General features: G+C 41.6%; 41 protein-coding genes, 1 pseudogene and 1 riboswitch (2 of these 43 cut by a window edge). Of the genes and pseudogenes, 21 read left to right on the plus strand and 21 right to left on the minus strand.

Translation table 11 applies throughout. From position 1 onward, the window contains the following. From L1286_RS12945 to L1286_RS12955, 3 genes are all read left to right on the plus strand, one after another. Positions 1-139: the final stretch of a hypothetical protein gene (locus L1286_RS12945; RefSeq protein ID WP_235407474.1), read on the plus strand. It extends 1,682 nt beyond the left edge of the window; only the last 139 of its 1,821 coding nucleotides appear in the window; its start codon lies off the left edge, out of view; the stop codon is at positions 137-139. 793 nt (positions 140-932) lie between these two features. Beyond that, positions 933-1,349: a hypothetical protein gene (locus L1286_RS12950; RefSeq protein WP_235407475.1), complete on the plus strand. Its 417-nt coding sequence runs from the start codon at positions 933-935 to the stop codon at positions 1,347-1,349. A 378-nt stretch (positions 1,350-1,727) separates the two neighbouring features. Beyond that, on the plus strand, positions 1,728-2,729 hold the full coding sequence (locus L1286_RS12955; protein ID WP_235407476.1) for a sensor domain-containing diguanylate cyclase: 1,002 nt from the start codon (positions 1,728-1,730) through the stop codon (positions 2,727-2,729). A gap of 839 nt (positions 2,730-3,568) precedes the next feature. On the opposite strand, the gene L1286_RS12960 is transcribed toward L1286_RS12955, so the two are convergent. The 5 genes from L1286_RS12960 to L1286_RS12980 form a co-directional block, all read right to left on the minus strand. Further along, positions 3,569-4,288, minus strand: coding sequence for a right-handed parallel beta-helix repeat-containing protein (locus L1286_RS12960; RefSeq protein WP_235407477.1), 720 nt, complete (start codon positions 4,286-4,288; stop codon positions 3,569-3,571). Next, the gene (locus L1286_RS12965) at positions 4,275-4,589 is read right to left on the minus strand and encodes a hypothetical protein (RefSeq protein WP_235407478.1); all 315 of its coding nucleotides are present in this window, start codon (positions 4,587-4,589) and stop codon (positions 4,275-4,277) included. Before L1286_RS12965 ends, L1286_RS12960 begins: the two co-directional genes overlap by 14 nt. Positions 4,590-5,277: 688 nt before the next feature. Next, positions 5,278-6,621 carry an NADP-specific glutamate dehydrogenase gene (gene gdhA / locus L1286_RS12970; RefSeq protein ID WP_235407479.1) on the minus strand — a complete coding sequence of 448 codons (1,344 nt, stop codon included), beginning with the start codon at positions 6,619-6,621 and terminating at the stop codon, positions 5,278-5,280. A 642-nt stretch (positions 6,622-7,263) separates the two neighbouring features. After that, positions 7,264-7,614: a cupin domain-containing protein gene (locus L1286_RS12975; protein ID WP_235407480.1), complete on the minus strand. Its 351-nt coding sequence runs from the start codon at positions 7,612-7,614 to the stop codon at positions 7,264-7,266. Between the two features lie 567 nt (positions 7,615-8,181). After that, the gene (locus L1286_RS12980; RefSeq protein WP_235407481.1) at positions 8,182-8,619 is read right to left on the minus strand and encodes a hypothetical protein; all 438 of its coding nucleotides are present in this window, start codon (positions 8,617-8,619) and stop codon (positions 8,182-8,184) included. A gap of 281 nt (positions 8,620-8,900) precedes the next feature. On the opposite strand from L1286_RS12980, the gene L1286_RS12985 reads away from it, so the two are divergent. Further along, complete coding sequence (locus L1286_RS12985; protein ID WP_235407482.1) at positions 8,901-9,431, plus strand: GNAT family N-acetyltransferase; 531 nt, start codon at positions 8,901-8,903, stop codon at positions 9,429-9,431. A 239-nt stretch (positions 9,432-9,670) separates the two neighbouring features. On the opposite strand, the gene L1286_RS12990 is transcribed toward L1286_RS12985, so the two are convergent. From L1286_RS12990 to L1286_RS13000, 3 genes are read right to left on the minus strand one after another with little or no spacing between them, the layout of a single operon-like run. Beyond that, positions 9,671-10,897, minus strand: a complete 1,227-nt coding sequence (locus L1286_RS12990) for a DUF1552 domain-containing protein (protein ID WP_235407483.1) — start codon at positions 10,895-10,897, stop codon at positions 9,671-9,673. 29 nt (positions 10,898-10,926) lie between these two features. Continuing rightward, positions 10,927-14,097 (minus strand): DUF1592 domain-containing protein, encoded by a 3,171-nt coding sequence (locus L1286_RS12995; protein ID WP_235407484.1) that lies wholly within the window; start codon positions 14,095-14,097, stop codon positions 10,927-10,929. Positions 14,098-14,108: 11 nt separating this feature from the next. Further along, a complete protein-coding gene (locus L1286_RS13000; protein ID WP_235407485.1) occupies positions 14,109-15,905 on the minus strand; it encodes a cellulose binding domain-containing protein in 1,797 nt (598 codons plus the stop codon). Between the two features lie 224 nt (positions 15,906-16,129). Continuing rightward, a riboswitch (cyclic di-GMP riboswitch) is annotated at positions 16,130-16,212 on the minus strand. Positions 16,213-16,604: 392 nt separating this feature from the next. Between L1286_RS13000 and L1286_RS13005 the strand changes: the two genes are divergently transcribed. The 8 genes from L1286_RS13005 to L1286_RS13040 all read left to right on the plus strand — a co-directional run bounded on the left by L1286_RS13005 (position 16,605) and on the right by L1286_RS13040 (position 23,425). Next, positions 16,605-16,805: a hypothetical protein gene (locus L1286_RS13005; protein WP_235407486.1), complete on the plus strand. Its 201-nt coding sequence runs from the start codon at positions 16,605-16,607 to the stop codon at positions 16,803-16,805. A gap of 453 nt (positions 16,806-17,258) precedes the next feature. Beyond that, on the plus strand, positions 17,259-17,867 hold the full coding sequence (locus L1286_RS13010) for a hypothetical protein (protein WP_235407487.1): 609 nt from the start codon (positions 17,259-17,261) through the stop codon (positions 17,865-17,867). A 386-nt stretch (positions 17,868-18,253) separates the two neighbouring features. Next, positions 18,254-18,592 carry a hypothetical protein gene (locus tag L1286_RS13015; protein WP_235407488.1) on the plus strand — a complete coding sequence of 113 codons (339 nt, stop codon included), beginning with the start codon at positions 18,254-18,256 and terminating at the stop codon, positions 18,590-18,592. A 57-nt stretch (positions 18,593-18,649) separates the two neighbouring features. After that, positions 18,650-19,078, plus strand: coding sequence for a T6SS immunity protein Tdi1 domain-containing protein (locus tag L1286_RS13020; RefSeq protein ID WP_235407489.1), 429 nt, complete (start codon positions 18,650-18,652; stop codon positions 19,076-19,078). Positions 19,079-19,359: 281 nt separating this feature from the next. Further along, on the plus strand, positions 19,360-19,749 hold the full coding sequence (locus L1286_RS13025) for a hypothetical protein (RefSeq protein WP_235407490.1): 390 nt from the start codon (positions 19,360-19,362) through the stop codon (positions 19,747-19,749). A 204-nt stretch (positions 19,750-19,953) separates the two neighbouring features. Then, positions 19,954-20,940 (plus strand): hypothetical protein, encoded by a 987-nt coding sequence (locus L1286_RS13030; RefSeq protein ID WP_235407491.1) that lies wholly within the window; start codon positions 19,954-19,956, stop codon positions 20,938-20,940. 241 nt (positions 20,941-21,181) lie between these two features. Beyond that, positions 21,182-22,153: a haloalkane dehalogenase gene (locus L1286_RS13035; RefSeq protein ID WP_235407492.1), complete on the plus strand. Its 972-nt coding sequence runs from the start codon at positions 21,182-21,184 to the stop codon at positions 22,151-22,153. A 231-nt stretch (positions 22,154-22,384) separates the two neighbouring features. Next, a complete protein-coding gene (locus L1286_RS13040) occupies positions 22,385-23,425 on the plus strand; it encodes a helix-turn-helix domain-containing protein (protein ID WP_235407493.1) in 1,041 nt (346 codons plus the stop codon). A gap of 202 nt (positions 23,426-23,627) precedes the next feature. Here the strand turns inward: L1286_RS13040 and L1286_RS13045 are convergent, their stop codons facing one another. From L1286_RS13045 to L1286_RS13055, 3 genes are all read right to left on the minus strand, one after another. Further along, positions 23,628-24,425 (minus strand): siderophore-interacting protein, encoded by a 798-nt coding sequence (locus L1286_RS13045; protein WP_235407494.1) that lies wholly within the window; start codon positions 24,423-24,425, stop codon positions 23,628-23,630. A gap of 68 nt (positions 24,426-24,493) precedes the next feature. Then, complete coding sequence (locus tag L1286_RS13050; protein WP_235407495.1) at positions 24,494-25,183, minus strand: hypothetical protein; 690 nt, start codon at positions 25,181-25,183, stop codon at positions 24,494-24,496. Between the two features lie 166 nt (positions 25,184-25,349). Further along, positions 25,350-25,571, minus strand: coding sequence for a hypothetical protein (locus L1286_RS13055; RefSeq protein ID WP_235407496.1), 222 nt, complete (start codon positions 25,569-25,571; stop codon positions 25,350-25,352). A 223-nt stretch (positions 25,572-25,794) separates the two neighbouring features. Here L1286_RS13055 and L1286_RS13060 point away from each other — a divergent pair, with 223 nt between their 5' ends. The 4 genes from L1286_RS13060 (at position 25,795) to L1286_RS13075 (ending at position 31,618) form a co-directional block, all read left to right on the plus strand. Further along, positions 25,795-26,520, plus strand: coding sequence for a TetR/AcrR family transcriptional regulator (locus L1286_RS13060; RefSeq protein WP_235407497.1), 726 nt, complete (start codon positions 25,795-25,797; stop codon positions 26,518-26,520). A gap of 17 nt (positions 26,521-26,537) precedes the next feature. Next, complete coding sequence (locus tag L1286_RS13065; RefSeq protein WP_235407498.1) at positions 26,538-27,644, plus strand: efflux RND transporter periplasmic adaptor subunit; 1,107 nt, start codon at positions 26,538-26,540, stop codon at positions 27,642-27,644. Continuing rightward, positions 27,644-30,742: an efflux RND transporter permease subunit gene (locus tag L1286_RS13070; RefSeq protein ID WP_235407499.1), complete on the plus strand. Its 3,099-nt coding sequence runs from the start codon at positions 27,644-27,646 to the stop codon at positions 30,740-30,742. The genes L1286_RS13065 and L1286_RS13070 overlap by 1 nt, the downstream gene beginning before the upstream one ends. A gap of 186 nt (positions 30,743-30,928) precedes the next feature. Next, positions 30,929-31,618 (plus strand): hypothetical protein, encoded by a 690-nt coding sequence (locus L1286_RS13075; protein ID WP_235407500.1) that lies wholly within the window; start codon positions 30,929-30,931, stop codon positions 31,616-31,618. A 243-nt stretch (positions 31,619-31,861) separates the two neighbouring features. Here L1286_RS13075 and L1286_RS13080 read toward each other — a convergent pair whose 3' ends face one another. Beyond that, entirely contained in the window at positions 31,862-32,215 is a 354-nt protein-coding gene (locus tag L1286_RS13080) for a hypothetical protein (protein ID WP_235407501.1), read from the minus strand. A 191-nt stretch (positions 32,216-32,406) separates the two neighbouring features. After that, the gene (locus L1286_RS13085; RefSeq protein WP_235407502.1) at positions 32,407-34,797 is read right to left on the minus strand and encodes a TonB-dependent receptor; all 2,391 of its coding nucleotides are present in this window, start codon (positions 34,795-34,797) and stop codon (positions 32,407-32,409) included. A 402-nt stretch (positions 34,798-35,199) separates the two neighbouring features. Here L1286_RS13085 and L1286_RS13090 point away from each other — a divergent pair, with 402 nt between their 5' ends. The 4 genes and pseudogenes from L1286_RS13090 to L1286_RS13105 all read left to right on the plus strand — a co-directional run. Then, positions 35,200-37,362, plus strand: coding sequence for a M3 family metallopeptidase (locus L1286_RS13090; protein WP_235407503.1), 2,163 nt, complete (start codon positions 35,200-35,202; stop codon positions 37,360-37,362). 333 nt (positions 37,363-37,695) lie between these two features. Beyond that, positions 37,696-39,324 (plus strand): RHS repeat domain-containing protein, encoded by a 1,629-nt coding sequence (locus tag L1286_RS13095; protein ID WP_235407504.1) that lies wholly within the window; start codon positions 37,696-37,698, stop codon positions 39,322-39,324. Between the two features lie 15 nt (positions 39,325-39,339). Continuing rightward, on the plus strand, positions 39,340-39,738 hold the full coding sequence (locus L1286_RS13100; protein WP_235407505.1) for a hypothetical protein: 399 nt from the start codon (positions 39,340-39,342) through the stop codon (positions 39,736-39,738). Positions 39,739-40,029: 291 nt separating this feature from the next. Beyond that, positions 40,030-40,125 (plus strand): annotated as a pseudogene (locus L1286_RS13105) (Mobile element protein); the annotation flags it as partial. 382 nt (positions 40,126-40,507) lie between these two features. Here L1286_RS13105 and L1286_RS13110 read toward each other — a convergent pair. The 3 genes from L1286_RS13110 to L1286_RS13120 form a co-directional block, all read right to left on the minus strand. Then, positions 40,508-42,697 carry an immune inhibitor A domain-containing protein gene (locus tag L1286_RS13110; protein WP_235407506.1) on the minus strand — a complete coding sequence of 730 codons (2,190 nt, stop codon included), beginning with the start codon at positions 42,695-42,697 and terminating at the stop codon, positions 40,508-40,510. 299 nt (positions 42,698-42,996) lie between these two features. After that, on the minus strand, positions 42,997-44,475 hold the full coding sequence (locus L1286_RS13115) for a flavin monoamine oxidase family protein (RefSeq protein WP_235407507.1): 1,479 nt from the start codon (positions 44,473-44,475) through the stop codon (positions 42,997-42,999). Positions 44,476-44,640: 165 nt separating this feature from the next. Continuing rightward, positions 44,641-45,537, minus strand: a complete 897-nt coding sequence (locus L1286_RS13120; protein WP_235407508.1) for a hypothetical protein — start codon at positions 45,535-45,537, stop codon at positions 44,641-44,643. Positions 45,538-45,927: 390 nt separating this feature from the next. Here L1286_RS13120 and L1286_RS13125 point away from each other — a divergent pair, with 390 nt between their 5' ends. Beyond that, positions 45,928-47,676 carry a hypothetical protein gene (locus tag L1286_RS13125; protein ID WP_235407509.1) on the plus strand — a complete coding sequence of 583 codons (1,749 nt, stop codon included), beginning with the start codon at positions 45,928-45,930 and terminating at the stop codon, positions 47,674-47,676. Positions 47,677-47,755: 79 nt separating this feature from the next. Here the strand turns inward: L1286_RS13125 and L1286_RS13130 are convergent, their stop codons facing one another. The 5 genes from L1286_RS13130 to L1286_RS13150 all read right to left on the minus strand — a co-directional run. Further along, positions 47,756-50,563, minus strand: coding sequence for a TonB-dependent receptor plug domain-containing protein (locus tag L1286_RS13130; protein WP_235407510.1), 2,808 nt, complete (start codon positions 50,561-50,563; stop codon positions 47,756-47,758). Positions 50,564-51,460: 897 nt separating this feature from the next. Further along, positions 51,461-52,585 (minus strand): hypothetical protein, encoded by a 1,125-nt coding sequence (locus L1286_RS13135; RefSeq protein WP_235407511.1) that lies wholly within the window; start codon positions 52,583-52,585, stop codon positions 51,461-51,463. Between the two features lie 3 nt (positions 52,586-52,588). Then, entirely contained in the window at positions 52,589-54,601 is a 2,013-nt protein-coding gene (locus tag L1286_RS13140) for a DUF3857 domain-containing protein (RefSeq protein ID WP_235407512.1), read from the minus strand. Positions 54,602-54,865: 264 nt separating this feature from the next. After that, positions 54,866-56,407, minus strand: a complete 1,542-nt coding sequence (gene hpaB / locus L1286_RS13145) for a 4-hydroxyphenylacetate 3-monooxygenase, oxygenase component (RefSeq protein ID WP_235407513.1) — start codon at positions 56,405-56,407, stop codon at positions 54,866-54,868. A gap of 2 nt (positions 56,408-56,409) precedes the next feature. Continuing rightward, positions 56,410-57,671, minus strand: partial view of a non-ribosomal peptide synthetase gene (locus L1286_RS13150; RefSeq protein ID WP_235407514.1) — the final stretch only. Its footprint extends 6,037 nt past the window's final position; only the last 1,262 of its 7,299 coding nucleotides appear in the window; the start codon falls outside the window, past its right edge; it ends in the stop codon at positions 56,410-56,412.

Genomic DNA, 57,671 nt, shown 5'->3' on the forward strand with positions numbered 1-57,671 from the left:
GCTGGATTGTCACGAATATAAAAATGAGTGGTATATCGTCGGTGGTAATGCGCCAAGTAACGTGTTCAGCCAAGACCCTTGGGGTGTATGGCGCCAAATATCCGAGCGTCCCAATAGCACATGCTTAAGTGATAGATAGATCAAAAGGCGAGCTACGTTTTTTCAATTCAACCTTTACCATGTAACCAAGGGCCGAAATCAGGCCCTTTATCATTTTTACATGTCATAGGCTCTGTTGGTTTCATGTCCGTATTTTATTCAGGCATAAGCACACGAAATCAATTTATCGCTGATATGTCACTGCAAACGTATTCTCGATTAGCGACAAAGTACATTATGAAATAGGCCTATAAGCTATAACATGAAGAAGAGTGAACAATCACTCTTCGGTGCTAACACAATTAATAGTGCTTACAAGGATCGTCTAAAAAACATCCCGAATTAGACCACCCTCCGCCCACTTTTTTTGTCTGAGACTTACATAGAATATCTTTTGCTTGTAACTCTCTAAGTTTCGTTTTTTTCAATTTTAATTTCAGTTTCATCTTAATTTCCTTTTCACTTTAAAACCAAATTAAGTATTGCACGATAAATCAGCAAAACAAATATATGAGTATAATATTATTCATAAATTAAACTCATCAACAAAGCTCGCCTCTTCAGGCCGTTTTATAAAAGAGAAATACAAAAACATAACTATATAATATAATTATATTTTAAATTTTTTAAACCTCATTTTTACCACAAAAATCAACCCTAACTGACAGTCACTTACACTGCTTTCTCCGACATCGCGACGATACTAACTTTCGAAATTTAAAAACACTTTTTTTTCTACCTGTATCAAGTCACGACAAAAGTTTTGTAAAAAACAACAGGCACTGTTCTTGCTTGGTTCATAAATATTTAATTTTAGTCAAGAAAATGTCTATATGAATGTTCAAAATTTGCCCGCTGGATATACAAGTTATAGTGCTCTGCTGGATCCAAAGAAAGATATGTCAAAAAACACCACAGAGACTGAGAAGGCAGAGTCAGAAAAGATAAACTCTGGAGAAGAAAACAGCGCAGACGACAAAAAAAGTGAGGAAGTAAAGACCAAAGATGAACGGGTGCAAAGCATCCTGTCTTTACAACAAAAAATTAAGTCACTCCAGCTAAAACAAGATGAACTCAGTGCTGATCAGCAGACGCTATTGGCAGATCTTAAACATAATCTCGAAGAAGAGCTTGCACAGGTCCAATCGTTTATCCGCGGTCAAGCATCTACATATGTAAGCGGGTTGTTTTCAAACTCACCGGCCCTTGGAAACACCCACAGCGGTATGTTTTTGAGCAGTAAAGTCTAGATTTTAAAATCACTCGACCATTTATCAGGGATAAAGAAGGGCAACTAATTTGTCTTCATATCTAGTGGCGATGCCTACGTTAAAAGTGGCAAAACACAAGTATGCTCGCCTCCTAAACTCCTCTATTAGTGCGTGCCGAAATGGGGTGCCGCCACCAAGCACACACCGCAGCCATACCATGCGCTCAGGTAGGTTAAAAATGCATGTCGGGTAGCATAACCTTATTGAGTACAAAAGTGCATAGGTAATCAACAAGCCGACCTATATCACCTTCAACTTTCTTGAGAACAGTGATAATTTGATACGTGCATAACTCGATAGGATGCGTATTCTTCGGCTATAATTTATAAAACCTAATTAATCCTGTGGTAGTTGAGTATGCCTGCTTTTTCCAGCAATGAATCAATTTGCCTACCGATAAAATTTATAAATGACCTCTCTCAATCGCAGGATTTAAGTGAGACTTTAAACCTCATATCCTTTTGGCTGCCAAAAATCATTGAGTCTGATCGCGCCAGTGTGTGTTTGGGAAACCAGCCAGAACACACCTTAGAGGTCTATGCACTGTTCGGCAATAACGCCATTGAAGCGAAAACCATCTTGCCTGTTAAAGGCACTATGGTGGGCAGAGTGTTTCAAAACAAAACGCTAGAAATACAAAATAACTTGTTAGACTCTGATGACTTAGACTGCTTAAAGTTGCATCAAGGAGGGCTGAACTCTTGTATGGATGCACCTTTACAAAAACTAGGTAATTGCTTTGGCACCCTCAATATTGGGAGCTTGAGTACAGGTGCATACCAACACCAAGATGCCGTGATGTTAGAATGTATCGCCAATTGGTTAGCCAACTACATTCACTCCCAAATAGAAATTTCTGAACAAAAAAAACGCGCAGAAACGGATCCTTTAACAGAAACAAGTAACAGACGCTGCTTAACAACAGTAGGTAATGAGATGTTCCAAAAATGGCAAAATGACAGCCAGTCATTCGCCATGATCATGATTGACATCGACAACTTTAAAAGGATCAACGATTGTTATGGACACCATGCGGGTGATCAGGTACTCATTAACTTTAGTAGTGTCGTTAGACAAGTCATTCGCAAATCTGACCATTTTTTCAGAATGGGAGGAGAAGAGTTTGTTATTTTGGTCGAAGATGGGGGCAATTCAATAGCCAAACATGCTGAACGCATTCGCCAGGCAGTTGAGGAGATGTCTGTTCAATATGAAGGCCACCATATCAATATCACGATTAGCTGTGGTGTCACCGTCGTGAATAAGCAAGATCATGAACTTGAATGTGTTTATTGTCGAGCAGATCAGGCCCTATATCGCTCAAAACAAAATGGGCGAAATCTGACGACCGTAATATAAAAGTGAGTAATGCCCATGATACGCTTGGCAGTTACGTACGAGCCAATTTCAGCCATTCATAATGCAGCTGAGACAGGTTAAAGGCATATACAAAAGCTTTGTGAGGGACAAACTGAACCTATTGGGCGATGCTTTTTGATGGCATTGACGGCTTTATTAAGCTCTCTAGTACACAATTCGATAACTAAAGCCACGGTGAACAAAGCTGCTATTTTTAAGATTGTTCATTATAACTGTTTAATACACAAGGCCAAGGTGATACCCATTTTGCGATATGACTGTATGAGGTTGATAGGCTTCTTCTGTAGCAATGTCATTTATTGATGCCTAAGTAATCTGAGTGTCATTGATAAGAATTCGATCTTGTGGCGATTGTTGAGCACGTTTTACTCCTAACGATGGGATTAAATGCGCTAGCGCCACAGAAAAGTTATAACTTGAGTTTAATCGCGCTACATTTAAAACGTCTCTTCCATTACTCTTCCCCCCTTCTCTCCTTGGGCAAAGTATGACAAAGACGATCCACTGCATCGTGTCTGTATGTAATATTGACTAAAATCTACCCTTTCAATATGTGCACATCAGGGTTTAAATCCGTGAACGTGGTGTTTTTACCAAAATACTTTCATATAAAACATGACTAAAAAAGGGTTTAGGCTGTCGAATATCAACGTGTGTAATAAAGTACTAAAATCCTGTTCTAACTCCGGCTCAAATTGACCTTCAATGTCATTGAATGGGCAATACCTTAAACTTCATTCCGACCCCATAGTTGTTTCATATGGGGCCTAAGAATATCACCAACGAAAAGTAGCATTCATCTGAGTGGCGTTTTAAGCTTAGTGATTATACGCATCGATCACTAAGTTGCCGGCTGGAATTGAGATTTGATTTTGAGCTGCTTGATCATCATTTTTGCTGTATGAGTTGCCGATAAAATTATTATTACGCGAGCTTTGACCTGTCAATTTAATTAAATAAGCGAAGTTTTTCTGCTCCTTAACTAGCATAGGCGCAATTATATAAAATGAATTCGACATGAAATTTGAGTTAGCCACATCATATAGTAAAAACCCGTATCCTCTTGAAGAAGATATGATGTTATTGGAAACGACAGCATTGTTGACATTTTCCATCCTAATGCTCGCACTCAAATTTGAATTATCCCAATAATTATGATCTAAAGTGTTATTTGCAATTCTTACATTCCAAGAGGTTTTATAATTACCCTCTTTATCCGCCTCATTTTCTATGGTAATACCACCATTCTTATTACCAACTAATAGGTTTTGATCAATAGACACGGCATGGATCTGACCTTTTAGCTTAATACCTGGGTGAACAGAGCGTTCAATTGTATTATCTTTAATGATGAGACGCTTTAAAAGACCAGAACCATAAATTCCACTCCAGCCGCTCTTTTTAATTAAGTTCCCTGAGACTTCAATATTATTTCCCACAACATTATAATCATGCGGATTAACCAAGATACCATGTCGATATGAAGACTCTATAACACTATTATTTACACCTGAATAAGCATCATTAATTTTGAACACCTGCGTATAACACCTTAACATCTTCAAGATATGCATCTTTCAGTTTTATTGGGTAGAAAGAGCTATTTTCGAACCTAAGAATTGATGAATTTCCTTCACCCTTAATATTTACGCCTCGAACTTCAATGTCACCTAAAACAGTGTGGATACCAGATGGAATATGTACATAGGACTTCTTTTCTTCTGCTAAGTAGATACAATCTTGCAGCGTTTGACATTCTTTATCTTGTGAAAATATAACCTTCGCAGCTGAGGGGTGAGTTACTAACAACAATAACACAAACGCAATAAAACCTTTCATAAATATACCTCATTATTTTTATTTTTCTTGTTTAAAATCAATTACCATACAACCATAATCAACCTAAAAAAGCACGATAAAACAGAATCTTTCTAAGATAAACTACTATTTCAACATTGCTTCGAGGTACAAAAACTAGAAATTTTTGCCACCAGCTATCATTATCGAAAAAAGTGACGTTATTTTTCTTTATCAGTTTACCTAACATCATTTAAATATGATTAAGCTAGCGCTACTTGCTTTTTTAAAATTGTACTTTGCGAAGGTGCATCAAGTCGTCGCACAACAAAAAAATTAAAACCTGCTATAAAAAAATAACTTCACCTCTTACCAACTTATCAATTTATCAATTTATTTGTTTAAACATTTATTTATTTAAATATTTATTTACTTAAAAATTCAAACACAATTAAACATCACACAGGTAATTTTAGGAGGAAATAAGTAAAAACCACCCATTATGAATAAATTAATATTACCTAATTTGTTTTTCATTGTTTGAAGAAATTATCCAACGTCTGTTCATCGCGGCTTGTCAGGTTAGATATTAGCTGACTTTGGATAAACTCTAAGTAATAGCGGATTTTTAATCTGCGTTACTATTTATCAGCAATTCGTACTGCAAGTATAAGCAAATGGGGAAAATGCCTAAATCGCAGTACACTAAAAACCGCTAGTTGTCGAAATACTACACAACACCATAGGCTAACATGGCATCAGCCACTTTAATAAACCCGGCAATATTAGCACCGTCAACATAGTTGACTCGGCCGTCATGCGTACCATATTTGACACACTGATCATGTATTTGCTGCATAATGTTGTGTAGCTTTTGTTCTAGCTCTTCTTCTGACCAAGACATCCGGATACTGTTTTGAGACATCTCTAACGCAGATACCGCAACCCCACCCGCATTTGCCGCTTTACCTGGGGCGTAAAGTATCCCTTGTTCAAGAAATATATGGACCGCCTCTGGCGTACATGGCATATTTGCCCCTTCCGATACCGCGAGGCACCCATGCCGTGCTAATAAGGTAGCGTCTTGCTCGCCTAACTCATTTTGAGTTGCACAGGGGAAAGCCAGATCTGCTTTAATAGTCCACGGTTTCTTACCAGCATTAAACTCGCATTCAAACTGTGTAGTCAGCACACTCAAACGCTGTCGCTGCTGAGTTTTTACCTCTTTAATGACTTCTAATTGTTTTTGACTGATCCCATCTGGCACAAACAGTGTGCCACTCGAATCAGATAGGGTGAGCACTTTACCGCCGAGTTGAATGATTTTTTCTGCACAGTAAAGCGCAACATTGCCTGATCCAGACACAAGGCACGTTTTACCTTCAATACTTTGGCCATGATGAGTGAGCATAGATTGCATGAAATGAGCATTACCATATCCTGTGGCTTCGGTGCGAATCAAACTCCCACCGAATTCGAGCGACTTACCCGTTAATACGCTCTCAAATTGATGCGTTAAACGCTTGTACTGACCAAAAAGGTAGCTAATCTCTCGTGCACCTACGCCAATATCACCTGCAGGTACATCCATATTTGGACCAATATGTTGATAAAGTTGTGTCATAAAAGACTGACAGAAGCGCATTATTTCACGGTCAGATTTTCCTTTGGGGTTGAAGTCAGATCCCCCTTTACCAGCACCAATAGGTAATGTTGTTAGACTATTTTTAAACGTTTGCTCAAACCCCAAAAACTTGAGCACACTTAAATTTACAGAAGGGTCAAACCGCAAACCGCCTTTGTAAGGACCTATCGAGTTGTTAAATTGCACTCTATACCCACGATTGATTCGGATGTTCCCTTCGTCATCTTCCCAAGAAACCCGAAATGAAACGACCTTGTCTGGTTCTGTCATTCTTTCAAGAATATGGGCTTGCTTATATTTAGGGTGTTTATTAATAAAAGGAATTACTGACTCAGCAACTTCTTTTACTGCTTGGTGAAACTCTGATTCATGAGGATTGCGTTTAACTAACCCATCCATGAAGTGATCTAGTGTTAAATCATCGTACATGCTAATACCTATTTAAATCATAAATTAACGACTAATTAAATCGTAGCTGTGTTCAAACTCTGTGAATGGTAATGATGTTAGCTTAGTTGAGGCTAACTCTCCTGTGATGTTTTTAGAACACCTTATTCGTAAAATTAGAATATGCTTTTTTGCCAAGTTTATAATCCATTAATCAGGGTGTACGCCTCTTCTGATTAAGTTTGGTCACTATTGGTGAGCTTGCACACTAAATTGCTACAAGCCCTATAAACGCGGCTTAGTCTGACTTTTGAACATTTATACAATTTGCATAAGTAATTAATATTTAAATTGTATTTAGGTTTTGTTTAAAGGGGACGGGTGAGCCGGTATGAGAAGTTACACAAGCTCAATTGAACAAGTATTATGTACTGCACGCGTTATGATTTTATCTATCTCACGTATTTTAACCAATGTACACACAAATCAGGTACTCACTCGATAGGGAAAACTCGGTAGATAGTAACCCCAATACGGTCATCACGCCTGAATTAACTCAGTAGCCAAACAAGAGGACGTGTTTAGGCTAATCAAATACGACGTTGTAAGTAAAAACACCCAAACTGACGTGTTGGCTCACAGGTCTTGCCGTAGGCGCCCTGATTAGCACCTGATTATGGAAAGTTACTTTAGGCTTGCTTGAATGATGAGTAACTCAATTTCACTATTAGATGTATTGACCAAACCATGGGTACCGAAACGTTTATTGACGACCATATCCCCTGAGCTCACTTTTCTCTCCTCACCTTCAATCGTCATCGTGCCTTCACCTTTTAATATGATGTACATTTCTTCATCATCTCCGTGAGTATGCTCGCCCATAGAGCTTCCTGGTGGCATCACAACACGAAGTGCGAAATCCCAAGCACCATCGAAATCTTTACGCCTAAATGCACGATAAATTTCAATTTCTCCCACTCCACCATGGCTATTTTCATCCACCTCTCTATTGCAGGTATAAAAATTACGTATCATTTTCCCCCCGAATTCCTTTCTAATTATTTCTCACTGCACGCATTAGTCACATAACACCTTGGTAATTTGTCCATTTTGCGGAGTTTATTTTTTGCACTTAAAATACAGCATGTACCGCTGCATGCGTGATTTTCATATGGATAATCAATTTGTTGAACTTTTTACATTGTATACACAACAATTCAGGCATTGCACATGATAAATTTTCTACTAGTGCCGAGTATTTGAAAAGCACCTTCCATATATGGCGTGAAACGTTTTATGACGGGACCATCGCTTTATATATTTATCAATACACGCAAGTGATTCAGAGAGCCCGAAACGAAAGTGCAACGTTATTGCCAACGCGTTGATCTACTCACTAGCCGCTTTGTTTCACGAATTTAAAAATATCTCAACAGAATCCGGCGTTATTAGCACTTGAGTTGCATGTAAACTATGAAATTAGCCTTGCCAAATTTGGACATATTGTTGATTACAGAGGTCAAAAATAGACGACCAGAGGTTACGCTTTCACTCTGGTCGAAATTGGGATCAGCCTACAATCTGCTGATAAGCGTTCGCCCCCTACGCTAATGCAGAACTCACCTCTTCTACACTGACTTTGCATGATGTATTTTTGCCATCCCCCAGTAACCAGTTGCCATACATAAGCTTGCTGTCGGGATCCGCGGCACTTGTACTCACCGCTTTAAGGGTATCCACGCCTCTGAGCACCGCATGTAGCTCGCCATCAATCTCTTTCCATGCAACAATTGTGGATGTAGAGACACTGATAAACGGCTTATCAGCGAAAAGAACAGAGTTTGTCGCTTTAATATCAAGGTAGTACTTCGGTTTGCTAACTAGTTCAAAGTAATGCGCATCGTTATCTTTGTCATAGCTCACCATCTTAAATTCGACTGCGTCAGATTTGTCAACGCCACGGATGAACTTGTCACCTTTTAATCCCATGTACCCAATATCGCTACCATCATGCGCTGTCAATTTCAGTATTTTAGCCATTTCACTTTCCTCTATTGAATATGTAATCAACTCAGTCATCCCTGAAGCACTAGCTAGTACAAAAGGGGTCATTGCTTTTACAAAACCTAAGTAAGAAGCACAAATAAAGGCTAGGACAGAGAAAGAATAATAACATTACAGAGCAATTACACTGCGTTAACATAAGAGGGGCGTGATAGTTCAAGCAACGTTGCTGTCATGCACATGGCTATACAAACAACACGCACTAGCGTATTTTTTGATGCTGCATTTTAGCCAAAGCGCATTTAAGTAATATAACGGTGCAAAAACGCCAAGAGAAATATGATATGAAAGCAGAAGGTAAACAAGTTCAGACCTATTATTTGGAAATGTTAAGTAAGGAACGTTTTCTTTCTTCCCCCTTACCCGATGAAATGTCAATTGTGGAAATAGTTCATGAACAACCTGAGTTTAATCAGTTCTTATATGCATTTATTGGTAAGCAATGGCATTGGACCGATAAGCTAACTTGGACACTGAGACAATGGCAACAGTATTTAGCGACGTGTAAAATTCGCACTTGGGTTGCATATGTGGATGGCGCCATTGCAGGTTACTACGAACTGAGTCTACAAAACGCGGGGAATGTTGAACTCACATATTTTGGTCTGGCACCAAGCTTTATTGGTAAAGGGTACGGTAGTCCACTACTGAGTCAGGCCATCGAATCTGCGTGGTCAATCCACTCAGCTAAGAGAGTCTGGGTGCATACTTGCAGTCTAGACCACCCTCACGCTCTTAATAATTATCAAAAACGTGGGTTTAATTTATATCGAACAGAGGTCGAATAATCACAGGCGTGACTGACAGCGTGACTTTTGACCCAACCCATATACTGGCTGTAGGTGATAGAATGCCAAGACCTGCTGGCGTGTAAGACATTCATTTACCACCGACAACAAGCAATGGCGCACGTAATTTAACCCGTTGGTTTACGCATTCGTTTTTGGTCGACATAAAGCGACCTATCATGGCCGATAATTGCCCCTATGAGCCCCTAAATAGGGGCTTAATTATAATGATCGTCAGGCTAAGAAATAATGCCTGGAATTTCCTTACCAAAGTCTAAATCGACCCCGCAGGCTTTGGCTGCGGTGTACAATACATCATGTTGGTTATAACCAGCGCCCATATCGCTGACGACTCCTCTATTGATCCGCGCACCGCCACCAGCAAGAAGATACGCGCATGGGTTTGCCGAATGCTTATCCGCATGTCCCATATCAGAGGTTTCTAACACTACTGTGCTATCCAGTATCCCTGCCGCTTTGAGCTTCTGTATTAGATAAGCGCTCAAGCTACCCAAGTGACTGCGCATCTCAGTGTAATACGGGTAATTTGGCTGGCCATTACTCCCACCGTGAATTGCATTGTGATAATGCCCTTGGAAGTTTAATTCGGGAATACGAAACTCCGCTTGGTGGTTACCCAATGCCAGAGACACTGAACTCGTCAGGTTACATTGCAAGGCAGCCACGGCAATATCTGCTTGCAAACGTGCTTGTTGACTGAACGTATCAAAGGTCAAAGGAAATTCTGTATTATCCGGCGCTATACCACAGGATACGCCGCCGTAAAGGTCATCTAAGCGGCGTTGAGTATCAGCAATCGCATCAAGATGATCATTCATTCTCTGTATTTCATAACCCGCGAGCCTGTTTTTGATCGCATTAGCCGCCGACATGTGCGCATTCATGATTGGTGTTTTACTATTGCTACCTTGTGCACTGCCAAACACCATTTTAAAGACAGTGAAAGGGTTTTCTTGGAACGGCAAGTGATTGCGATTGTCTTTGGTTAATTGCCCTTGACCATTGCTGTGAACACCCAGGTTGAGATAGCGGAACGGTAAGTTTGGACCTAGGGCGTTACCCATAATCACATCATAACTGTCACTGCCCCAATTTTGAGCAAGTAAGATTGGCATTCGACCATGGCCCGCATTTGAATGTGACATATTGACCATAAAGTTACATTCGTTTTTTATGGGTTCGTACCCTGCTGACATAACCCCCAACTGCATGTTATCACCACTGCCCGTCGGGTTCCAAAGCGATGCAATTGAGCCTCCTGGTATATAAATCGACACAGTTTTATTTGGCAGCCCAACGCTTTGAGCATCCGCATCTCTAGCATATAACAGACCAGAGACTAATGGCGACGTACGGATCAAGGCGGTAGAAATGCCTGATGCCATAAACACTTTTAATAGTCTACGGCGTGACATCATCATGTTATTTAAATGTTCATCTTTCATTTTATTAACCTTCTGTATTGTGACCCGCACTATTCATTTCTGGACCAAGCTTTGCGATAACGCACAGACTTCAACGAACCAAACTTCTCTAGCATGGCTCTTGGGCTATTTTGCATCATGGCATCGGTGAGTGTGTCTATTTCGCACATGTAACCGATTTGTTCTGTTTCAGATAAACGTCTATCTTCTTTGTTCGTCGGATCGACGGCGTCGTGACCCACCCCCATTACGTAGCGGAACATTTGTTGTGGAAGACACGCTTGCGCAGATGAGAGATCTGCGATCACAGCACCTAATTGTTTAGCACCATTAAATGGAATAGATTCACTGACTTCGGCGTATTTCTCAGGGGCGAAAAGCGTACCCGATGCGTCTATCGTATTACCGTTATTATCTGCACTTCTCACTTTACCTACAGCATCAAAGTCTTCCATCCCGAATCCCATCGGATTGATATACTTTTCGTGACAAGCAGAACACGGCTGACCTTCTGTTAAGCTGTGATACTTGAGTTTATTCGTGGTTGCAGGGTCTTGTAACATGTCTGACAACTCGGCAAGCCTTTGCTCTCTGGCCTCAAAAGTACCTGCAGGTGGATCGGGTTGATCCTGACAAAGCATACGACGGCGTACGCGCACCGAACGTAAAATAGGGTGCGACTCGGCGACCTCCGCCCAGCGGGCCATAAACGCACCATTGGCTAATATGCCGCCACGATCGCTTGTATCTACCTTCTGTAACGCTTCGCCAGTGACACCTGCGATATTGTAGTGCTCAGCAAGTAACTGATTAACGAACGTAAAGTTTGCGGTATAAAGCGAGCTGAAACTCTCTTCTGGTTGGGTCATGATATATGAAAAGGTTTCGTTCATCTCTGCTTTCATGGCGGGTACCAACTGTGCAAAACCTGGGTAAACGTTTTGGTCCTTCGTTGCGACTTCTAAATTACCGGTGCCTAACCAACTGCCAACAAAGTCCCCAAGCACAGATTTGGCGCTGCCGGCAAGACGATTTGCATGCGCAACAATATTCGCTTCATCGCGAAGTTCATCCCGTTCGGCGGCTTGCCAGAGTCGTTGATCTGGGGTTGAGCCTGTAAATGTATAAGACAAGAAGGTCGCCATCTCCCATGAAGTAAGCTCGAAAGCATCCGCATCTAGCTCTGAGTTATCTGGGTTGGGTTCACCTAGTTCGTGGCGATAAATAAATTGTGGCGCAGAAAGTAACCCTTCTAAAGCGAGCTTCATGCCTGCTTCAATCTCTCCGCTATTAAAAAAGCCTGTCGCTATCAATCTATAATTTTGTGACTCATCTTGTGTTAATGGACGACGGAATATTTGTGGTGCAAGTTCATCCACTAAGCGATTTGCACAGTCTTCGTTAATCGCAGCGCAGTTTAAAGCCGGTGAAAAGTTATTCTCAGCCACCCATTCTGAAAGCTCCTCAGCAACCAGCAAGTAGTTGCTGTAATTGGATGGTTGCACACTCGCATGCGTATTGTTGATGAAAAAACCCACTTGAGAGTCAGGGGATAGGCCGTCTGACACTCTAAAATCCACACCTAGTATGTCTTCGACCGTATTTTGATACTCAGTCTGAGTCAGTATTTTCAACTGCCTTGCCCCGTATGCCACAGGTGCAACGCCAACATCACAAGTCAAAGGTGCAGGCCACAGTGTTTGCAGATACGCTGCGATATCTGTCGCACATTGCTCATCACATGCACTGGGATTGCCATAAGGCATAGTCGTGATAATGGTATCAATCATGGTTTGCATATCTCGCTCAGTATCAAGCGCGGGAAATGAGCCCAAACCGCCCGCTTCTGAGCCATGACAGCCAGCACAACCAGTTTGATATCGTTGCATACCTCGGGCAATGGGATCCGTTTGTGTGACCACGATACGCGCAATATTACTGGGCTCTGAAGGCACTGAATTGTTGAGCGCAATGACTTTGTAATCGAACTCACCAGACTCAGGTAATCCAGATTCATAAAAACGTGAGTTTGAAGCCAGTTCAGCTGCCGTTTGCCAACGGCCATCCAAGCGCTTAAAACGCACTAGATAATCAGTTTCGTTATTGCTGTTGTCACGCCAACTCAGTTGCGCTTTGGCATCGATTGATAGCACACTTGCACTGAGCTCTGTTGGTGCAGCAGGTTTTTCTGCCATCGTAACCGGATTAAAACTGTCTTGCTCAGAAGACAAATAAGTGAGGTTGAAATAGACAGGGACAGACTCACCAATGCTTGAAAGGTTAGCAACAACACGTAAAGCTTCAATGCCATAATCCATTTCAAAGTTTTTACTGTCGATGATTATGGGCGAAAGTGTGCTGACATTAACTTTGCCAGTAGCAAGTTTTACAACCAATACATCAAGCGTCATCTGATGATTAACGCCATGTAAACTCATTTCACCAGTGACATTTTGAATAACAGGGTGGCCAATTTCCATGTTACTTAACAGTGCATTGTCTATTTGTGTCGTAAAGTAAGCAACGGGCATTAAATCCGTTTCAAAGAGTAAGTCTAAGATTCGAGTGTTTCTGATATCCACACCCGTTGAAATCGCGCTTAGGTCGACGGCCAGTTTAACATGACCCTCTGCGTCGATACTGCCTGACAGAGCGGGGCTGTCATTGTTGTGGGTCACAAACTGATTTATCTCAGCAACGTGATCTTTTTTTACTGACACATAACTCAGTAAAGACACAGTGCTATCAAGTTGCCAAAAACCTGTTTCTGTGACATCACTCGGCGGTGTAGTGGGTTCTGAGTTTGTGCAAATATCACCACTTAACGTCATCGTCACGTCACCGGCTATGCCATTTTTATTGGCGACGAAGCCCAAGCCAAATGACTGATTCGCATGTATAGTATGGTTTTGTGACGAAATGGTACAGCCCGTGTCATCGCAGTCGAAATTCCCATTCCAGCTATTTTGCAGCGAAATGCCTTGATTCCATGTAAGCTCTAGAGACCAATCAATTAAGGCTTGATCTGACTGATTATCAATGACGATCTCAGTTTTAAAGCCATTATTCCAATTGTCTGGGATCGTCAAAGAGCACTGTGCAGCATGAACAAAAGAGGCACTGGTTAGTAGGCTTAAACAGGCAGCGAACTTGGCGACTTTAGGCATACGAGGCCAAGTATCGCTCAAGGTAAAAAAGCGTTTTAAAATATTGCGTTTCATCTTCTTCCCTCCTATTGCTGCGCTTCAAAAACAAGGTTAAAACTCACGGGCACTGCGTAACTGATCACCGATAAGTTTGCCAATGTTCTAAGCGTTTCAATGCCTGACTCTAACCCAAAGTCTGTGGCGTCTAGCACAATTGGGGTTAGGCTTTGCACCATAATTTTATGGTTTGCAAGACGTCGGATAACCACATCAGCGTTGACTTCTTTTATAACGCCAGTGAGGTTGAGTGTGGCTAAGATGGATTGCTTTTCAGTGCTACCAATGGGAAGTGCAGCTAGCGCAGTATAATCAATCGCAAGCAGCGCTTCGGCGGTTGGGAATAACTCGGTATCGAATAAAAATTCTTTCATTCTGCCATCACGGGTGTCGTTAGCAGTGTCTACACTGCTCAGGTCAATGGCTAATCTCGCTACCCCTTCAGGTGTAATACTGCCACTGATATTGTTAAATGTGTGTGATTCAACGAGGTGCTGTTTTTTGGTCGATACAAAGTAAAGATGAGAGCTTTGAGGGTCTAATACAAATGGTGCGCTGATGGGCGGCGCCTCAGGTTTTGAAACTTGAATAGTGACTGGGTCGCTGACTCTGCTTATAACACCGTCGTTAACCGTTAACATGACGGTAAATGTGCCTTCTTCTTCATAAACATAAGTGGGGTTTGGCTCGCTTGAAGTCTGTCCGTTGCCAAAGTCCCAGTTAAATGTGAGTGCATCACCGTCTAAATCAGAAGATTCATCGCCTTTAAAGTTTATCGTTAGAGGGTACTCACCTGATGTGGTTGAGGCAGAGGCAATCGCGGATGGCGCGTGATTAATATCACCATCTAATGAGCATAAACCGCCAAGAGAAGGAATTGTTGGTGTGTCCTTTTCCTGTGCTTTTTGTGCATTGAAGCCAAAATTTAAACTTTGACCTGGGTTAATGGTGCTATTGTAGTTTTCATTGATGATTTCATAAGGGTTATTGCCACTGTGCCTTGCATGCCAAACGCCTGTCAACTTGGTATTGTCAGCAAATGCCATGAGTACTTTCCAGTTGGAGATGGCGACACTTTCAGTATTAGTAATGGTAACTTTGCCACGAAACCCTGAGATCCACTCTTGTTCAACTTCAAAAGTACATTGCGCCGATTCAGGCTGAGGTTCACTAATGGTGACTTGTATGGGGGCAGCAGAATAATCCTTCGTTCCATCATTGACGGTCAACAACACCGAGTAAGCACCTGCTTGCTCGAAGATATGCTGCGGATTTATTTCATTGGTGCTATTCCCATCACCAAAATCCCAGCGATAACTTACATTGTCTGAAGGTAAATTTGTCGCTTCGCTGGTAAAGTTGATTGATGCGGGTGCTATGCCTTGATTTTCTGACGCGGATGCCACAACCTTAGTCTCGTTATTTTGTGAGCCCCCCTCACAAATACCAAATAATCTTGGCGCAGCAGCGGCTTGCCCAATACGCTTTTTGACGTTAAAACCAAATGCTTTGGATGAACCCGGATGAATCGTGCTATTCCAATTGAGGTTACTAAATTGATACGGGCTATCACCGCTCACTTGGGCACGCCAAGCATTATTGATGGACTCACCTTGGTTAAATTCTACCCCCACTTCCCAACCATTTATGACTGAGCCAGTCGTGTTATGGACGATGACTTCTGCGGTATAGCCACTTTGCCATTCATTTTTAACTTTGAATTCGCATTGTGCAGCAAAGCTGTGTAAGGAGTGCCCCAAAGCCATAAAGCAGAGACCCAATTTAAAAAAACGGTGCTGCTTGTTGCTATCTCTATATTGTCTCATGAAAGTTCCCCGAAACATTGTCAATTGACATGTTATTTCCCTGCTGCTCGTCGCTTAAAAAGCGTTGACCAGAGCTCACAGGCCCCAATAGCTAGAGCAAGTTCAGGAATGAAGAAAGATCACAAGTTAAGGGGATGGCAATGTTGCCAAAGGCGTGAATACCGATCAGCTGCGCAGTGAACGCCCACAATAGAGGGTCCACGGCAGCAATATCAACGTTGGCATTCAGCAACCCCGCTATCTTAGTTTTCACCTTAGACCGGAAGCTTTGCGTCCCTCTTTTTCAAAAGGTTTGCTATTTTAAGCCTGTTAAAGCAAGTTAGCTTAAAATTGCAATAATCGCAAAGCACTCACGGCAACTTTCACAGTATTTGCACATTTCGTCCAATTTGGATGTAAAAAGCCATACAAAATCACGGGGTTTCAACTTAAAATTTGATATATATTAGACACTTGCACTAAGGTGGTAGATGGAATGCATAAACGGATACAAGGCAATTATTCAAGTACATGCACTAAGTAAATCACGACATTAAATTGATGAGAAAAGTAGCCTGTTTTAGTTCATTGGTTTATTTTATATTCGAGCCATAACCCATATATAACGTATTAACATATCGACAAAGCACAAGCTAATAATTGTATTTTCATCGCTATTTTGGCCAACCATAAAATAAAAGCAGAGACGTAAGGTATCCCATGTCTGACAGTAAAAAAATGACAAATGAAGAGTTTTCTCAGATGGTGACCTTACTGTCCAAATTCGCAAATACTGACATGGATCAGTTTGAAAATTGGAAGTTTGAATGCGAATTCGGCGAAGTATTTGTCAGCCTTTCTTTGGATGTTCAAGGAGATAAATCAGTATATACGGATGTAACTAGGGCGATTAAAAAGTAGTATTACTAAAGCCACACAACACACAGTTCAAAATTTTCGCTTCGGTACGTACCTTTAAACCCTTAACAGGCCATTGCATTATACATAGACATAAATTGGCTATTACCTAATTCAAAGCCGACTTAAACAAGCCCTGGAAAGACGGTTTTTGAATCTTCAGACGCAGCTGATGAGACAGAGACCACTACATACTCATTCAAAGTCAACATTGAATTTAATCAGCATGATGACGAACGCCCTCATTAAAGCGATATAATCGTATATTTTTAGTGTGAAGATTATTAACAAAAACAAGATAAAATCCAAAAATCTGATATCATGGTGCCAAGCAATTTTAATTGTTGGTTTGGGCTATTTCGCGCCCTATCACACATTAAAAACGTTAATTTAATCAATGGCCACAGTTAAGGCCGAAAATTGAACATAAAAATACTATAAAGAAGCAGGAATAAAATGAAAAAGTTGTTACTTACATTAGTCCCAGTCGTTGCACTTTCAGGTTGTATCTCTCCTAAGACTTACGTCGATCCGACATTTGCTAAAGCATCATATCAAGATGTGAAATCAGTCCAAAAAAAGTATTCAACTAATGTAATTGTAGAATTTCAAAGGAATGGAGAAGCATTCGAAAGGGCAAATAAAGAAGTTAGGAATCATGTCGAAAGGACTCTAAGAGCAACAGGTGTGATTATTCCTTCAAACGACAATCCAGCGTTTTCACTTAAAATTGTCGTCAATAACTTGGCTGACCTCGGTGAAGCCGCAGCAAAAGGGTTTGGTACAGGTTTGACTTTTGGAGCCGCAGGTTCACTTGTTACAGACTACTATGAAGTGTCTATTACATATATAGATAACTCAGGCAAGGAATTAACCAAAAAATACAAACACGCATTGCACACAACAATAGGAAACAAAAAAGCTCCTTTTGAAAATGTTGATCCAACTTCGCCAGCCGATGCTTTTGGGTCTGTTGTAGAGCAAGTCATACTTAACTTCATCACAGATATGCAAAACAATGGGCTATTAACCTTTGTCCGCAAAATCCAACCTGTACACTCATAATCTGTACAATAACAACTAGCATATTCTTCCTAGCTGATTACGGATCGTTTCTCTGCAAAAATCAGCTAGGAGATTAGCTAATTAAAAACTAGCTGCTAGTGTGTTGTAATTCTGCTAATCATCGTATCAATTGTGCCATTTAATCACTAGGGCTTTGGCGCAGCTCGTATTGAATGTTGTTTTTTTTGATTGTTATTCAGGGTTGTGTTTTGGCCGAGCGATATCGTAAACAGAACAAACCTATCACGTCGACTTTAATATACGACGGGTCCAGCAACTATTTGACTGCCAGCTAGGTTTAATAAATAGAGTAAAAGTTATTAGTACTGTAAATTGTCAAAATCTCTAAAAATGAAGACAATTAAAATAAAAGGTACAGGTTAGTTATGCACAGATTTTTAGCTGTCATTTTTCTTTTTATGTTGGTTGGTTGTAAAACAACGGGAACATACGAGCAAACCAGCTTAGAATTAACAGGCATGGAACTTATTGAGCCATATTATGGCTATTATAAATCGTGGGTGCCATTGGGTAGCAACCATAGTTTGGACTTGGATGACAGCCAAAGAGGTGAACCATCTATAGCACTACGAACATGTATTAAACAATTACAATCCTCACATGCCAAAGCGCCTAGCCATGCGCTTCGCTCTGTTCAACTTATCGAATGCATGAAAAAGAAAGGTTGGCAGTTATTAATAGAAGAAATATTCATCGTGTCATAAAGCTGAATAGAATTTAACCAAGCATATTTGCCCCGTTACGGGCAAAAAAGGAACAATATGGAATTCTTTAAAAAACCAAGCACAGCGGAAATAACCGTTTTATTACCTCAATGGTCTTGGCTCGTGCCCACAGATTCAACGGCATTATTTTTAACGGCTTTCGGCGATTGGGTTTTTGGAAACCCTAACGGCTCACTGTCTGTGCTTTCGGTTTTGGAAGGAACTTTTGAGCAAGTTGCCAGTTCTGGTCAAGAGTTTAACCAGTTAAATAAATCTCCTGAATGGTGCTGTGAAACCTTCCTATCTGATTGGTATTCACTGGCAATGACTAACGGGATTGTGCCCTCTGAGGGTGAATGTATCGGCTGGAAAGTTCACCCTATAGTCGGTGGTGAATTTAGTGTAAGTAACCTACAAATATTTTCAATGGATGTATATCAATCACTGATGGCACAATTACATGCAAAAGTACAAGGTCTTGTCTAGTACTGTTTATCGTTAAAAGTCGCCCCTATATGGCATTCATAGACTGGTGTGGAGGTCATTTAGTACTAGATTTGGGATTATGCAAGCTCTATTTAAAATAGGCCGAGTGCGGATGAGCTTGCCATCATCAAAAAGTATAGGGTTCTATACTGACTGTCAAATTGCACGCAATTTGATAGTCAGTACTTTGTAAAGTAGTTAGCTGAGGAACTTTGTCGTTCACCCAACTTGCGTGGGCGTTAACAAAATAAAGGATGAAAAATATTGAGGCGAAGGCACGAATGGAAAATAGTGAGCGCAACTTCAAACAGTTTACCCACCGCTTACTCACCGAAGGGCGACTAAGCAATGACGCTCTTTATGACGCACTAAAGTACTTGGGTGGTGTGCAGGGGGTCGTGCAAAACGCGTTCTACATTTCTGGATATGAAGCACTGGGGCACAAAGTCGCTAACACACAACCCATTCGGGAAGTTATAGACTTTTTGCTCCAACAGCAGACTGAAATGGATACATGTTCTGACGCGGAATATTTCTTTTTTGAGGCTATCGCTGATGCTTTCGCAGCCAATAAAATAGATAACCACGCCGTGATTGCAGCTTCACCAGCGTGCTTCAAAAAGTACTTAGAAAAATATAGATACCCTGAACATCAAGCAAGAGGCCAATAACACTCCTTCCTAACTGAGCTAAACCTGAACAAGTACTTCTCCTAGTTATTTTGGACATTTATCATACAGTGACTAAAATGGGGGCAGGGCTTGAGGTAAATCAATCAATATCGAGTATGGTCATTATTCAATGACCCCCCTCGCTGTTTTAACACTTAAGTGATTCACCTCCCCCGACAATTAAAATATACAGGGAGAAGTCACGTGAGTTTAGAACAACAAGTTAATCAGCAAAATAACGAAATTAAACGCCTTCACAGTGAGATAACAGCATTAAAAGCGCAATTAATCCAGGTAGCCAATATGGAATCTGAATTAACCGCACGCTTTGAAAAAACACATCTAATTGGATCGGATATGACGTTAACGCCTGGCGCTAAGGCGATATTGTCAGAAGCATTAAAAAATAAGGTACTTTCTTGGATGGCAGTGCTGACATTGGTAACGACTTTAGGGGTTGGGGCTGTTGCCAAAAATGTGTATGACAACTTTCGTAGCACCGTGGATAAACGCATTGATGATACGGTTGAAAGCAAGCAGCACGAAATCACCAACCCGTTAATAGATTTATATAGCCGACAAATGGGAAGCTTTTTAGAGGAAATAAATACCGCCCGTCAATTACTCACGCCAACACGCGAAGGGTTAGTTGACGCCAAACGCGAATCTGACAGGGTTTTGAAAGAAGCGACACTCGCACTCAATGACGTCAAACAAAGCCAAATCGAGGTGAACCGTATTAAGCAAACCATATCGGACGCTTCAGATATCAACATTGATGACTTAGCGCCTATCGTCGCCCCCTTAGTTTACAACCAAGTGATTGAAAACGTGTTAGGAGATGCAGTGTTAGCAATTAATAGCGAGCAATGCCCAGATGGGTGGATCCCTTGGCACAATGCGCAAGGCCGCTTTTTGCGTGGTATCAATCTTAGCGACCAATTAATAGACCCAGACGGCAAACGCTCGGTGGGCCACTTGCAAGCAGACGCTATCGCTTATCATCAACATACTTTGGGCGGTTTTAAACGCGGTGATCTTGTTGCAAATACTTGGGGCAAATCTGGGTATTTAATTCGTAATAAACTGAACAATGAAAAGGCTGATGAGAAAGAGAAAGCAAAGCACTCGGAAACTCGGCCAAAAAACGTTGCGGTACTCTTTTGTATAAAAGAGAGCTCGTCACACTAACACTGAACGGCCATTTTTTGAATGGCCGGCTTTTTCATGCAATTGACCTTTAATGGAAGCTCATTCATTCACAACGCCAACTTAGACACGCCCCCTAATCAAAGTGACACATTTAACACATTGAAAAATATAATAATATAATTACTTTTTTCATTATGCACTAAAGTGACAGAGAAGCTTTACACATCATATAACTTAGATGAGCGCGATAGGTATTTTAATATTCTTAAGGAGCAAAAATATGACTTATGCACGCATCTTATTGTTGACACTGTTAGCCGTGTCGACTCCTTTTATGGCTGCAAGTAGCGTAAAGCTGCCATTTCCAATTATTGATGAAACACATGAAATTGAGCAACATGCTGTTGAAATAAAAGGTAGCTGGATGACCTATTTAGAGCAAGGTCAAGGCAAAACAGTGGTGTTTGTTCATGGCAACCCTACGTCATCTTACTCATGGCGTAACGTAATGCCTTACATTGCTGATACACATCGGGCCATCGCGGTTGACCTCATAGGTATGGGCGACTCGGGAAAACCAGATATAGCGTACACATTTAAAGAACACTATCAGTATTTCAACCGCTTTATAAACAAGTTAGATATTGATGAATTGATTTTGGTTGGCCATGACTGGGGCGCAGCAATTGCATGGCTCTATGCCAAAAGAAACCCAGACAAAGTAGCCGGACTTGCCTTTATGGAGGGGGTGTTACCGCCACAATTTCCTGCCGAAAGCTATGAAAGCCTTGGTCCTGTTGCGGACTTTTTTAGAACACTGAGAGATCCCGTATTGGGGCCCATGTTAGTCATTGAGCAAAATATGTGGATTGAACAAGCTTTGCCCGCTTCTGTTAACCGCACTTTAGGCGAGCAAGCAATGGCAGCTTATCGTGCCCCCTATCTTGTACCAGAGTCTAGAAAACCGTTACTCGCTTGGCCAAATCAACTGCCTATTGCCAGAGAACCGGCGCAAACCGACCGCTTAATGCGCGGTATTAAACGTTTTATGCGTAACACTGACATACCCACGTTATATGTTTATAGCTCACCGAGTGTTGAAGACTCACCGCATGTACTCAGCTGGTATATCGAGCATATTAATGAGCTTGAGACGGCTTATATTGGACAAGGGCTGCATTATTTACCAGAAGATCAACCTGACGCGATAGGTCGCGCTCTTGATGACTGGCTACGCCGGCTAGAAGATTAGCCCCCTAACGCCGTTAACTAGACACAGAAACTATGTGTCTAGTTAACGGCAATAATGCCCATATTGTGGCGTGTTGAAACAGCTCAAACAGTTGCACAGCGACCGATTTTTGCCATTAAAACGTGACGTGATAAACATTAGAAACGGTCATCTTTGCAAGCTTTTACTTTCTTTTATTGTGCGTTAGTGTGTTGGATTGTCATTTCCTCACCGCTTATACAAGGATCTCACTTGATAGCAGAATCGCTTAAAATACTTTACATTGTTTCAGCCGCTTATGTTGTGTTTGTCACCATCGCACTGTTATTGATCCAAGGTCAATTAGCAGTAGAACAAAAGATCGCACTCTTTATTTTTTGGTTACTGCTTTCTACACCAATGCTGGAATATATCGGCCTTGCCTTTAACTATATGCCATATCCATTTATTGCATTTGTACATTCATCTTTACTATTACTTGGACCATCAATCTATTTCTACATAACATATAAACCTGAAGCACATTTTGATTACACTAAATGCCTACTCCATCTGTTTCCATTTGTTATCTTTTACACTGGCCGATTGGTTGAGCAAACAGAAATCCCGACACTTTTAGCTTTGCTGTATTTTGTCCATGTGCTCTTTTATCAATTTTTACTTACAAAAACGACTTGGTTCAGTCAACATGAAACCTCGAACAAACGTACTCAGTTCCTGATCAGTCAAAAAGCAATTGTTGTGTTTTTTTTGGTTGTTTCAAGTGCCTACTTTGTACAAGTAACGCTACATAAAATAGGCTCTGATTACCTACGTTTACTTTGGGACTTAAGTAATACATTGACTTTTATATATATTTTAATGCTCTCTAAAGGGTTTATCGACATCGTTAAAATAAAGCAGGCAAAGTCAAACCGTGTCCTAGAACTCGCGCCAGAATTGGCTAATCAACAAAAAAAATATTTGACCGACTTATTTGAAAAGGATCAACTTCACTTAAATAATGAACTGTCGTTAACCTGCTTAGCCAAAGAATTAGACTTGACCAGTAATCAGACATCAGAGCTACTTAACGAACACCTAAATACCAACTTTTACGAATTCGTCAATACATACCGTGTGCAAACTGCGGCATACATGTTAAAGCACGCGAGTAAAAAAACAAAAGTATCTGAGCTTTATTTAGATGCGGGTTTTAACAATAAAAATACCTTTTATCGCGAGTTTAAAAAAGCCTTTAATATGTCTCCTGGAGAGTTTAAAACGAGATTTAGTAAGGCGACAAAACACTGATTGTTAAACTGCCCTGCACAAATTAGCCGATTGGGTTTCACCGTTTAAACTGTTATCAATTGATATGATGTGCCCTGTGGCCGAGGTTCAATGAAGGTGATCAGGAATGTTCAACATAGACTAGATGGCATTGAACAAAACGTCCTCGATACCTCAACTGAGATGCTTTCACTGAATTGTAATTGGTAAGGAGATGGCAAATTTATTGGCCCTCTAATTCGGCATCCGTTCTTTTATCAACCTTGTGCTGATCTTCAGTGCGCCCATATTTCCAGTAGCTACTGATATACATATCTTGTTTTTCTAGCTGCTTTTCTCTTTTCAAAAATCGACGAATACTGCGCATGGCTTCAAACTCACATGCACACCACACATAAGGTGTCATTGACGGCCACTCAATTGACTGAATTGCGGTTAGTAACGGGCTGTTTTGGCCTGGGGTGGGGTTAACGCGCCATATTACTTCAATGTTGTCAGGCTTGTTCAACTGATGAATATCTGCTTCACTGGTAACTTCTAAAATCGTTATCCCACGGGCTGTTGATGGTAATTGCTCTAAATTACAGCTAATTGCAGGTAATGCGGTCATGTCACCGACAAACAGGAACCACGGTGCATCAGGGTTAGCTAACTTAGTCGCACCAGGGCCACCGATGATAATTTCATCTCCCAGGTTCGCAGCTTTAGCCCAATCCGAAGCTGGCGATGCGCCTTTTTCTGATGTATGAAGGGCAAAATCAATAGTAAGCGTTGCAGTGGCTTTATCAAATGCTCGTACCGTATAAGTACGCAGCATGATGTTCTTTTTAGCTAATTGCTCAAATGCTTCTTCTTCGCGCAGTACGTCACCTTGTTTGGTAAACAGTAACTTCACGTAACCACTCTCATAGCCAGAAGGAAAGCTCTGCAAGTCTGTACCACCGAGTACAACCCTTTTATAATTTGGTGTTATAAGCTCACTTTTAAGCACCTGTGTCTTACGATAGTTTCCTACTGCCATTCTTTTAAACCTTTTTCTTTTTATATATGAGTAATACGATTCGCAGATAGAAATATTTAATGGTTTGCCTAGCTATCTTCAGAATTGGCCTGCTTCAATATCAGCTTCATCCATTGCTCAACCATCTTCTTCCTATGTGACTCGCGCAGAGTGTACATATACTCTGACTCTTTAGGCACTGTAATTTCTGGCAGTAGTGTTTTGACGATGTCTATGCCCGTATTTTCTCTGGCGGTATGTACAGGAAAGCTAAGCCTAAACTTAATATATTTGTCCTCAGAGATGAACACATATGCCTCAGAGTGATACTCCGCGCTATTTTTCAATTGTATTGTGAATTGGGCTTGTTTTCCGACAAACGTTTTACCATTTGCGTCAAAAGTAACAGCCTGCACAGTGGCTGGATTGACCTCTTTATATTTACCTAACTTTTTTGCTGCATCAATTTCAGCCAAAACACTTTCAAGCTCGTCAGATACCACTTCTTGTGTATCATCCCAACTTACTTTCCCAATGGGGTAGATATACACTGTGACAAAATCCTTTGGGAAATTCTCATCGACGTACTTTAATGACATACCATATTCTGGTTGCTCAAACACGGTCTTATCTACCAGCATTAATTCACCAGCAACCCGTGGCGCGATAAAATCATTATCATAGTCACTGGCGTTAGTTGGACGACTGGCTTGTTGGGTTGCTTGACATGCAGCTAAAAATAAAATTAACACCCCAATCAAAGCATGTTTATTAATCATGGAATTCCTTGCATTACTATGTTTTTGGTCAGAGAAAAAGTCGCTGAACTATAATATCTAGCTCTTTAAATATAATAAACGCACAGAGTGATAAATTGGGGTGATAAAATAAGGAGTTTTTTATATAGCGCCAAGTTTGCCCACTTGGCGCTCATTTACAAACGAGTTAGAAACAAATAATGGGTGATGTCGTTGGACAAGCACATCCCGTTAGATCGGGGCTTTGTGTATAACAAGTACCCGCATTATATGTATTTGGTGCGCAATCCCCTTGGGTAGCAGTACACTGGCCGTAAGTAAATTTTCCCCCCGCAATATTGGGGGTTTGCTGTTTTGCTAATGCATTTTCGTCAGTTAATTTTTTTAAGTGTCTTTTGTTTAACTTCATTATGATTATCCTTATTTGATGTAAATGCACTGTTAAAATAGAGCAAAATTAAATCCCCAACAAGCCATTTCGGTTAAAAATCTCTCTAACCAATCAATAAAGTGTGCAAAATCCAACCTCAAAAAACCTTTTTTTGAGTTGACACCATCTCATACAAGACTACAATAACAACATTCGAATGATATTCGAATAGAGTTCAAGCGTTATAATTATGGAATAAAACATGGCACCAGCACCTAAATACGATCAGCAAACTCAGCAAAAAATGATCCTCCAAGCCGCAGAGCAATGTATTAACGAGTCATCCGTTACCGACTTTACGATGGCCAAAATAGCGCGTGTAGCTGGGCTCTCTATGGGCTCAGTTTATAAATTTGTGCAAAGCAAAGAAGACATCGTCCTCGCACTGGCTTATCAATCGTTTGTCCATGTATCAAAAATATTTGATCAAGTTTTGGCCCTGCCAATTAGCACGCCAGAGAAAATTTTGGCCATCAGTTTGATTGCACCACAACGGTTGCAGTGTTTTGAATTTGATTATGAATTACAAACATATGCCACGAATGAAGCGGTGATCCGAAAAGGCTCAAGCTATTGGACAAGTAAGATAATCGAAGCCAGTAGCCGCTGTGAAAGCGCATTCAAGCTAGCACTGACCGATGGTATCAACTCTGGTGAGCTCAAGGATGTTCCCAATCTTGGCGAGGTCATCGAAGAGATCATCATTAGTGGGTGGGCTATGACAGTGGGCTATGAACAGGTTCAGCGCGTGCAGCAAACTAAGCAAATTGTTGAGGGCACCGATTCATTGCAACAACCTCTTGAGCTTGAACACCCAATCATTCGAAGCTCCGTGCGTCTTTTGAATAGCTATCCATGGCAAGCGCCCTTGACGAATGACTCACTCATTAATATTGAGCAACAACTTACCGCGCTAAACTTGCGCTAACCCTATTTGGAGGCCTTATGAACATGAAACGGTGGTTAAGTGCCATTTTTATCGTCCTAGTCGTTATCGCTAGTCTAGGTTTTATCAAATTTAAACAAGTACAAGCTGCTATCGCTTTTGGAGAATCTTTCCCTGAGCCTTCAGCATCAGTAAAAAGTACCTATGCTCAAGCCACTGAACACACTAACTATGTCAAAGTTGTTGGCCAACTGCATGCAAAACAGACAATCACGGTTCGCAATGAATACTCTGGCCTTATCACTTTTGTGGGCTTTAACCCCGGAGATATCGTAGAAGCGGAACAGGTATTACTTAAATTAGATACAAGTATTGATGAAGCCAATTTACGCGCAGCTTCCGCGCGCGTTAAACTAGCTCAGTCAACCTACCAACGAGTGGTCAAACTGTTGGCACAAAAGCGCATCAGCCCTGATGAAGTAGACAAAGCTGAAGCCGATGTTTCGGTTGCCCAGGCTGATGTTCAAAACTTAGAAGCTTTAATTGCAAAAAAAACCATCCGCGCCCCCTTTGCCGGTCAAACAAGCCTAGATCAATATCAGGCTGGCCAATTTATTGATGTAAACACCCCCATCACATCACTGATTGGTTTAGATGAAACGATTTGGGTAGACTTTCAAGTACCACAAACACTCACACAACCGCGTTTAGGCAGTACCGTAAATATTACTTTTATTCAAGCTGAGCAAAGCCGTACGCATACCGCGAAGGTGATTGCAAAAACCCCAAGCTTGGACATCGACTCTCGCCAACAAAGCTACCGCGCGATACTTGCCAACCCAAATAACCAGTACAGTCACAATCAAATGGCGACAGTATTAGTGCCCACCGAATATATACAAGCTGTGAGCGTGCCGACCAATGCAATTACGCGTAGTCACTTTGGTGAGTTTGTCTATGTTTTGGAAAAAGATGCACAGCAGAATTGGCGTGCAAAGCCGATTAAAGTGACCTTGGGCGACAAAGTAAAAGATCATCAAATCGTTTTATCAGGCTTGAACGGCGGCGAGTTTATTGCGAGTGAAGGCGCCTTTAAGCTCAAAGACAACCTCTTGGTATATATAGAGCAAACCGCTGACAATGCAGACAAAAATGGAGCGCAGTAATGAGTGCTTTACATGAAAACAAGCCATCTATGATGGATATTTTCGTTAATCGACCCGTGCTCGCAATTGTACTTTCTTTATTGATTATCTTAGCGGGAATCAATGCTGCAAAACAGATCTCAGTGCAGCAATATCCCAAGATAGAGAGTGCATCATTAGTGATCAATACCGTGTACACAGGGGCTGCTGCTGACGTCGTAAAAGGCTATGTCACAGAACCTATTGAACGGGTCGCATCGACCGTACCAGGGGTTGATTATGTTGACTCCGTAACCACGTCTGGACTCAGTAAGGTAACGGCTTGGCTCGACCTAAACCACAATACCACTGATGCATTGGCAGAGCTCACAACCCGACTCAATCAAATAAAGTTTGAGTTACCAACAGGCGCCGAAGACCCCGCAATTGAAATTGTCCGCGCTGACAGTCCCTACGCTGTATTTTATTTGGATGTCGAGTCTGCTGAGTTACCTCGAAATGAAGTCAGTGACTACTTGGTACGAAATGTTGTTCCCTCAATGTCTGACATTCCTGGCGTGCAAAAAGTCACCCTTGAAGGAGGTCGAAACCCCGCTATGCGTGTGTGGCTAGATAGCGACAAATTGGCTATTTACAACCTCAGTGCCAGTGACGTATTCAGCGCACTGCAATCTAACAATACCATTGCAACGATTGGGTACAGTGAAAACAACCGCCAACGCATCGATTTAATGGCAAACACTAGCCTCAAAAATGTCGCTGACTTTGAAAACTTAGTCGTTAAAGAGATGGATGGCACACAACTCAAACTGGGCGCAATCGCTAACATTGAGATTGGCGAAGCCGAAGGAATGGTGACTGCCAGGTTAGATTATCACGACACCGTTTTTTTGGCGGTATGGGCTTTACCAGGTGCGAACGAAATTAATATCGGTGACGCACTGTATTCAAAGTTAGATGACATCAACCAAATATTACCCAGTGGCATGAAAATCTCGATTGGATACGATGGCACTTTATACATGCGAGACTCCATTAAAGAGATTTTCACCACTCTGGGGGAAACTGTCCTGCTCGTTGGCATTGTCGTTGTGGCCATGATGGGTTCCTTCAGAACTGCGATGGTACCACTTATTACTATTCCGATTTCTATCCTTGGTGCCATTGCTGTTATTTATGCAATGGGGTTTTCATTAAACCTACTCACTATTCTGGCCATTGTATTGTCAGTGGGGCTAGTGGTAGATGATGCGATTGTCGTAGTAGAAAATGTCGCCCGACATATGCGAGAAGGCAAGCCAAGGCTGCAAGCTGCTCTCATCAGTTCTCGGCAGCTTTTAGTGCCTGTGATTGCGATGACATTGACGCTAGCTGCAGTGTATGCCCCCATCGGCTTCCTAACAGGGTTAACAGGATTCTTATTTCGTGAGTTTGCATTCACTTTGGCAATCGCAGTACTCATTTCAGGGCTTGTAGCAATTACACTCTCTCCGATCATGAGCGCGTATGTGAACCCTGAAGGCGGTAAAGAAGGCAAGCTGACGCGTAAAGTCAACAGCTACTTTGATCAACTACAAGCGTTTTACTTTAGAATACTTGATGCGCTTTTCAAACTACGCCCTCAAATATTCTTTGTCGCTATCATATTTTCACTGCTATCTGTTCCGTTTTATTTGTTATCGCAAAAAGAACTTGCGCCGATTGAAGATCAAAGCAGTATTCAAGTCGTTATTGAGGCGCCACCTGAGTCCTCTCAAGCCTATACGTCGCTAAAAATGAATGATACGGCACGCGTTATGAATGCAACAGAAGGCGGTCAATTTACTTGGCAAATCGTGACCGCGGCGGCGGGATTTGGTGGCGTCGAGTTAGCGCCATTTGAAGCGCGCGAACACTCAGTACATGATCTACTGTTCGACTTGTATGCGAGGTTAGGCAGTGTTACTGGCCTGAGCCTATTCCCAATTTTACCGGCTTCGCTGCCAACGGCTGGTCAGTTTGATGTCGAGGTGGTGCTACGCGGCAGTGACGATCCAAAAACAATGAAACTTTATGCGGATCAAATCATTACAAAGGCGAATCAAAGTGGGAACTTTTTATTCGTCAATACGGACTTAAAAATCGACTTGCCACAAGCCGAACTGAAAATTGATAGAGCGCTAGTCGCTGACTTGGGCCTGAGTCTTTCACAAGTAAATGAACAACTTAGCGTGCTTATGTCAAATAACTTTGTGAATTACTTCAACAAAGAGGGTAAAGCATACCGTGTTATACCGATTGTCGGTGACGAAGAGCGATACAACCCTGAAGAAATCTTACATATGCAAATTAGAACTGACCAAGGTAAGCTTGTACCAATCTCTGCATTTGCCACCCTAGAAACATTTACCAGCCCAAGGGTACTGGGTTCATTTAACCAGCAAAACTCTTTTAGAATTTTGGCCGGCGTATTACCACATATTACCAAAGAACAAGGCCTGAGTAATATTGAGCAAATCGCGGCAGAAATTTTGCCAGCTCATTACTCTGTCGACTATGCAGGAGAATCTAGGCAATTACGCAAAGAAGGTAACACAATGGTCGGCGTACTTTTAGTGGCAATGATAGTCGTCTATTTCTTACTCGCTATTCAGTTTAATAGCTTTAGAGATCCGCTTGTCGTGCTACTTGGCTGCGCTCCGCTCGCATTGGCAGGTGCACTCATGCTGCCATTTTTATCGCTCACTACGGTCAACATTTACAGTCAAATAGGGCTAATTACGTTGATCGGCTTAATTGCTAAAAATGGTATCTTAATCGTAGAGTTTGCTAACCACTTGCAGCTTGAAGGGAAAAATAAATTCGACGCAGTCAAGGGAGCTGCAGCAACCCGATTGCGCCCTATTCTAATGACAACCGGTGCGACAGTACTTGGTCACTTCCCTTTGGTATTAGTGACGGGCGCTGGTGCAGAAGCAAGAAACAGTATTGGTATTATCTTGGTAGCAGGCATGTTAATAGGTACATTTTTTACGTTGATCGTACTGCCTTTACTCTATGAAAAACTCGCCAAAGACCATCGCGGTGAGATGGAATCAGAGCAAGCATTAACCGATACCCAATTTGCCAACCAAATTTAGTATCCCTCCCCTGTTTTCCCTGTTGAATGGCAATCGTTGTTCAACAGGGCTACATGATACTCGTTAATCACTCAACACATTCTATTCTGAGCGGGTAACATAAAATAACAAATATTTGATTGTACCCAACCCAGCACCTCATAAAATAGCGATAGTTATCATTACGGTTGAAAGGACTTCTCTACCATGAAAATTAAAGCTCTGAGTATCATCGCTCTAACCGCAACTATAATCGCATGTGGTTCTGATTCATATGATCCAGATTTGCCAGAACCACGGCAAGGGGCAACCACCATCATTGCAACTGGATTTAACGTTCAGATATATCAACGAGCTCAAAATTCGGGGATAAGTCTTGACCGGATCGCGCGTGGTACTGAGTATATAGCTAACGAGCGCGTGGCGTTTGATAGTGTCATTATCGGTATAGATACACAAACTGAATATGTAAACCCCCTTTCCAAACAGAGACGAGTTCGGCCTTTTTCTTTCATTAACACAGCCTATGCCCTGTCACCCGTCCCCCCTACTGTAAAACAAAAAATTAAGGCGATTACAATTACATCAGCCTATGACTTGAATGATAAATACCCTGCGGGGCATACTTTAAATGATGTATTTGTGGTTACTACAGCAAGTATTGGCAATCATTTCTATGACTATGACGCTGATAAACGCGTCTATTTGACCGTCTCAGAATATGTTGAGAGTAATACCCAAAATGAAGCCGCTCACACAGGTTTTGCCTTGGACTTAATGCTCAATACGGCACCGACACTGGCAAGCAGTATGACTTTTTACATTGAGATTGCATTGGACGATGGTAAAGTCTTTTCTCTCGAAACACCTGAAATCACCTATCAAGGGACACAGTAACAATACCGTGTAAAGTCAGGCGGTGGCATCACCCACAGCCTGATAGTTGCGCTTTAAACAAGTGCGGGTACGGCTAAACTCCACAATAATGCACGTGTTACATCTCGTCCAATTCGATGACGTATGCGCCACACGTGCGCGCCTTGGTCGGTATATACTGAGCACCTTTGCATAAATGGCCTCAGTAGGTTATCGAATTAAGTTTAAGTCTGGCTTGAAAATACGCATTTAGTGGCAGCTCAATTATCTATTTTTAAGATACTCTCTCAACGCAATTTGATGCATCTTAATTGTCGTTTCAGATGATGGCAGTGTTTTAAGCCCTTTTTCAGCTAAATGAAAATCTACTATGTGCATTGGCTCATCAGTATCAACGAGGCCTTCTGTTGAAAATAATTTCGGAGCAGATTCCGCTATATTATCTAACTGGCGTTGTAAAGCCGCTTGTCGCTTGTTTAGTGACGTCAATTGCGCATTTAACTGGACTTCTCTGTAACTGGTGTCATACGTTGACGATGGCATATCCGCCGCGCTCATGGTGGCTAAAATATAGCCTGAAAAGCATCCTATAAAATATGCCGTTGCCGTGATCTTCATGACTTACCTCAGTATAATGTGACCAAAGTATCGTGCCCCGTAAAGGCTTCACACACTCATATTTGGTCTGCTCTATCGTTGTGAGTGCATTTTGAAGATTCACGTAAACTTTATAACTGCTAGATCTGACAGTTCGAAGAGAGGGGATGCAAAACGAAAAAGGGGCATGCGCCCCCTAAAGAGAAGTAAAATTAAAAATAGCCCCTCAGGCCTAAAGCAAAACTTCTACCCGGCATGGGCGCTTTGTCTTTCAAGAATGACGTGTGTACACGCGCTTCAGTGTCTGTCAGGTTGTGTCCCTTCAAATACACTACCCAATCTTGACCAAGTGCTGAGTAATCGTAGTTCAAGCTCGCGTCAAGCAATGTGTATCCAGGCGTAGACGATTCATGCTCGGCAATATGGGTTTGCTTTTGATATCGCACCACGTCCAAGTTAATTGTGAATTTATCAAGGTTGTAGCTCAGCTTGGTACCAAACCTAACCGGAGAAACCATCGGTAAATTTTCACCGCTTTTGAGCCTAGCACGCACTATGTCTGCGAAAAACGTTGCGTTCAAAGCATCTGTTGCTTGCCATGCGAGTTCAGCTTCAAACCCATGTGTAGTGACATCATCTGTTTTAAACACATAAACGGGTAAGCCATGATCACCTTGCTCGGTTTCACCATGGTCATAGTCATGGTCATGGTCATGGTCATGCCCATCATCGGCCATCAACCCTGTATTTGTTTGGTAATAGTAATTATCGATCTTGTTATAAAATGCATTAAATACAAAGCCGAAATCACCTTCTAACTTTCGCCATGTTATATCTAAATTATGAGAGCGCTCCAAGTCGATACCCTGAGGGTTTAACTCGAATGTCAGACTATCAGATTTTTGTTTAAACAACGCACCCACTTCATAAGTCCCCGTTCCAATATGAGGCCCGAATGAAAATAGCTCTGAAGCAGCTGGCGCACGTTCGGCACGAGCCACGGAAAAACCTATGTTATAACCAGGGTGATAGTCCCAAACAGCCCCTATTGATAAGCTCACTGGCGTAAACTCATGATCAACATCGAATTTTCTGTCAACCGCAGTCTGGTCATGGTCATGGTCATGGTCATGGTCATGGTCATTATGCCCACCTGCTTGTAGATCAGCGCCAGATAAAAGTACATTTGGCGCATCCAAAGTAACGCGCTCCACACGCGCGCCCAATTGCACTAACACCTCTCCAAAGTGACGCTCTTCCATCAACGCCAGCGCAAATGTTGTACTGACAGATGGCGGGGTGAATGCCTCCGCCCCTTGCGCAGAAAAATCGCTACGCTTGTAATGAACACTCAGGCCGCCACGCCAGTCAGCAATGGGTTGATGCATCAAATCTACTCGCGCTTCTTGGCTTTCGTTAGCAAAAAGAGTCCCCACTTCGCCATGTTCTATTTCGCTGTGTTCATAATCGGTATAGGCAGCTCGAAAGTTTGCTTCGCTTAGGAATGCATGATCAAAGCTATACTTACCAAGTAGTTGCCAGCGATCTTGACTTAAGTCTGCGTACACATCTGGCGCTTCGTTACCATGACTATGGCCCGGAATACCGTACTCTCTGGCCATTTTGCCGTAGGATACACCAACATAACCTTGATCAAATAAGTACGACGTACCTATAGTTACACCATGCGAGTCTTCAGCGCTATTTTCTACTGTGTAATCTTTAGAAGCGTGCGGCTTATCACCAAGCTCTGCAGGAACAGGAATTTCATAATCACTCGATTCACGCACAAAACCATCCAAGTGCATCGCAAAATTTCCAGTACCTGTATTTAAGTTTACCGCCGCTAACTTTTGCTTATCGCCCGTGGCACGCTCAATCAAAAACTCTCCATAGGTATCGCTACTTGTCGGCACTCGCTCGTCAACGACATTTACAACTCCCCCAATCGCACCACTGCCGTAAAATAAAGTTGCAGGCCCTCTCAGCACTTCAATCTGGGTTGCTGTAATGGATTCCGATGCCACAGAGTGGTCGGGACCCACGCGCGATGCATCACTGACATCAAGACTATTTTGCGTGATCAGCACTCGAGGTCCACTCAAACCTCGGATGACGGGAGTACTTGCTACCTTGGCATGAAAACTCGTATGCACACCAACCTGCTTAGACAGTGTGTCTCCAAGCGTAGCGGCTTGTTGCGCTTTAAGTGCGTCACCTGACAACACACTCACTGGCATAGACGATTCCATTGACGATGCATGAAATGGAGAGGCTTGTATATCAATCACTTCCATCACTGATGTATTTAAAGTAACGGTAATCGTGGCAGCACCTTTTTCATCTTCTTTTACCACTTTATTCTGATGTGCAAAACCAGCAGCCGTGATATGTAGCTCAACGTCACTGCTTTTATTGGTTTGCAAAGTAAACTGACCATTTTGGTCGGACTTAACAACTTGCTGACTGCCCATTACTGAAATACTCGCATTGGCAATAGCTGCGCCATTTTGGTCTTGAATTTGACCACTAATATTCTGCGCGTAGGCTTGTACAGAGAGTGGTGCTATCAAGCCAAGCATCAATGGCGAAAGTTTAAACATAATAATCCCATACGTTATTTTTGTTATAATATAACATATCAACACTAGTGGGTTTGCAAGCTTTTTTGTCGCGTTTTTTACACCATATAACGAATTAAGTTTTACCAAGAAGCTTGAAAAACTAGAATTACAATTCCTTTAAACATCTAAAATAGAAAATTTAATTCATTTTAAATCATACACTTAATAAAATGTTTCAAATTATCGTAGAATTTAAATTGCCTTTATTTTGTTACAATATAACATATCAACAAATCACAAATGGCCGCTTTGCGTTTGAAAAATAAGCAGAGTGCGTTGAACGCGGTTTTCCCAACCAATTCATTCCACGGTCATTGCTAATCAAAAAGCGCGTTATTTGTGAGTTTTCAATTCAGCACTACAGAATCTCGGAATTAAACTATGATTAAAACAACAATTGCACTGGCTGTCGGTTCAGTTCTGCTATTGGCCGGCTGTAACAGTCAAAACTCTGCACCACAAAGTCCCTCTGAAGGGCAGAAAATTGCTACACAAAATATGCTTGATAACCCCTTACTGCGTGAAAGCGCGCTTCAGTACCAAGCTCCTGAATTTAACCTGATCCATGATGGGGATATCAAACCAGCTTTTGAGCAAGGGATTACCGAAAATTTAGCTGAAATAGAACAGATCATAGCCCAAAAAGCGGTGACTTTTGAAAACACCATTGTGGCGTTAGAGAAAAGTGGCAAGGTCCTATCTCGTGTAGGTAATTACTTTTGGAACATTAGCCTAACTGATTCAAACCCAGAGCGCAGAGCGTTGCAACAAGAGCTGGCGCCATTATTCACTCAGCACAGCGACAATATTTATTTAAATAAAGCATTATTCGAACGTGTTGAGCAGATCCACAGCAATCGTAACACCTTAAGCTTAGATGCTGAGTCAAAGAGGCTGGTTGAAGTGTACTATAAGCGCTTTATCCGTGCCGGTGCAAAGCTGACAGAAGCACAGCAAACTGAAATACGTGCTTTGAACAAAGAACATTCACAGTTAACTACGCAGTTTGGCCAAAATTTACTAAAAGAAACCAGTAATATTGCGGTGCTAGTTGATAACAAGCATGAACTAAAAGGCTTGACTGATGCGCAAATCAATTCAATGGCAGCAGCTGCAACACAAGCTGGAAAAAACGGAAAATACTTAATTAGTATTACCAATACAACACGTCAGCCAATTCTTGCCAATATCCAAAATAGAAATTTAAGAGAACGTATTTGGCGTGCATCCGCCGAACGTGCACAATCCGGCGACACCAATAATATGCCAATTATTAAACGTCTTGCCGAGATCCGCGCTCAGCGGGCCAGTTTACTGGGCTTCGATAGTTGGGCTGCATACAGTTTATCAGCCCAAATGGCACAAACACCAGATGCCGTATTCTCTATGTTCTCTGGTATGACTGACGCATTAATGACAAACGTAAAGCTTGAAAGCAAAGCAATTAAAGCGAAAATGGCTGAACAAGGCGATACGTTTGAACTGCAACCATGGGACTGGGCATTCTATGCAGAGCAAGTACGTCAAGACAAATACGCGCTAGATGAAAATACCGTTAAATCCTATTTTGAATTTAACCGCGTGTTAGAAGATGGTTTATTCTTCACTATGAAGGAGTTGTATGGAGTCGAATTTAAGCATCGTCCAGATTTACCGGTATATCACCCAGATGTAAAAGCATACGAATTGTTTGATCATGATGGTACCAGTCTCGCTATATTCTACGCTGACTATTTTGCACGCCCAGGAAAACGTGGTGGAGCATGGATGAGTTCTTTTGTCGATCAAACACACCTACTAGAGCAAAAACCAGTGGTGGTCAATGTGATGAATATCGCAAAAGCACCTGAAGGCCAACCTACACTGCTAAGCTATGGCGAGGTAACAACCATGTTCCATGAGCTAGGTCATGGTATTCATGGTATGTTTTCAGATGTGAAATACCCATCACTGGCAGGCACTTCAGTATCAACAGACTTCGTTGAGTTCCCTTCTACATTCGAAGAAGACTGGGCTATTCACCCCAAAGTCATCTCAAACTACGCAAAACATTACAAAACGAACGAGGCAATTCCGAAGGATTTACTCGATAAGATTGTTCGCTCACGTAGCTTTAATCAAGGGTTTGATACATTAGAATATGTGGCCGCTGCAATCGTCGACATGGAATGGCACTCGCTAACCCCTTCCGATAAAGTAGAAAATGCGGAACAGTTTGAACAAGACATGTTGAAAAAGCATGGACTATACGTACCTTACATCCAGCCGCGATATAAGTCTGCATACTTCTCTCACTCAATGGGAGGGGGGTACTCCGCGAGCTACTATGCGTACATGTGGAGTGAGATTTTGGCCGCCGATGCCTATGCCTATGTGCAATCTCAAGGCGGTTTGAACAGGAAGATAGGCGATCACTACCGCAAAAATATTCTTGAGGTTGGTAACTCAAGACCGCTGATGGAGTCATATAAAGCATTCAGAGGCCAAGCGCCTACCACAGAAGCCTTACTGACTCGCCGCGGCTTGCAAACAACAAACCTATAACGGTAAAGCTAAAAGGCCCGGATAGAGTTGGGCCTTTTAACTTTCACAGCACTTTGTCCTGACCTAAAGGCCCGTTCATTGTCGATAGGAACAATCAAACCCTAACGAATAGCGAAAATACCGCACTGCCATCTCGTCAATGTACTTTCTAAACAAGGCAATTGATACCATGTTGCCTTCTCAACAATAATAGTTCCATGGAAGACCGTACTTCTTCGCCATGCATTTTTTAGATTAGGCTCGATACGCTAAGTAACCGTTTAACCTCGCCTTTCATTAACTGAGTTGAGGTTATTGCTGGCACGCTATGACGGATTTGGTAATCTCATAGAAATGAGTGTGACCACGGGGAGTGTGGGCACCCAGCATAGCTTTAGCGAATCTTACTTTTACGATGATTTACACCGCCTGACCGCTAACGCCATCCAAAGCATTACCACCATCAGATACAGTTATGATGCGATGGGTAATATCACCTCTAAGTCAGATTGTGGTTCACAACATGACTACATCAATAGTTTAAGTGGCCACAGTGGCGGTGGCCCTAACGCAGTTAAAAAGATTTATAAAACCAATGGGACTTGGGTTGGCTTTAGTTATGATGCACGCGGAAATATGATCCAAGGAGACGGCCTAGCCTCCGCAATTTACAACGCCATGGACAAGCCTACCTCTATTACTAAAAACGGCATCACCAACAGTTTTGTATATGGTCCCGACCATATACGATTTAAGCAAACTAAGAGTACAGGTGAAACACGCTTTTATGCGAGTAGCTACGAAGAGGAAGTCAAGGGAGGTACACTCACGTGGCGTGCCTACGTCGGCGATGTAGCTGTTATCAGTCAACAAGGTAGTGCCCAAGCCGTCATACGTTACACGCACAGAGACCGATTAGGGAGTGCCCGACTTTTTACCGACCGTAACGGTAAAGTTATAGCGGAACGTAACTTTGACCCATTTGGTAAGCCTCGCCAAGCAAGCGACGGATTGAAGTTTGAAAGTAGATTCAAGGACATTGACAAAGCAAAAACAAGCAGAGGCTTTACCAACCACGAACACTTAGATGAGATGGAACTCATTCATATGAACGGTCGGGTGTACGATTATAACCTCGGTCGGTTTATGAGTGTTGATCCGTTTATTCACGAAGGTTCTCAGGGAATAAATCCATATTCTTACCTTATGAATAATCCGCTGGCAGGTACAGACCCAACTGGTTATTTGCCAGTATTGATTATTCCTATTATAGAAATTGGAGGCGGTGCTCTGGCTTTATATGGTTCTTGGGAAGCTGGTCAAACTATTGGTAATGCTATTAATGATTTTTCAAGTGGTAATAGGTCAACGTCTGATGTGCTTATGGGGGCAGGAAAGAGTTTAGCAATTGACGCTGCTATGAGTGTAACAGGCGCAAAGTTGACTAAACTAGCTCCGGACTCTTTAACTCAAAAATTAAAAAGTGTTGTCAATGGAAATGGGGCGGGTAGCTTCAACGGTAGCAATGGCAATATTGCAGATTTGGGTAGTAAAAACACTGATCAGGATATGGTAAACAACTTAATTCAAAAAAGAAGAGAGTCTGATGCCCCTGGGGAAGCGACATTTGGGCAGGGAAGAGATGGAGATGGGAATCTTACACCTGTAAGAGAGAGTATTCCTGGTAATACTAGGGCTGAGGACATCCATGCAGAAACACAAGTGCTAGATGATTTGAGAGGAAAACCCAAACCGCATACGGTTGCAGTTGTTCAAAATCCTTGTTCAAATTGTTCTTCGGACTTGTCGGCAGCAAAAGTTGATAAGGTTATTGTTCCTTCGAAGCCTAGTAACCCAAATGGCTCACCCAAATCTGCTGCTGTGTCAGCTGCGAAGAAGAACACTTCAGTTGGGGTAAGAAGTGTTCCAGTCGTTCGAGTATCTGGTCGAATTGAAAGCCATCAACTTGACAAGATGGATTAGTTTTAAAGGTTTTTTATGAATGAATTAACACTGAATTTAAATAGTGGCACCCTACAAGGTCAAACCATTGGTTATGATATTTCAATTTCTAAAGAGTTAAGCTCTTTAGAAAGTAAACAACATGGTTATTCAATAAATGTCATTGATGGGAAGGTCTTATCATTATTTATATGTTTTCGAAGCGGTTATAGAGGCTTCGATAGCTTTAAGGGGGTTTGTAAGATAAATCTTGATACTTATAAGTTTAATAATTTAACAACACTTGATGAGTTTATAGCCTTATTAGGTAGTCCAACCGAACAATGGAATGATGGCGTCGAACAATGTGCTATTTTCAGCATAAATGATAGAGAAATAGAAGTTATATGGAATGTAGATGGAGAAGTAAGTCTTGATTATCTAGCTATAGAGTGATTTGCACTTACTCCGACAGTTACCCATTTTTATATAGCTTATAACTTGTTCTTCAAATAGCCTCGTTTCTACGGGGCTTTTTTAAGGGCATTATTGTCAAGCTTCAATGTCAATGTAGTCTGAAAGCATAAAATTTTGAGTGATACCTACTCCAAGAATTAAAGAAGACACCCATCTCAAGAATTAAAGAAGACACCCATCTTGAATTAAAGAAGACACCCATCATAAATTTGGCAAAAAAATGAGTGCAGCCTACCTTTAAATAACCGTTAAAAGTTAGGCGTTTAAATCATGGCAACAGCGCGAAGTAGGCAAGTTAGCTTGGTGGACACCAAGTACTATCACTGCATATCTAGATGCGTAAGGCGCGCGTTTTTATGTGGAGAAAAATACTTAAGATGATGTAACTCCCCCATAAACTGAAACACAGATCGTGCGCATGATCAAAGAAGCTGAATCTGGTGTGCCTCAGTGCCTCATACCTACTAGCCTCACTTCAATGATTAACCCCATGCAATAATGCGTCGCTTTGATATATACGGGTCATCATATTGTGCCATTAAATGGCTATAAAAATTTGGAAGTGGGGTGAAGTTACTCGTAGTATGAGGTTATTATTGAAAAAATTAATATTGATATCAATAGTGCTCACAACTTAATTTGGCTGTCTAAAAGTGAGGCAGTTAAACTGTGATTCTTTTTTTGCCTTATTCAATGACAAAAAAGCCCGGTACTAACCGGGCGCTTTAAATTATAACCTGACGTTTAGTTACCACATTTTCGATAACTTGACACTGGCTGTTGAACCATCCTCTGACTGGTCAACAACTTCAAAAATTAGACCTAACTTAGGTAGCTTTTTACCAGTTGCTGGACGAATGTAGTTTGTGTAATCGTCCCAATCAACAAACTTAGGATTAGCGTTTGTGAACGAGTCCATCCATTTGCGCTCAAGATAACCGCCATTTGCTAAATCGGTACGAACTGTTTTACCTTCATCACCCGTCTGTGGCAACGTATTAAATGCAGCATCCTTAATTTGTTTACGGCTATTTAAAGGCGTAATATTTCTGTCCGCAACCCATTGGCCAGTGCTAGTGTACTCTGTCTCATATTCTAAAATAGGGTTTCTATCAGCATCTACGATACCAATCCAACCTTCACCAGGGTGTGCGCCAACATGGTTGTCTGCACTTGGTACTTCAAAGTACTCAATGACATACGAGGGATCAACAAACCATACTAACAGCCCTTCTTCCATACCAGCATCCTTTAAACTGGCATCAAAGCCAACGTGTTGACGCCATTCTAATAGATAATATGGAGTATACTGAATTGTGCCATCCGAAAGTTTAGCCGCATATTCAAATGCCACTTTATCTGGTGTATTTGAGGTAATCTCATTTAACACCTGCTCACCATCTGACACTCGAATGTTATCAACCGCTACGTAAGTCGCGTCACCGCCAATTGCATAGTTTTCTAGTGTAAAAATAACGTCTTCAAATTGCGCTAAGAAAGCAATGTCATAATTCACTGTTGCCCATTGCGAATTTGTTGAACGGACTTTAGTACCATCAGAGCTCATGTTTAAGTCCGCAGCATTGCTTGGCGAAAGCGCACCTGAAATGCCAGCACTTGGAATATCTACACGTAACCTAAAGCCATACGCATCATTCAAAGATAACGTTGAGTTTAAGTCGAAGCTTAATGTCGCAGCTTTTGCTCCCTGCACAGATTGAGGGAACGAAATTGAACTGTAACTAGTTAGATCAAAAGCTTGATTGTGAATAGGCTCGTAAACAACTTTCGTTTGCTCAGCTAAGTTTACTTTAATTAAGTCATTGTGCTGACCTTTGATACCTGCTTGAGAGAACTTAACAGTTACACCAGCAGTATCTAATTCAGAGATATTTATCTCGTCAGAGACAATCCAATTTCCACCAAATTTATTTTGTAAAAACAGCTTGGCATAAGGGCTATAGCCTGTTGGCTTTGTACCTGAAATTACACCACCCCAGCTACCAGATGACATTGAAGAATATGACGAGACCGTTTCACCAACACCACCAAACTTGTCTTTTGAATAGGCTGTATCATACTCATCTGGTAAGCCCAAATCATGGCCCAACTCGTGTGACAACAAACCAATGGTTGCGTCGATAGGTTGAATAACATAACTGCCGATACGCGCCGTTTTACCAACCTTTTCGTTGAAAACATCTTGATTTACCACATGTCTATGAGACCAGATATAGTTATTGTATGGGCTAGTTGGGTCGTCTCTCAGATCTCGTGGTTCTGATTCCTCTCCAAGTGTAGAGTGAATGATACTCAAATGATCAATTTGACCATCGTTATCTGCATCGTATTCACTTAGATTAAAGTTTTCATCTGCAAGAACATTGTAAACAGCTTCTTTAATTAAATCGTGTGTATTTGCTTTGTAGTGCGGGTGTGAATACTTAGTTTTATACCAACCAAACACTTCACCATCGACATCAAATGAGCCACCACTTTGATCTAAAAAGTACTCTCGCATACTGGGCAACGTTTCACCATTTGGACCTACGTATCCATTTTTAGAAAAACTCATTTGGCGATAATGTTCCGGGTTATAGTCTTCATAGTAATGTCTATTCGGTGCATTATCTGGCTTCAATGTATTATGAGGTACGTCGTCGAATTCCATTAATACAGTCAATACTTTTCGAGTGGTGACTGGACCATGCCACTCTCGCACTGGCGATGAAGTATTATCGGTGTTTAAAACAAGCGGCGTAGAAAAGTCAGCAGACAGGTTTCGATGTAAATTTGCATCACTCTGAATTTTTTTTATTTGTACAGGATCAATTTTCACATTCTCATTGGCATTTATATTCACTGAATGTGCATGCGCAAAACCACTTAGTGCACCAATAACAGCCACGGTTAACGCGTTCATCGTGTATTTTTTCATTATTATTTTCCTATTTTATTGATTGTCAGCCAAAAAGCAGTACTCCATTGGCAAATACCAAACTGCCCTATAGGTAAAAAACGACAAACATCAAAAAAAATAACCAATTAATAAATAAAAAACAAAATACCAACTAGAGATTAAATAAAAATAAATTAAAGAAAATTTGAATAGAACCTTTAAATAACAGGCTTTGCATAAAGTGAGAAAAAATTAATTCAAAAAAATAAAGAAAGAAAAAATAAAAAATTAGGCGCAAAATAGCGCCTAATTTGTATGACAAAGTCTTATGGCACCTGTTAATTTAACTGTGCGATTTGCTCTGCAACTCGAATACCGCTTCTAACCGCTCCTTCCATATACCCTAGGTATAAAGTATCAGTATGCTCTCCCGCAAAATACACTTGCCCCACAGGCTGTTGAAATAGCTTCCAGTATTTGGTTACTTGGCCTGGTCCATACGCGATGAACCCACCTTGCGTCCACGGTTCTGCTACCCAGTTTTGAACTTTCGCATCCACCAAAAACGCGTTTGAGCCGGGATACATAATCTCCATTTCATCCAATCGCGCATCGATTATTTGCTGATCGCTCCAATCTTTCTGGATTACACTATAATCGCCCGACGTATAGGCAATCAAGATGCCACCCTCTCCTCCTTGGCGCTCCGTAGTTTCCCATGTCCAACCCGTTGGCAAACCTGTCACTATGGTTTCTCCACCCAATGTTTGCTCAAGCCAAAAACGCTTGCTGTATTGTAATAATACTTTGGAGTGCGAGCCATAATTGATATTTTTTGCAGCATCACTTAATGCCTGAGGAAGGCGCGGTGAGAACTCTATCTTATTGAGCACAGGTAAAGGCACAGTGACCACCACCACGTCGGCCTGAAAACTGTCGCCGGATATCGTGTTAATAGTAACTCGGCCATCTAATTCAGAGATTTTAGTAACCGCCTGGTTCAGATGTATATCACCTTCAATATTGTCGGCAAAGGCTTGTGCCATCGCTTTTCCACCGTGTAAAAATCGATGGCTTTCAACATCATCTTCAGAAACAAGCTCATATACTCTGGCATATTGAGCTAAATGTAATAAAGACAGGTCACTTGGTTCATCAAACTCACCACGCACGAACTGCTCTGCAATGAGTTTGGCGGTAGGGTGAAGTTGCATATCATCTATCCAGCTTTGTACGTCAGTCAAATCATATTTTTTAGCCACTTCTAGCATGGCTGGATCGTTTGCATCAGGTACTGCATCGACTAATAAATTTAGGGCGTTATTAAAGCGGTTATAATCATTAACAATTTCAGTGTCGAAACTCTCATCGAAGTCCGTATAACTGACTAACTTGCCTTCGATATAATATGCGCCACTTTCAATTTCGCCCCAGTAACCTGTATCAGCTAATTCAACGTTAAATAAACTGGCATAGCGGTGGATTTCTTGATGAACCGTTGGTCCATCAATAAACTCCCCTCCCAATTCACCATGCTGAGTCCCCATTTGTACCGTACCTATGCGGCCACCTAAGCGTTCTTTTGCTTCTAAAATGGTAACAGAGTAACCAATCCTTTCCAGTTCATATGCGGCAGTTAAGCCAGATAAACCCGCCCCTACTACAACAGCCTGATTCTCAATCTGCTGTACCTGATCCTTTTTTTGTTCCTCTACGACCGATTGTGTTTCATTACTGCCACATGCAGACAGCATCGATGAAAAAACAACACAATTAACAACAACACGCAAAGAGTCCTTTCTCTTTGAGACCTTCATATACACCTCATTAATAATTCAACATTTTTGAATATAAAAAAACAAACAATAATAGCTTGCAAAAACCGAACGCAAGCTAACACGAGGTCAATCTATTAACAAGGTCAAAAAAATAAATCTCACATTAATATTATCAAAAAAATAACAAACAATTAGAAATAGCAATTAGCAACTACCGATATATTCATATATTAATATTTCTTGTTCCGCATTTTCTAATTGAAAATCTTGTTCCGTTGAAATTTTCACACGAAACCTACGTTTGTCTTTTATTGTATATACCGCGTTTTTAAGTATGCTAAAGCGTTCATAGTAAGTTGCATTATTACAAACCACGGCAATTAATCGAGAAAAGTTGGAGCCAGGTGAGCTATTGCGTTCGGTACCTTGGAAAATGGCAAATTTGTCGACCCAACACAGTAAAGAATACAACGCATGATCTTGCTCTGGTACCAAAGCATACTTTTTAAGTTCAGTCAGCTCTACGCCTATCGACAACGCTTGATATACTTCCTTGAAGCTATCGATATAACTGATAAATTGATGCTGCTGCGCAAGCGTGTGAAGCCGCTCATGCCGCTGGGTTTCTGACTCTTCAGTTTGCAGCTTTATCTCTGGTACGCGCCAAGGAGCCAATGCCTGTTTGAGTGCGGTCACAGTTTGTCTTTGGCTTTGATATTTGTTTATTTCTTCTTGCGCTTTTAAGCGCTGTGCTTGACGTTCATTGTCTACTTTGATCGCTTGTTCTTTTAATTTCTGACGCCTTTTATTTCCACTTTCAAAAGCATTAATCTTAACATTTATAATATCCTGCGCCTGACGAAAAGTGAGCTTCTCTCCATATTGGTTAATAATGAAAAATTCGGATTCTAAATAGTTAGGATTTAATTCTAATAATTGCTTTCGAAACTTTTCATATTTTTCTACTTTTGTTTGCTCTTGACCCAAAGTAGCAGCACAGCCATATTCAGGTTCAGCCAACCAGTTGGCTTCGCGCATTCCCCGCACTTCATTATACATGTCATTCAATAACTTAATTTGCCTTTCTTGGCTTGACATCATTTATACCCCTCACAAAAATAAACCTGAATAATTTCTTATATAATAAATTACATATATAAATCAATTTCTATTATCGCCTTATACTTTATGTTATGTAAAACATAAAAGCACCGATGGATAACATTAAAAATCAAGACCCGCCTCTACACAGCGTATCCATCACTATCGGTTTTAAACGTACGCATGTGCAATAAATACCCAAAGCTTGCTACAGAAAAGGACATCAAGGTGATCGTGATAAGGTAGCCTTATCATTTTGTACATGATTTAGACAAAGCACGCATGTTGCGCATCATTGAGTTTTTAGATATCCCTGTTGAGTGTTTTATTTTTCTTTAACTTGGTATCATTAGCATAATTTGGACAAACGACGACAAAATGGAGTCAAATATGAAAAAGCTTCTTCTTGCCACAGTGACTGGCGCAGCTATCGCTTCTGGTGCCTATGTGGTTTCGCAACAAGAAAAAGGGTACACGCCACTCCCTCAGTTAGACTATGTACCGGCAGACAGTATCTTTTTTTGGTCACAGCTAGAGAGCTTCCCTTATCTAAACTATTTAGATGTATTACCTGACGCTTTGAAATACAACTATCAGGTAACTACGTTTGTTGAAGAAATGAAAGCACAGGAGGCTGAACTTGATAAAAACGCGTTATTTTTATTGAGTTTAGTTGAACAATACGCAGTTAGCCTTGAATCATCAGCGGCCTTTGCGGATATTTGGGGTGCTGACAATGAACTAAAACTATTGTCATATACTGTTGGATTGTTACCTGTCATGCGTGCAGAGTTAGGTAATGTAGCAGCATTCAAAAAGACGCTGATTGGTGCTGCCGATAAAGCAGGTATTGCGTACCAAGAAAGTGATGTCGATGGCACGCCGGTTACTAAGTTCACTATCGAACATGAGGGTCAAAGAGTATTCGACCTTGTTTTAGCAAATCAAGGTAAATGGACAACCTTAACAGCGGATACGCCATTCAATAGCGCTGAAGATTTGAAAGTTGCTTTGGCTATCACTAAGCCAGCCAAAAGTTTAGCGACCACAGGTAAAGTCGAGCGTTACATTAAAGATTATCAGTTCGATGGCTCTTCGCTTGGTTACCTTGACAACAAACTGTTAGTGGATGCGATCACTGCCAAAGATCCTCAGAGCACTGCCGTGAAAATGCTGGATAATATCTTAGCATTAACAGGTAGCGCTAATGCGCTCGATTTAGTCCGCAATGAAGCATGTCAAAAAGACTTTTCAGACATGGCAAACAAATGGCCAGCGGTTATTTCAGGCTCTAAACACTTTGAAATCACTGCTGAACAGGCCTATTTTGAAGCTTCAAGTATTATCGCTTCTGCAGATCAAAAAATTCTAAACGCGATTTCAAACTTAAGAGGGTTTGTACCAGCGCATACACAGAATACTGACAATGGGTTAGTGACTTTTGGTCTCGCGTTGAACGCCTCGCAGCTTTCACCGACTGTCAATACAATTTGGGCCGCATTCTCAAGTGCTGAGTTCTCGTGTGAGCCACTCCTAATGGCACAGGCACAAAGCAAAGATGCTAATCCTGCAATGTTGGCTATGGCGACAGGTATGCTTGGCTCTTTGCAAGGGGTGAGCTTTAGTATTTTTGATCTTGATATTGCAGAAAAAACAGACCAACCTGGAGACATTGAGTTCTCTAAACTGAATGGACTTGTCACACTCTCAGCGGACGATGCCACAGCCCTATTTAATATGGCTAAAAGTTTTGCTCCAGAGTTATCAAGTATGAACCTCCCAGCTGACGGGACACCGATAGAAGTAAACGGTTACTTACCGCCAGACTATCAACTTGATAACCCAGTTTATATGGCATTAAAAGGCCAGCATATTGCTTTGTACACAGGGGATGATGCGAAGAAGCATGCCGATGCTTTGACAACACAAGTGGTCGAAGCAAATGGCCTGATCACTTTTGGCGTAGATACGACAAAGTTAGTTCCTTTGATAGAAAAAGGATCTAAAATTGCAGGTGAACAAATGCCAGAAGAAATACATGACTTGTTTGGCGATGGGTACCAAATGCACATTGCATTTGATGCGAACGGCCAAGGCTTAATCACTGACGTGAAGATGAACGTGAAAAAGACCAACTAAGAATGTATTAAACAGACGAATAAGCGCCCTAGGTTATTACCAACCTAGGGCGCTTTGTTTTGGGAGAATTTAGAGTTTGTTAAAACGTGTACTTGGCACGAATATAGAAGGTTGTACCTAAAAATGCAGCGCTGTATGCGCCAATCGAGTTCGTATTACCGGCCGATCTACGCATGACCCTTCTAGGTTCAGTATTGAAGACATTATTGATCCCCAAAGCGTACTCCCATTGGTCCGAAGCGATGTAATTCACATTGATGTTAGAATATGACCAACCATCAATTGTGTATTTAGTTGGTTCGCCTTGCTCTGGGCGCCCATCAGTTTCTGCTTCACCTAAATAGTACGTAAACCAATTCGCCGAAATATTGTCATACTGCCAATTAACGCTGAAGTTCATCTTGTTTTTTGGCTGAAACCCACCATTAGAGGAATCTGTACCAACGTAGTCCGTCACACCCCCATCAAAGATGCTGATCTCATGCTTGAGCGCACGGTGCCAGTTGACACCAACTCTAAAGTCGCCATATTGAGATGTTCTAAACTTATAGTATGCTTCGCTATCAATACCACGATAGTGCGATGCGTTTAGGTTTTCGTTATAAGTATCTACCCCCAACAGTACGCCTTTCAGTGGCCCTGATTGATAACGATGTATATCATCACAGAAATCGCCAGTTTCATTACATAGCTCAATTTTTCTTTGCGCTCTGAATGTGGAAATGGTGTTCTCTAACTCAATATCATAGTAATCAAACGTTAAAGAGAATCCATCAAGCATTTGCGGTGTAAAAACAAGGCCCAATGTCTTGATCACGGCCGTTTCAGGCTCAAGATTGGGGTTACCGCCCGTATTGGTCCTAATCATATCCAAACCATCTCTAAAACCAGAAGCGGGCGCGCCAGTTCTTAAACATCCTGCGTCATTTTCTTGAGTAAGCGGCCTGATTGGACCTTCTGCGCCAGTTTTACAAGGATCAGTGCCATTTTCAAATGACGGTAATTGGCCCTTAAACAACTCTTGGATGTTGGCAGCCCTGAATGCTTGGCTGATTGTAGAGCGCACGCTGAAATCATCATTAACCGTCCAGAAGATAGACGCTTTAGAATTCGTTGTATTTCCAGCACCGGTACTATAATTGGAGTAACGACTTGCAAGGTTAAGCTCCAGCGCCTCAACAAATGGTACATCTTTAAGTAAAGGAATATTGAGTTCGATATACGCTTCAGATACATTGTAACCCCCGCCTGTTGGTCTACCATTTCCATCTGTTGTCATTGCATGAACCGCGTTGCTGTCAGTTTGTTTTCTGCCTTCAAGCGCCATATAGCTCACACCGGTTGCAATACCCACCTCACCCGCAGGCAGGGACATCAGAGTGCCCGTGACATCGAAAGTTGCTGTTTTGATAGATGAATAACCGTAGCTCACGTTTGACCAATCTCCGGAAACGTATTCCATGGCCCCCTCAGGTTGGGTTTCACCTGGTTGCAAAAAGATATTGAGTGGCACACACGTGGATGAAATAAACTTCACCACCTCTGGGCCGATACCACATCGCAATGTGCCACTTTCATCGAAATGCGTTGGGCCAACAGCCTCTCGTACTCGTGCCCAGTTAAATACCCCTTCACGTGTTTCTTGGCTTTCATAACGACCAAACGTATACCCAGCCTGCCAAGACCAGACATCGTCAAAATCACCGCTTAAACCCAACGCAATATGGAATTGGTTTGCATCAAACCGGCTTTGACGAGGGCCAAACTCATTCATTCGCTTCGACCATTTGTAGATATCATAGCTGTTGCCATTCGCATCTTTCGGGCCAAACTGCTGATTAAAGTAGTTGTCTTTGGAGATAGGGATATCGTCATAGCCCCCAATCCAAGGGATTAAAGGCTGTGCTGCCGAGTTGGAGTCATTGTTTCTGTGGGTGTACAGTACTTCAAAATCTAAAACCACATTTTCTGAACTAAACGCCTGTCCAACATCATAATTGGCAAATGCCGACATACTGTAAACCTCAGTAGGCTGCTGAAGAAATGACTGCTCGAAGTAGTTATAAGAGTCTGCACTTGTGTATTCATGAAATTCGCCATAATCAGGGCCCTGAGTCAAACGTCTACCATCAGGATCGGTGACCGCAGTCCACGGAAGCCAATAGCTACCATCAGGTAACAATGACCCATCATTTTGCAGCGCGACTGGCGCTTCAGAGAACGGGATGTCTTTAGAATAAATGACATCATCTTCAGAGTAACTCGCTGAGAACGTCACACTCCCCTTGTCTGCGGCAAAGCCAGATACCATTTCTATGTGCTTTTTAGCACCATCAAAATCCGTATTATTCCCATAGCTTGCACTGACTTCGAGCCCATCAAAATCTTTTTTGGTGATGATATTCACAACACCTGCGATGGCATCGGATCCATAAATTGCGGATGCCCCATCCATCAGCACCTCAACTCGCTCGACAATACTGGTCGGGATCGCTCCAAGGTCTACTGAAGAGTCCGCCCCTTTCCCCCCATACGGTAGACGCTTGCTGTTTAATAGCACCAGCGTTCTATTGGTACCGATGCCCCGTAAGTTAAACCTCACAGCCCCACTGCCATTTGCGCTCAATGAGTTTTCGGTGGGCTGAGAAACCGTCATAGTTTGTAGAATATCACCTATGTTCTTGTATGGGCTGGCCTTTATCGCCTCTTTATCAATCACTGTAACAGCACCGGCAGACACTAGGTTCGTTCGCGCTATACGTGATCCTGTTACGACTATTTTTTCAACCTCATTTTCTGCTGAGTCGTTGGCATGTGCTTGGTAAGGCGCAAACGAGCTAAATATGGCTATGGATATCAAGTTGTATAAGAATGATGTTTTCTTCATTTTTCTTCTCTCACAGGAACGTTCCAAACTAATAATTAAATTTCCTTCTCATATTCTGTTTATTGGAAATCTAACTACTTGACGGTTGCACAGCCTGACTATCTCAGAAGTGCTTATTGTTATTTAAGCACCAATAGGAACGTTCCAATAAAGTATCCTTTAGAATATATATATACGATAAATGCATATAGCGCATAGTTAGCGCTTTCAAGTTAAATAGTGATCGATAAAATAATTATTTTATCGTGTGGAAAAAGCATCAAAATACATGTTGCACTTAATCAGGTATGAAATTATTTATACTCAGAACTTGGACTAATTAGGCAAAGAAAAACCTGTTATTGACAGCAACGTCAGATGAATTTAATAAAAATTGAATCTATTGAGGTTGAGGTATTATGTCCTAACGTGATGATCGTAATGATTAAACCTGTGGTCGGCATATCACACAGGTTGTGACATGCCAGTAAAATATAAATACAGTTTAAATATCAGAGAATTAACACGCTTTTGATAGGTAATTACTGGTACATCTTGCATCGTAGGTTGGGCACACTTCAAAGGAATTAAAATTCGCCGCGCCCCCGATTTGTGGTGTATTTTTTAACGGTAATGTCTTATTTTCAATAGACAAATTTTTCATCTTTTTTTTATTGATCACTAGTTTCATTTCTTCATTCCTTAAATTGATTAATCATAGTTACTTGAGCAGTTTCATCAGTCTCAGCAAATAAACTGCTAACCCCAATGTACCAGTCTCAAAATTAGAGTATGGGCATTATTTCGATGAGTCAACTTAAATGAAATGGCGTATTTAAAGGAAGATATAGAGATTGAGCCCCGAAGGGCTCGCCCAGATCAATACCGAGTGACTTGGCCGTATGTGAATGTAATTGGTTACCCCTTAGCGCGCCACTTTTTAAATGCCGCAGAGTTAACAAACTCAATACCATCATCTAATTGTGCTAGGTCTTTTTCAAGCAAGTTAACTTCATACTTTGCTTCTGCCACACTTAAGATTTGAACAGCATGCTCAAATTCTTTCATTTCAATGGCAAGTTGTGCGGCAAATACATAGTTTACAAAGTCTTCTCCACCCAAATAAAACAAATCGTAAATCCCCTGCCAAACAGCGTGGTAATCACCAACTTCAAGATAAATTGAGCTTTTCTCTAGAATAAAAAACGCATCATTTTTGATGATCTCAGGTGCGTTATTCAACACTTCAAACGCATCTTTGTACGCCTTTTTTCGCCTGTAAAAATCAAGCCAGCCCATACTCTTGCGGTGTTCTGGTTTTATTTGCTTAGCTAGCTCCTCAACAAACAAATGTGACTGTTCACTTTGTTCTAATCGCGCTAACCTCAATAGAGTAATCTGGACTAGCTCATTCTCTCTAGCGCTGTCTGACAAGCTATTTAATTGCGACAATGCAAGTGTAAAATCTTTGTTTAATAAACTTTCTGAAATTTTTGCAAAGATTTCTCGCTCGGTCTTTGCCAGCTTGTTTTGTGAATTGGCTATGGCGGCAAATCCCAAAATACTCTGCCATAGGCTTTCAAATTTCACATCAGTTAAGTTTTGTTCTTCGCGCCACACAAGATGAAAATATAACGCGCCTCCCACTTCGGTTTCTAATCGGTAAAAACTACGCCAAAAGCCTTTACGTACTTCTTCAGTACCTAAGTAATTGAATCCACCCAGCGCGTTTAAGGTCTTTAACCCTTTAATTATGCCTTTAGTAAATACTTTTCCGTTTACTTGGGTTTGTTTGTCATACACCTCTTTGTAATGCTTCAGAGTGACATTTGCGTCGATAAACGACGACGCCCCTACCGTAACCCCATCTTGTTCAAGCACAGAAAGGAATCGATTATTAAGCTGGTATGGTGAAAGGCGCTCCCCCTTATTCACTAACGTGGGTTTAGGCGCTTGTATCGTTTGTGCATTGTTACTTTTACACCCTACAAGTAAAACACTCAACAAGGTAAGAGCAATGACAACATAGTTATTCTTAAACATTCATTAATCCCCAGTTTGCTGTGCGCTCTGCTTGATTTTGTTGAGCATCGCATCAAATTGTTCATCGATAGGACGCTCAACAACATTTGTCACCATTCCCCAAAACCCATTGAGCTCGTTGACTTTTTTTAAGTTTGAAATATGTTTTGCCACATCAGCTTTTGGAACGTACGACGCCAAGCTTCGGTATTGGTTTGTCAATGTAAGGCGTTTTTTGTCATACCTTAATTGAGAGTGGTACTGAATATATTCACTGCTCACCTTTTCATCAAATGCTTGGCGACTAAAATCAATATCTTCTGGCAAATGAAACGACACAACATGCTTTATATCGATTGGAAAGTTTAAGTGTAATGGTGAAGACCTTCGTACTGATTTTGGTAACTTAGTGTAGTCATGGGGATAGTTGGCATAAAACCCGAACTCAGCCTCATTTTTTTCATTAATGTACCAATAATCAGACACTGAATAATACTCTTCAACCACCACCGTGTTTGAAACTGGGTCATCAGCAACTTGCATCGCGTTTTCAACTTCTAGGCTAGGATAGCTATTTGCGTAATAGTTAGCATAATCATTGGCGATTTTATCAATGCCTTGCGTCGCGAAGCGATATCGAAAACTCTCCGCATCCGCCCCTTGCATCGTCGTTTTGATCCGCCAAACAACAGGAGAAAAATAGCTCGCAGAGAACAGGTCTTCTTCAATTAAAACTGTGCTATTTCGCTTCGTTGGCGTGGCATCAATTACCGTTGTCTTTGATTCATCAATCAATAACCCTTTGCCAAAGTCTGGCTGGTAAAGCGTCTCAATATCACGGCCTTGATATGACATCGTCGCATCTACAAAGTAATAGCTACCATTGTACTCAATTCGATTAATCACATGATTAAACGCCTGATGCGTAGGTAAATAACTGGATATTTCTGCACGCTCCACTGAAGACACCAACATAGGGGATGCTTTTATGTCTACAGCGTCCAGCAGTACACTCAGTAATAGCGCTTTGTCTTTGCAATCGCCATAACGATGCTTGAAGACGTCGTCAGGACTGCGCGGAAGGTGAGAATTCACACCCAATTCTAATCCTAAATATCGAATGTCCTCTTGTGTAAACCTAATGGCCTCATTCAATGCGGCATGTTTGTCCATGCTCTGTAGGTGGGTGATATAAGATTGCAACCCTTTGTCTGTCACCTGCGTATTTTCAAATAAACCATTTGCCCAGGCCTTCAATTGCGCCCAATCTTGATATTGAGAGAATTGCACGTAAGGATATGGTGTATACCAAGACGGCATATCACTATCGGCGATTATTTTCTTGTTGTTTAATACTTCGATTGAATAAGTGGTGCTTTTTTCTGCGCTTTTTATCACAGGTTGTAAGCTGTCTCGGGTCGCTTTGACTTGTAACTTTCTTGCCGTCTCTACTTGCAGACTAAATGTTACTTTGTCTATATCAACTCCCCAACCAAAACTGGCGAAGTGTCCAAAGTTTCCATTAAAAACGGGGTTTTGCCCATAACGAGTGTAGCTATACTCAAGTTCATCACCGACTCGGATATCCTTCAGCAGGATCAGTGCCTCATATTCTCCTGAGTACAAGTTACTCTGCTGTTCGTCTTCCGCGTTGATAATTTTTAATTGTTCCTTACCTACACTTTGTACCAATTCATCGCCACGAAAAACATGTACTTTATGAAAAGTGAGTGTTTCAAAAGCAGGGTTAAATCTAATTCGGATAGAAGCGTTGTCTTGGACACCGGCACTGTCGGTGAACTTGTAACGACTACGCAAAAAATAGCCAAAATTATCTTCTGTGTTAATTTGCCTATCGAACAATCGATAATGCATTGGCTTTTCTATTTGTGTGGGCATCTTAGCTAAATCAACGGTTTTAACCCAACTAGGTTGGGCTGTAAATTCAACTTGAGGTTTAACATCAACTGTATTTGCCTGCAGTCCTACGGCAAAAAATAACAGCATTGTGATATAAATGGGAAGTTTTCTAACCATGAGCGACTTCTTTAGGTTTATCCGATAATAGCGGTAATAGTAAAACGAAGTACTGTACCCATAGAACCAATTTAATAGCAAGGCTTTTAAGTGCAAAAAAACGCGAATTTTTCATGCGCCTGTGGCAAAAAAGTTGTCTGGGTTACTCAGGTTAAGTGTAAAGTATCTCTTGATTGAAATAAAAGTAAGCGGCCAATGACAAGCGATATAACTTAGTCAATTGGCCACTTTCGATAGGTATTAGTAATAAGCGTTTAAGGCGCGTTAGACTCCCACCGGTTCATTATATTTAAGCGACTCTGCCCAACCATTTTCGTCATAGTCAGACATACACTGTTCGACCATATCCGTCATTTTTGCCATATTACCCGACACTTTTGCGTGACGGAAACACTGCATCCTGACTTCCTCAGCACTGCCTGCATAATTCAGTTCATACAATTCATGGCGACCGCCAAACTCACTGCCAATGGCATCCCACATTAGCTTAAGTATTTTAATTCGCTCTGTAGAATCAATGCCATTTGAGCCTCTAACATAACGATTTAGGTACTCATTGATATAGTCATTGGAGATATCTTTATGTCCCGAAGGCAAATAGATTAAACCACTGGCGACTGTTGACTTCACAATATTGACGATTTCACTATACGCTTGGGGCGCAAAAACACGATAAGCATGAAGTGCATCATTATTTGGTAGCATACAGCCTGATTGCCATGCTTCTGGTTTTGCGTGCATGGCCCGAATACATGACCAAATCATATTACGCCAAGCCACGACTTGCCCCATTTGCGCCTGTACACCACGGTAATCAATTGTGCCTGTACACTCTAACGATTTTTTCAATAGCCCAGCTAAGAAGTCTAGTTTTACGCCAAACCTAATCGCACCTTGCATCGGGAATAGTCGACCAAAGCCCCCCTCAGCAAACCATCTGCGACAGGTATCTACATCCTGATTTATAAAGATGTTTTCTTTGGGGATAAACACATTGTCTAGAATTAAGATCGCGTCATTTTCATCAAAACGGCTCGATAGTGGGAAATCAAACGGGTTACCTAACTCCTTAGCAGCAAGCTCATAAGAGCCGCGACACACAAGTTTCATCCCTGGGGCATTCATACTACATAAAAACATCAGCGCCATTTCTGGATTCTCACCCATGACTTGCGCCGACCCCTGTCCAATAAAAGTATAATGCGTTAACGCTGAGTTGGTCGCAACGACCTTGGCACCACTTACGTATATTCCGTCTGGGGTTTCTTTTTCAACCCGAACATATACATCCTTTACCTCGTTAAGCGGTTTGTCTCTATCAACGGGTGGGTTCACAATCGCATGGTTCAAGTACAAGCAAGACTCTTGTATACGATTGTACCAATTCTGAGCATTTTGAGCATACTCACCATACCATTCAACATTTGCACCTAATACATTACCAAATGCGGCTTTGTAGTCAGGGGTTCTTCCCATCCAGCCATACGTTAATCGTGACCAATGTTCAATGGCAACTTGCTGCTCAGCCAGCTCCTCACCACTTCTTGGGTAACGAAAAAACTTATGTGTATACCCACCATTACCGGTGTCTGTTTCCCAACATAACTTATCTTTATGCTCAGGGTCGTGCAATGCGTCATAGAGATTGGCTATTGATCTGGCTGAGTTTTTAAAAGCTGGGTGAGTTGTAATATCTTTAACACGCTCGCCATTAATATACACCTCCCTATCATCCCGTAAGCTTGCTAAGTACTCATCACCGGTAAGAGGCCGATTACTCTCTTTTTTATAATTTTCTGGCCACATAACTAGTCCTTTCTTTTGATTATTTTTAATATTTTTTTCGCGCTTTCACCTTGCAACATCGAGAAGTGATCCCCTTCCACAGATGTTGTTTGATACTGGATGGCATTAAATGTTTCACCCAGATAACGTTGGTAGGTATCACCATTCAGACTTTGCGTTGCAAATACCATTTCAACATTAATGTCCAATGCATCACTTGGCACATAACTTTTAAATAAGTTGGATTGATGCAAATAGAGGGCCTTTAAGTGCTCAGGAAGCATCAACTCCTCAGCTAAGCTTGCCTCTTTACTCATTTCAAATAACCTAGGTTGCTCAAAATAAGTGTCTAATAGTGTGGTATGCACCGATATACCTAGGCGGCCTAAAGCCACGGCGATTTCCAGTGCAATTGACCCACCAAAAGAGTGACCCACTAACGTAATTTGACTGTTTTCTGATATTACCTCTTTTAAAATTTCATCCACATAAGCACTGACGGCCTGATCTATTGATTCAAAATAGACTTCATTGCTATTGAGCCCCAGATGGTGCAACACGCTAATGTTAAGACCATGCTTGGGTAACAATTCAAAAACCTCTTTAAAATCTTGTGCCGTGCTTGCGACCCCCGGAACAAATATAATATGCTCATTCGCCTCATCTGACTGTGCAATGGTTCGTATCAAGCTAGTCGATAAGCCTTCGTTCGAATCTATTAATTGTCCCTGCTTTTGTATGCTATCCGCTTCATACAGCTGCGGTAGCTCGACTTGCACGTGCAAGTCTTCTTGAATCTTTGAGAGCAACCTCACCAATAACAGCGAATGCCCCCCCACTTCAAAGAAACTGGTATTCGTACTTATTTTATCTGCGCCCAAATTGAGTAAGTTGGACCAAATGTTCACAAGTATGCGCTCAGTACTCGTGTGTGGCGCCGTGAATTCATCTGTCGTAGACAGACAGTTCTCAACTGGCAGCGCCTTATTATCAATTTTACCCGTTGCCGTTAGAGGCCATGTATCCAAAGCAATGAACATGCTCGGCACCATATAATCTGGTAACTGATTGGATAAAATCGTTTTCAATTCAGCGATTAGCGCTGACTGTCTGTTGCTGTTGAGCGCTTCACAGGTTTTAACATACCCAATAAGCTGCTGACTTCCTGCGATTTCTTTAGCCAACACTAATGCCGAATCAATTTCTGGGTGTACAGATAACTGAGACTCAATTTCACCTAACTCAATTCTGTAGCCACGCACTTTAACTTGGTGATCAACGCGCC

The sequence above is a fragment of the Pseudoalteromonas sp. SMS1 genome, from assembly GCF_021530565.1.
GTDB lineage: Bacteria > Pseudomonadota > Gammaproteobacteria > Enterobacterales > Alteromonadaceae > Pseudoalteromonas.

Bases quoted from the DNA above. Each gene is read 5' to 3' on its own strand.
- L1286_RS12950 (WP_235407475.1), top strand. From the start codon at position 933: ATGAATGTTCAAAATTTGCCCGCTGGATATACAAGTTATAGTGCTCTG.
- L1286_RS12955 (WP_235407476.1), top strand. From the start codon at position 1,728: ATGCCTGCTTTTTCCAGCAATGAATCAATTTGCCTACCGATAAAATTT.
- L1286_RS12965 (WP_235407478.1), bottom strand. From the start codon at position 4,589: ATGAAAGGTTTTATTGCGTTTGTGTTATTGTTGTTAGTAACTCACCCC.
- gdhA (WP_235407479.1), bottom strand. From the start codon at position 6,621: ATGTACGATGATTTAACACTAGATCACTTCATGGATGGGTTAGTTAAA.
- L1286_RS12975 (WP_235407480.1), bottom strand. From the start codon at position 7,614: ATGATACGTAATTTTTATACCTGCAATAGAGAGGTGGATGAAAATAGC.
- L1286_RS12980 (WP_235407481.1), bottom strand. From the start codon at position 8,619: ATGGCTAAAATACTGAAATTGACAGCGCATGATGGTAGCGATATTGGG.
- L1286_RS12990 (WP_235407483.1), bottom strand. From the start codon at position 10,897: ATGAAAGATGAACATTTAAATAACATGATGATGTCACGCCGTAGACTA.
- L1286_RS12995 (WP_235407484.1), bottom strand. From the start codon at position 14,097: ATGAAACGCAATATTTTAAAACGCTTTTTTACCTTGAGCGATACTTGG.
- L1286_RS13000 (WP_235407485.1), bottom strand. From the start codon at position 15,905: ATGAGACAATATAGAGATAGCAACAAGCAGCACCGTTTTTTTAAATTG.
- L1286_RS13005 (WP_235407486.1), top strand. From the start codon at position 16,605: ATGTCTGACAGTAAAAAAATGACAAATGAAGAGTTTTCTCAGATGGTG.
- L1286_RS13010 (WP_235407487.1), top strand. From the start codon at position 17,259: ATGAAAAAGTTGTTACTTACATTAGTCCCAGTCGTTGCACTTTCAGGT.
- L1286_RS13015 (WP_235407488.1), top strand. From the start codon at position 18,254: ATGCACAGATTTTTAGCTGTCATTTTTCTTTTTATGTTGGTTGGTTGT.
- L1286_RS13020 (WP_235407489.1), top strand. From the start codon at position 18,650: ATGGAATTCTTTAAAAAACCAAGCACAGCGGAAATAACCGTTTTATTA.
- L1286_RS13025 (WP_235407490.1), top strand. From the start codon at position 19,360: ATGGAAAATAGTGAGCGCAACTTCAAACAGTTTACCCACCGCTTACTC.
- L1286_RS13035 (WP_235407492.1), top strand. From the start codon at position 21,182: ATGACTTATGCACGCATCTTATTGTTGACACTGTTAGCCGTGTCGACT.
- L1286_RS13045 (WP_235407494.1), bottom strand. From the start codon at position 24,425: ATGGCAGTAGGAAACTATCGTAAGACACAGGTGCTTAAAAGTGAGCTT.
- L1286_RS13050 (WP_235407495.1), bottom strand. From the start codon at position 25,183: ATGATTAATAAACATGCTTTGATTGGGGTGTTAATTTTATTTTTAGCT.
- L1286_RS13055 (WP_235407496.1), bottom strand. From the start codon at position 25,571: ATGAAGTTAAACAAAAGACACTTAAAAAAATTAACTGACGAAAATGCA.
- L1286_RS13060 (WP_235407497.1), top strand. From the start codon at position 25,795: ATGGCACCAGCACCTAAATACGATCAGCAAACTCAGCAAAAAATGATC.
- L1286_RS13065 (WP_235407498.1), top strand. From the start codon at position 26,538: ATGAACATGAAACGGTGGTTAAGTGCCATTTTTATCGTCCTAGTCGTT.
- L1286_RS13070 (WP_235407499.1), top strand. From the start codon at position 27,644: ATGAGTGCTTTACATGAAAACAAGCCATCTATGATGGATATTTTCGTT.
- L1286_RS13075 (WP_235407500.1), top strand. From the start codon at position 30,929: ATGAAAATTAAAGCTCTGAGTATCATCGCTCTAACCGCAACTATAATC.
- L1286_RS13080 (WP_235407501.1), bottom strand. From the start codon at position 32,215: ATGAAGATCACGGCAACGGCATATTTTATAGGATGCTTTTCAGGCTAT.
- L1286_RS13085 (WP_235407502.1), bottom strand. From the start codon at position 34,797: ATGTTTAAACTTTCGCCATTGATGCTTGGCTTGATAGCACCACTCTCT.
- L1286_RS13090 (WP_235407503.1), top strand. From the start codon at position 35,200: ATGATTAAAACAACAATTGCACTGGCTGTCGGTTCAGTTCTGCTATTG.
- L1286_RS13095 (WP_235407504.1), top strand. From the start codon at position 37,696: ATGAGTGTGACCACGGGGAGTGTGGGCACCCAGCATAGCTTTAGCGAA.
- L1286_RS13100 (WP_235407505.1), top strand. From the start codon at position 39,340: ATGAATGAATTAACACTGAATTTAAATAGTGGCACCCTACAAGGTCAA.
- L1286_RS13110 (WP_235407506.1), bottom strand. From the start codon at position 42,697: ATGAAAAAATACACGATGAACGCGTTAACCGTGGCTGTTATTGGTGCA.
- L1286_RS13115 (WP_235407507.1), bottom strand. From the start codon at position 44,475: ATGAAGGTCTCAAAGAGAAAGGACTCTTTGCGTGTTGTTGTTAATTGT.
- L1286_RS13120 (WP_235407508.1), bottom strand. From the start codon at position 45,537: ATGATGTCAAGCCAAGAAAGGCAAATTAAGTTATTGAATGACATGTAT.
- L1286_RS13125 (WP_235407509.1), top strand. From the start codon at position 45,928: ATGAAAAAGCTTCTTCTTGCCACAGTGACTGGCGCAGCTATCGCTTCT.
- L1286_RS13130 (WP_235407510.1), bottom strand. From the start codon at position 50,563: ATGAAGAAAACATCATTCTTATACAACTTGATATCCATAGCCATATTT.
- L1286_RS13135 (WP_235407511.1), bottom strand. From the start codon at position 52,585: ATGTTTAAGAATAACTATGTTGTCATTGCTCTTACCTTGTTGAGTGTT.
- L1286_RS13140 (WP_235407512.1), bottom strand. From the start codon at position 54,601: ATGGTTAGAAAACTTCCCATTTATATCACAATGCTGTTATTTTTTGCC.
- hpaB (WP_235407513.1), bottom strand. From the start codon at position 56,407: ATGTGGCCAGAAAATTATAAAAAAGAGAGTAATCGGCCTCTTACCGGT.